62 protein-coding genes and 7 pseudogenes (2 of these 69 running past the window's edge) are annotated in these 57,671 nt (G+C 31.9%); 39 read left to right on the top strand and 30 right to left on the bottom strand.

Annotated features, from left to right (window positions below):
• The 5 genes and pseudogenes from acnA to AAHN00_RS14515 all read left to right on the top strand — a co-directional run.
• On the top strand, nt 1-2,409 hold the 3' portion of the coding sequence (gene acnA, locus AAHN00_RS14495; RefSeq protein ID WP_342271691.1) for an aconitate hydratase AcnA. 249 nt of this gene lie to the left of the window's left edge; the window shows 2,409 of its 2,658 coding nt (coding positions 250-2,658); its start codon lies off the left edge, out of view; the stop codon is at nt 2,407-2,409.
• On the top strand, nt 2,402-2,758 hold the full coding sequence (locus tag AAHN00_RS14500; protein WP_342271692.1) for a hypothetical protein: 357 nt from the start codon (nt 2,402-2,404) through the stop codon (nt 2,756-2,758). Before acnA ends, AAHN00_RS14500 begins: the two co-directional genes overlap by 8 nt.
• Nucleotides 2,758-3,588, top strand: a complete 831-nt coding sequence (queF, locus tag AAHN00_RS14505; protein ID WP_342271693.1) for an NADPH-dependent 7-cyano-7-deazaguanine reductase QueF — start codon at nt 2,758-2,760, stop codon at nt 3,586-3,588. The genes AAHN00_RS14500 and queF overlap by 1 nt, the downstream gene beginning before the upstream one ends.
• Nucleotides 3,589-4,091: 503 nt before the next feature.
• The gene (locus AAHN00_RS14510; RefSeq protein WP_342271694.1) at nt 4,092-4,751 is read left to right on the top strand and encodes an amino acid ABC transporter permease; all 660 of its coding nucleotides are present in this window, start codon (nt 4,092-4,094) and stop codon (nt 4,749-4,751) included.
• Between the two features lie 67 nt (nt 4,752-4,818).
• Nucleotides 4,819-5,766, top strand: a pseudogene (locus AAHN00_RS14515) (efflux RND transporter permease subunit); the annotation flags it as partial.
• Between the two features lie 31 nt (nt 5,767-5,797).
• Here the strand turns inward: AAHN00_RS14515 and AAHN00_RS14520 are convergent.
• Nucleotides 5,798-6,397: an IS256 family transposase gene (locus tag AAHN00_RS14520; RefSeq protein WP_342271695.1), complete on the bottom strand. Its 600-nt coding sequence runs from the start codon at nt 6,395-6,397 to the stop codon at nt 5,798-5,800.
• Between the two features lie 64 nt (nt 6,398-6,461).
• Between AAHN00_RS14520 and AAHN00_RS14525 the strand changes: the two genes are divergently transcribed.
• A complete protein-coding gene (locus AAHN00_RS14525; RefSeq protein WP_342271013.1) occupies nt 6,462-6,887 on the top strand; it encodes a hypothetical protein in 426 nt (141 codons plus the stop codon).
• Nucleotides 6,875-7,228 carry an IS66 family insertion sequence element accessory protein TnpB gene (tnpB, locus tag AAHN00_RS14530; RefSeq protein ID WP_341752109.1) on the top strand — a complete coding sequence of 118 codons (354 nt, stop codon included), beginning with the start codon at nt 6,875-6,877 and terminating at the stop codon, nt 7,226-7,228. Before AAHN00_RS14525 ends, tnpB (AAHN00_RS14530) begins: the two co-directional genes overlap by 13 nt.
• Here the strand turns inward: tnpB (AAHN00_RS14530) and AAHN00_RS14535 are convergent.
• The 3 genes from AAHN00_RS14535 to AAHN00_RS14545 all read right to left on the bottom strand — a co-directional run bounded on the left by AAHN00_RS14535 (nt 7,225) and on the right by AAHN00_RS14545 (nt 9,555).
• Nucleotides 7,225-8,421 carry an IS66 family transposase gene (locus AAHN00_RS14535; protein WP_342270935.1) on the bottom strand — a complete coding sequence of 399 codons (1,197 nt, stop codon included), beginning with the start codon at nt 8,419-8,421 and terminating at the stop codon, nt 7,225-7,227. The genes tnpB (AAHN00_RS14530) and AAHN00_RS14535 overlap by 4 nt on opposite strands.
• 215 nt (nt 8,422-8,636) lie before the next feature.
• Complete coding sequence (locus tag AAHN00_RS14540) at nt 8,637-8,870, bottom strand: hypothetical protein (RefSeq protein WP_250310741.1); 234 nt, start codon at nt 8,868-8,870, stop codon at nt 8,637-8,639.
• Between the two features lie 277 nt (nt 8,871-9,147).
• Complete coding sequence (locus AAHN00_RS14545; RefSeq protein ID WP_342271696.1) at nt 9,148-9,555, bottom strand: transposase; 408 nt, start codon at nt 9,553-9,555, stop codon at nt 9,148-9,150.
• 16 nt (nt 9,556-9,571) lie between these two features.
• Here AAHN00_RS14545 and AAHN00_RS14550 point away from each other — a divergent pair, with 16 nt between their 5' ends.
• Nucleotides 9,572-10,321, top strand: coding sequence for an IS982 family transposase (locus AAHN00_RS14550; protein WP_342271697.1), 750 nt, complete (start codon nt 9,572-9,574; stop codon nt 10,319-10,321).
• Here AAHN00_RS14550 and AAHN00_RS14555 read toward each other — a convergent pair.
• Nucleotides 10,290-11,552 carry an IS256 family transposase gene (locus tag AAHN00_RS14555; RefSeq protein ID WP_342271089.1) on the bottom strand — a complete coding sequence of 421 codons (1,263 nt, stop codon included), beginning with the start codon at nt 11,550-11,552 and terminating at the stop codon, nt 10,290-10,292. The two genes, AAHN00_RS14550 and AAHN00_RS14555, sit on opposite strands and share 32 nt — an antisense overlap.
• A 93-nt stretch (nt 11,553-11,645) precedes the next feature.
• Here AAHN00_RS14555 and AAHN00_RS14560 point away from each other — a divergent pair.
• The 7 genes and pseudogenes from AAHN00_RS14560 to AAHN00_RS14590 form a co-directional block, all read left to right on the top strand.
• Nucleotides 11,646-11,831, top strand: a pseudogene (locus tag AAHN00_RS14560) (transposase); the annotation flags it as partial.
• Between the two features lie 83 nt (nt 11,832-11,914).
• Entirely contained in the window at nt 11,915-13,099 is a 1,185-nt protein-coding gene (locus AAHN00_RS14565; RefSeq protein ID WP_342270912.1) for an IS3 family transposase, read from the top strand.
• Nucleotides 13,100-13,239: 140 nt separating this feature from the next.
• On the top strand, nt 13,240-13,452 hold the full coding sequence (locus AAHN00_RS14570) for a hypothetical protein (RefSeq protein WP_342271698.1): 213 nt from the start codon (nt 13,240-13,242) through the stop codon (nt 13,450-13,452).
• Nucleotides 13,453-13,916: 464 nt separating this feature from the next.
• Nucleotides 13,917-14,195, top strand: a pseudogene (locus tag AAHN00_RS14575) (efflux RND transporter permease subunit); the annotation flags it as partial.
• Between the two features lie 81 nt (nt 14,196-14,276).
• Nucleotides 14,277-15,461 (top strand): IS3 family transposase, encoded by a 1,185-nt coding sequence (locus AAHN00_RS14580; protein ID WP_342270912.1) that lies wholly within the window; start codon nt 14,277-14,279, stop codon nt 15,459-15,461.
• A 303-nt stretch (nt 15,462-15,764) separates the two neighbouring features.
• Nucleotides 15,765-16,985: an IS5 family transposase gene (locus AAHN00_RS14585; protein WP_342271699.1), complete on the top strand. Its 1,221-nt coding sequence runs from the start codon at nt 15,765-15,767 to the stop codon at nt 16,983-16,985.
• Nucleotides 16,986-17,564: 579 nt separating this feature from the next.
• The gene (locus AAHN00_RS14590) at nt 17,565-17,879 is read left to right on the top strand and encodes an HNH endonuclease signature motif containing protein (RefSeq protein ID WP_342271700.1); all 315 of its coding nucleotides are present in this window, start codon (nt 17,565-17,567) and stop codon (nt 17,877-17,879) included.
• Nucleotides 17,880-17,894: 15 nt separating this feature from the next.
• On the opposite strand, the gene AAHN00_RS14595 is transcribed toward AAHN00_RS14590, so the two are convergent.
• From AAHN00_RS14595 to AAHN00_RS14640, 10 genes and pseudogenes are all read right to left on the bottom strand, one after another.
• Entirely contained in the window at nt 17,895-18,260 is a 366-nt protein-coding gene (locus AAHN00_RS14595) for a tyrosine-type recombinase/integrase (protein WP_342272699.1), read from the bottom strand.
• Nucleotides 18,261-18,501: 241 nt separating this feature from the next.
• The gene (locus tag AAHN00_RS14600; RefSeq protein ID WP_342271701.1) at nt 18,502-19,764 is read right to left on the bottom strand and encodes an IS256 family transposase; all 1,263 of its coding nucleotides are present in this window, start codon (nt 19,762-19,764) and stop codon (nt 18,502-18,504) included.
• Nucleotides 19,765-19,881: 117 nt separating this feature from the next.
• A complete protein-coding gene (locus tag AAHN00_RS14605; RefSeq protein WP_342271663.1) occupies nt 19,882-20,274 on the bottom strand; it encodes a transposase in 393 nt (130 codons plus the stop codon).
• A gap of 83 nt (nt 20,275-20,357) precedes the next feature.
• Complete coding sequence (locus AAHN00_RS14610; protein WP_342271702.1) at nt 20,358-21,926, bottom strand: palindromic element RPE1 domain-containing protein; 1,569 nt, start codon at nt 21,924-21,926, stop codon at nt 20,358-20,360.
• Nucleotides 21,910-22,287: a hypothetical protein gene (locus AAHN00_RS14615; RefSeq protein WP_342271703.1), complete on the bottom strand. Its 378-nt coding sequence runs from the start codon at nt 22,285-22,287 to the stop codon at nt 21,910-21,912. Before AAHN00_RS14615 ends, AAHN00_RS14610 begins: the two co-directional genes overlap by 17 nt.
• Nucleotides 22,288-22,618: 331 nt before the next feature.
• Nucleotides 22,619-23,419: a DNA polymerase III subunit delta' gene (locus AAHN00_RS14620; protein ID WP_342271704.1), complete on the bottom strand. Its 801-nt coding sequence runs from the start codon at nt 23,417-23,419 to the stop codon at nt 22,619-22,621.
• A 470-nt stretch (nt 23,420-23,889) separates the two neighbouring features.
• The gene (locus tag AAHN00_RS14625) at nt 23,890-24,165 is read right to left on the bottom strand and encodes an HU family DNA-binding protein (protein ID WP_341752038.1); all 276 of its coding nucleotides are present in this window, start codon (nt 24,163-24,165) and stop codon (nt 23,890-23,892) included.
• A 322-nt stretch (nt 24,166-24,487) separates the two neighbouring features.
• Complete coding sequence (locus tag AAHN00_RS14630) at nt 24,488-24,931, bottom strand: transposase (RefSeq protein ID WP_342272700.1); 444 nt, start codon at nt 24,929-24,931, stop codon at nt 24,488-24,490.
• Nucleotides 24,903-25,670 carry an IS982 family transposase gene (locus tag AAHN00_RS14635; protein WP_342272701.1) on the bottom strand — a complete coding sequence of 256 codons (768 nt, stop codon included), beginning with the start codon at nt 25,668-25,670 and terminating at the stop codon, nt 24,903-24,905. Before AAHN00_RS14635 ends, AAHN00_RS14630 begins: the two co-directional genes overlap by 29 nt.
• A gap of 35 nt (nt 25,671-25,705) precedes the next feature.
• Nucleotides 25,706-26,146, bottom strand: a pseudogene (locus tag AAHN00_RS14640) (transposase); the annotation flags it as partial.
• A 92-nt stretch (nt 26,147-26,238) separates the two neighbouring features.
• Between AAHN00_RS14640 and AAHN00_RS14645 the strand changes: the two are divergent.
• Together AAHN00_RS14645 and AAHN00_RS14650 are read left to right on the top strand one after the other, a co-directional pair.
• A complete protein-coding gene (locus tag AAHN00_RS14645; protein WP_342271705.1) occupies nt 26,239-26,469 on the top strand; it encodes a transposase in 231 nt (76 codons plus the stop codon).
• Between the two features lie 332 nt (nt 26,470-26,801).
• A complete protein-coding gene (locus AAHN00_RS14650) occupies nt 26,802-27,986 on the top strand; it encodes an IS3 family transposase (RefSeq protein ID WP_342270912.1) in 1,185 nt (394 codons plus the stop codon).
• A gap of 3 nt (nt 27,987-27,989) precedes the next feature.
• Here AAHN00_RS14650 and AAHN00_RS14655 read toward each other — a convergent pair whose 3' ends face one another.
• Both AAHN00_RS14655 and AAHN00_RS14660 read right to left on the bottom strand, forming a co-directional pair.
• Nucleotides 27,990-28,124: a hypothetical protein gene (locus tag AAHN00_RS14655; protein ID WP_342271706.1), complete on the bottom strand. Its 135-nt coding sequence runs from the start codon at nt 28,122-28,124 to the stop codon at nt 27,990-27,992.
• Nucleotides 28,125-28,300: 176 nt separating this feature from the next.
• Entirely contained in the window at nt 28,301-28,894 is a 594-nt protein-coding gene (locus tag AAHN00_RS14660; protein WP_342271707.1) for a transposase, read from the bottom strand.
• A 273-nt stretch (nt 28,895-29,167) separates the two neighbouring features.
• Here AAHN00_RS14660 and AAHN00_RS14665 point away from each other — a divergent pair, with 273 nt between their 5' ends.
• The gene (locus tag AAHN00_RS14665; RefSeq protein ID WP_342271708.1) at nt 29,168-29,464 is read left to right on the top strand and encodes a hypothetical protein; all 297 of its coding nucleotides are present in this window, start codon (nt 29,168-29,170) and stop codon (nt 29,462-29,464) included.
• 252 nt (nt 29,465-29,716) lie between these two features.
• On the opposite strand, the gene AAHN00_RS14670 is transcribed toward AAHN00_RS14665, so the two are convergent.
• The 5 genes from AAHN00_RS14670 to AAHN00_RS14690 all read right to left on the bottom strand — a co-directional run bounded on the left by AAHN00_RS14670 (nt 29,717) and on the right by AAHN00_RS14690 (nt 31,972).
• Nucleotides 29,717-30,277, bottom strand: coding sequence for an IS630 family transposase (locus AAHN00_RS14670; protein WP_342270961.1), 561 nt, complete (start codon nt 30,275-30,277; stop codon nt 29,717-29,719).
• Nucleotides 30,271-30,483 (bottom strand): winged helix-turn-helix domain-containing protein, encoded by a 213-nt coding sequence (locus AAHN00_RS14675; protein WP_342271709.1) that lies wholly within the window; start codon nt 30,481-30,483, stop codon nt 30,271-30,273. The genes AAHN00_RS14670 and AAHN00_RS14675 overlap by 7 nt, the downstream gene beginning before the upstream one ends.
• Entirely contained in the window at nt 30,470-31,255 is a 786-nt protein-coding gene (locus tag AAHN00_RS14680) for an IS982 family transposase (protein WP_342271710.1), read from the bottom strand. Before AAHN00_RS14680 ends, AAHN00_RS14675 begins: the two co-directional genes overlap by 14 nt.
• Nucleotides 31,240-31,443, bottom strand: a complete 204-nt coding sequence (locus AAHN00_RS14685; RefSeq protein WP_342271711.1) for a hypothetical protein — start codon at nt 31,441-31,443, stop codon at nt 31,240-31,242. The genes AAHN00_RS14680 and AAHN00_RS14685 overlap by 16 nt, the downstream gene beginning before the upstream one ends.
• 262 nt (nt 31,444-31,705) lie before the next feature.
• Nucleotides 31,706-31,972 carry a helix-turn-helix domain-containing protein gene (locus tag AAHN00_RS14690; protein WP_342271712.1) on the bottom strand — a complete coding sequence of 89 codons (267 nt, stop codon included), beginning with the start codon at nt 31,970-31,972 and terminating at the stop codon, nt 31,706-31,708.
• Nucleotides 31,973-32,090: 118 nt separating this feature from the next.
• On the opposite strand from AAHN00_RS14690, the pseudogene AAHN00_RS14695 reads away from it, so the two are divergent.
• From AAHN00_RS14695 to cysQ, 5 genes and pseudogenes are all read left to right on the top strand, one after another.
• Nucleotides 32,091-32,675: pseudogene (locus tag AAHN00_RS14695) on the top strand (IS982 family transposase); the annotation flags it as partial.
• A 991-nt stretch (nt 32,676-33,666) separates the two neighbouring features.
• Nucleotides 33,667-34,563, top strand: coding sequence for a DUF2608 domain-containing protein (locus AAHN00_RS14700; protein ID WP_342271713.1), 897 nt, complete (start codon nt 33,667-33,669; stop codon nt 34,561-34,563).
• Nucleotides 34,547-35,380: a DUF2608 domain-containing protein gene (locus tag AAHN00_RS14705; RefSeq protein WP_342271714.1), complete on the top strand. Its 834-nt coding sequence runs from the start codon at nt 34,547-34,549 to the stop codon at nt 35,378-35,380. The genes AAHN00_RS14700 and AAHN00_RS14705 overlap by 17 nt, the downstream gene beginning before the upstream one ends.
• 114 nt (nt 35,381-35,494) lie before the next feature.
• Entirely contained in the window at nt 35,495-35,641 is a 147-nt protein-coding gene (locus tag AAHN00_RS14710) for a hypothetical protein (protein ID WP_342271580.1), read from the top strand.
• The gene (cysQ, locus tag AAHN00_RS14715) at nt 35,638-36,399 is read left to right on the top strand and encodes a 3'(2'),5'-bisphosphate nucleotidase CysQ (RefSeq protein ID WP_342271715.1); all 762 of its coding nucleotides are present in this window, start codon (nt 35,638-35,640) and stop codon (nt 36,397-36,399) included. The genes AAHN00_RS14710 and cysQ overlap by 4 nt, the downstream gene beginning before the upstream one ends.
• 127 nt (nt 36,400-36,526) lie before the next feature.
• Here cysQ and AAHN00_RS14720 read toward each other — a convergent pair whose 3' ends face one another.
• Entirely contained in the window at nt 36,527-37,402 is an 876-nt protein-coding gene (locus AAHN00_RS14720; protein ID WP_342271716.1) for an IS982 family transposase, read from the bottom strand.
• Between the two features lie 380 nt (nt 37,403-37,782).
• Between AAHN00_RS14720 and AAHN00_RS14725 the strand changes: the two genes are divergently transcribed.
• Nucleotides 37,783-38,790: a hypothetical protein gene (locus AAHN00_RS14725; RefSeq protein ID WP_342271717.1), complete on the top strand. Its 1,008-nt coding sequence runs from the start codon at nt 37,783-37,785 to the stop codon at nt 38,788-38,790.
• Nucleotides 38,791-38,815: 25 nt separating this feature from the next.
• On the opposite strand, the gene AAHN00_RS14730 is transcribed toward AAHN00_RS14725, so the two are convergent.
• Nucleotides 38,816-40,000, bottom strand: coding sequence for an IS3 family transposase (locus AAHN00_RS14730; RefSeq protein WP_342270912.1), 1,185 nt, complete (start codon nt 39,998-40,000; stop codon nt 38,816-38,818).
• A gap of 418 nt (nt 40,001-40,418) precedes the next feature.
• On the opposite strand from AAHN00_RS14730, the gene AAHN00_RS14735 reads away from it, so the two are divergent.
• From AAHN00_RS14735 to AAHN00_RS14760, 6 genes and pseudogenes are all read left to right on the top strand, one after another.
• Nucleotides 40,419-40,688: a hypothetical protein gene (locus tag AAHN00_RS14735; RefSeq protein WP_342271718.1), complete on the top strand. Its 270-nt coding sequence runs from the start codon at nt 40,419-40,421 to the stop codon at nt 40,686-40,688.
• A 131-nt stretch (nt 40,689-40,819) separates the two neighbouring features.
• A complete protein-coding gene (locus AAHN00_RS14740; RefSeq protein WP_342271719.1) occupies nt 40,820-41,614 on the top strand; it encodes a class I SAM-dependent DNA methyltransferase in 795 nt (264 codons plus the stop codon).
• 255 nt (nt 41,615-41,869) lie between these two features.
• Entirely contained in the window at nt 41,870-42,010 is a 141-nt protein-coding gene (locus AAHN00_RS14745) for a hypothetical protein (protein WP_342271720.1), read from the top strand.
• 234 nt (nt 42,011-42,244) lie between these two features.
• Nucleotides 42,245-43,135 (top strand): IS982 family transposase, encoded by an 891-nt coding sequence (locus AAHN00_RS14750; protein ID WP_250310582.1) that lies wholly within the window; start codon nt 42,245-42,247, stop codon nt 43,133-43,135.
• 686 nt (nt 43,136-43,821) lie between these two features.
• Nucleotides 43,822-44,499 (top strand): porin family protein, encoded by a 678-nt coding sequence (locus tag AAHN00_RS14755; protein ID WP_342271721.1) that lies wholly within the window; start codon nt 43,822-43,824, stop codon nt 44,497-44,499.
• Nucleotides 44,500-44,644: 145 nt separating this feature from the next.
• Nucleotides 44,645-46,201: pseudogene (locus tag AAHN00_RS14760) on the top strand (methyltransferase regulatory domain-containing protein); the annotation flags it as partial.
• Between the two features lie 303 nt (nt 46,202-46,504).
• Here the strand turns inward: AAHN00_RS14760 and AAHN00_RS14765 are convergent.
• From AAHN00_RS14765 to AAHN00_RS14775, 3 genes are all read right to left on the bottom strand, one after another.
• Nucleotides 46,505-47,767 carry an IS256 family transposase gene (locus AAHN00_RS14765; protein ID WP_342270914.1) on the bottom strand — a complete coding sequence of 421 codons (1,263 nt, stop codon included), beginning with the start codon at nt 47,765-47,767 and terminating at the stop codon, nt 46,505-46,507.
• 88 nt (nt 47,768-47,855) lie between these two features.
• On the bottom strand, nt 47,856-48,926 hold the full coding sequence (locus tag AAHN00_RS14770; RefSeq protein ID WP_342272702.1) for a Tn3 family transposase: 1,071 nt from the start codon (nt 48,924-48,926) through the stop codon (nt 47,856-47,858).
• A 54-nt stretch (nt 48,927-48,980) separates the two neighbouring features.
• Nucleotides 48,981-50,417 carry a DUF4158 domain-containing protein gene (locus tag AAHN00_RS14775; protein ID WP_342271722.1) on the bottom strand — a complete coding sequence of 479 codons (1,437 nt, stop codon included), beginning with the start codon at nt 50,415-50,417 and terminating at the stop codon, nt 48,981-48,983.
• Between the two features lie 188 nt (nt 50,418-50,605).
• On the opposite strand from AAHN00_RS14775, the gene AAHN00_RS14780 reads away from it, so the two are divergent.
• A complete protein-coding gene (locus AAHN00_RS14780; protein WP_342271723.1) occupies nt 50,606-50,971 on the top strand; it encodes a hypothetical protein in 366 nt (121 codons plus the stop codon).
• Here the strand turns inward: AAHN00_RS14780 and AAHN00_RS14785 are convergent.
• Complete coding sequence (locus AAHN00_RS14785) at nt 50,948-51,928, bottom strand: transposase (RefSeq protein ID WP_342271025.1); 981 nt, start codon at nt 51,926-51,928, stop codon at nt 50,948-50,950. The two genes, AAHN00_RS14780 and AAHN00_RS14785, sit on opposite strands and share 24 nt — an antisense overlap.
• Nucleotides 51,929-52,001: 73 nt before the next feature.
• Between AAHN00_RS14785 and AAHN00_RS14790 the strand changes: the two genes are divergently transcribed.
• Complete coding sequence (locus tag AAHN00_RS14790; RefSeq protein ID WP_342272703.1) at nt 52,002-52,367, top strand: transposase; 366 nt, start codon at nt 52,002-52,004, stop codon at nt 52,365-52,367.
• Between the two features lie 11 nt (nt 52,368-52,378).
• Here the strand turns inward: AAHN00_RS14790 and AAHN00_RS14795 are convergent, their stop codons facing one another.
• Entirely contained in the window at nt 52,379-53,641 is a 1,263-nt protein-coding gene (locus tag AAHN00_RS14795; protein WP_342270914.1) for an IS256 family transposase, read from the bottom strand.
• A gap of 89 nt (nt 53,642-53,730) precedes the next feature.
• On the opposite strand from AAHN00_RS14795, the pseudogene AAHN00_RS14800 reads away from it, so the two are divergent.
• The 4 genes and pseudogenes from AAHN00_RS14800 to tnpB (AAHN00_RS14815) all read left to right on the top strand — a co-directional run.
• A pseudogene (locus tag AAHN00_RS14800) lies at nt 53,731-53,940 on the top strand (transposase); the annotation flags it as partial.
• Between the two features lie 260 nt (nt 53,941-54,200).
• A complete protein-coding gene (locus AAHN00_RS14805; protein ID WP_342271013.1) occupies nt 54,201-54,626 on the top strand; it encodes a hypothetical protein in 426 nt (141 codons plus the stop codon).
• Nucleotides 54,614-54,760, top strand: a complete 147-nt coding sequence (gene tnpB, locus AAHN00_RS14810; protein WP_342270934.1) for an IS66 family insertion sequence element accessory protein TnpB — start codon at nt 54,614-54,616, stop codon at nt 54,758-54,760. Before AAHN00_RS14805 ends, tnpB (AAHN00_RS14810) begins: the two co-directional genes overlap by 13 nt.
• A gap of 201 nt (nt 54,761-54,961) precedes the next feature.
• Entirely contained in the window at nt 54,962-55,228 is a 267-nt protein-coding gene (gene tnpB, locus AAHN00_RS14815) for an IS66 family insertion sequence element accessory protein TnpB (RefSeq protein ID WP_342272705.1), read from the top strand.
• On the opposite strand, the gene AAHN00_RS14820 is transcribed toward tnpB (AAHN00_RS14815), so the two are convergent.
• Nucleotides 55,225-55,707, bottom strand: a complete 483-nt coding sequence (locus tag AAHN00_RS14820; RefSeq protein WP_342272706.1) for an IS66 family transposase — start codon at nt 55,705-55,707, stop codon at nt 55,225-55,227. The genes tnpB (AAHN00_RS14815) and AAHN00_RS14820 overlap by 4 nt on opposite strands.
• 82 nt (nt 55,708-55,789) lie before the next feature.
• Here AAHN00_RS14820 and AAHN00_RS14825 point away from each other — a divergent pair, with 82 nt between their 5' ends.
• The 3 genes from AAHN00_RS14825 to AAHN00_RS14835 all read left to right on the top strand — a co-directional run.
• A complete protein-coding gene (locus tag AAHN00_RS14825; protein WP_342270912.1) occupies nt 55,790-56,974 on the top strand; it encodes an IS3 family transposase in 1,185 nt (394 codons plus the stop codon).
• 12 nt (nt 56,975-56,986) lie between these two features.
• Nucleotides 56,987-57,226, top strand: a complete 240-nt coding sequence (locus AAHN00_RS14830; RefSeq protein WP_342271724.1) for a hypothetical protein — start codon at nt 56,987-56,989, stop codon at nt 57,224-57,226.
• Between the two features lie 92 nt (nt 57,227-57,318).
• A protein-coding gene (locus AAHN00_RS14835; RefSeq protein ID WP_342270939.1) for an IS982 family transposase crosses the window boundary here: on the top strand, nt 57,319-57,671 show its 5' portion. The gene runs 538 nt beyond the window's last position; 353 of the gene's 891 nt are visible here — the first part of the coding sequence; the start codon lies at nt 57,319-57,321; the stop codon falls past the right edge of the window.

A 57,671-nucleotide genomic window follows, 5' to 3' on the forward strand; every position in this document is an offset into this window, starting at 1 on the left:
TTTACTGGAGTTCCTGCTATTGTTGATTTGGCTGCTATGCGTGATGCTATAAAAAAACTAGGGGGTAATCCATTAAAGATTAATCCTCTGATCCCGGTTGACCTTGTCATAGATCATTCTGTACAAGTTGATTATTATGGAACAAGTGATGCGTTTGCTAAGAATGTCAAAATGGAAGTAGCACGGAATCTAGAGCGTTATGAATTTTTGAAATGGGGGCAAGAAGCATTTGATAATTTTAGAGTAGTACCTCCAGGAACAGGAATCTGTCATCAAGTTAATTTGGAATATTTAGCCAATGTTGTGTGGAGCAAACAACAAAATGGTGTAACTTTCGCTTATCCGGATACATTAGTTGGCACAGATAGTCATACTACGATGATTAATGGTTTAGCAGTTCTTGGTTGGGGAGTTGGGGGAATTGAGGCTGAGGCGGCAATGCTCGGTCAACCTTTATCAATGATTTTACCAGAGGTAATTGGCTTTAAGTTAACTGGCTCTTTAAAGGGAATGATTACTGCTACAGATTTGGTGCTAACAGTTACTCAAATGCTAAGAAAGAAAAATGTCGTTGGCAAATTTGTTGAATTTTATGGAGATGGGCTAGATTCGCTGACATTGGCAGATAGGGCAACTATATCAAATATGGCACCTGAATATGGTGCTACTTGTGGGTTCTTCCCAATTGATAATGAGACTATAAAATATCTTAATTTGACGGCTAGAGATGCAAATCATATAAAATTAGTAGAGCAATATGCTAAGCTACAGTCATTATGGTATGAATCGACAATTACTCCAAAATATACTGACACATTAGAGCTGGATTTGTCTACTATCGAAACTTCCTTAGCGGGACCAAGACGACCGCAAGATCGGGTTAACCTAAAAAATGTCGCTAGTAATTTTAAAACTGAACTACCTTCTCTAACTAGAGGTGATGTTGATATTGATAAAAAGTACCCTGTTGATGAGCAATATAGTATAGGTCATGGCGATGTCGTAATAGCTGCAATCACAAGCTGTACAAATACTTCGAATCCTACTGTGATGATTGGAGCAGGCTTGCTTGCTAAGAAAGCAGTAGAACTTGGGTTGATGAAAAAACCGTGGGTTAAGACTTCATTGGCCCCTGGTTCAAAAGTAGTAACGGAATATCTGAAAAAAAGTGGACTTGACCAGTACCTAAATCATTTAGGTTTTAATCTTGTCGGCTATGGTTGTACTACTTGCATCGGCAATTCTGGTTCACTTCTGCCGGAAATAGAAGAGACTATTTCTAGGAACAATCTGGTCGTTGCTTCGGTATTATCTGGTAACAGAAATTTTGAGGGCAGGGTACACCCTTTAACAATAGCTAGTTATTTGGCTTCTCCTCCCTTAGTCGTTGCTTATGCCCTAGCAGGTACTATGAACATTGATCTTGAAACTGACGTGATAGGTAAAGGTCATAATGGTAAGGATATATATCTTAAGGATATTTGGCCAACCCACCAAGAAATAAAAGAGTTAATAGATCAATCTATTAACTCTAAAATGTTCAAAGACAAATATAGTGAAGTATTTTTAGGTAATAAAGAGTGGCAAGATATTAAAGTAACTAAAACTGATACTTATAATTGGAGTAAAGATAGTACTTATATCAACAATCCTCCTTATTTTGAAGGTATTGAACATATATCTAGTAACTTGCACAATATAGAATCTGCTAGAATATTAGCTATTTTTGGCAATTCTATTACTACTGATCATATATCTCCAGCCGGCAATATTAGTAAAACAAGTCCTGCTGCTAAGTATTTAACTGAGCATGGCATTCTACCTATCGATTTCAATTCTTATGGATCACGGCGTGGCAATCATCAAGTAATGATGCGCGGTACTTTTGCTAATAATAGAATTAAAAATGCTATGTGTCCTGGAATTGATGGGGGAATAACAATCAATCAACTAGATGGTCAACAAATGAGTATTTATGATGCAGCTCAGGATTATAAGGCTCATTCTATTCCTTTAGTAATTTTCGCAGGTAAAGAATATGGTTCTGGTTCATCAAGAGATTGGGCAGCAAAAGGTACTAGTTTACTAGGAGTAAAAGCGGTAATTGCTGAAAGTTTTGAAAGAATTCATCGGTCAAATTTGGTTGGTATGGGGGTGTTACCGCTTGTACTCACTTCTTGTACGGTAAATGATTTAAAACTTGATGGTTCTGAGTATGTTACTATTACCGGTCTGAGTAATGAAATAAGATCTTATGAGCAACTTAATTGTATCATAAAGAGAAAAAGTGGTATAGTTGAGACTATTAAAGTAATATTACAAGTTTTCACAGATAATGAGATAGACTATATAAAACATGGTAGTATAATGCATCTAGTAGTTAGAAATTTAAGAGATGAACATGGATAAGGAGATTAAGAAATATATAAAGGCAGGAAAAACAAACCTTATAGTAATTTATATATTATTTCTGTGCGGAGTAGTTGCACCGTTATTACCTATTATTGGAGCAGTTTTTGCATATATTAATAAGGATATTAAAAATAAATATTTAGCCAGTCATTATATTTTCATATGGCGTACTTTCTGGATGGGATTTGTGGGTATGATGATATCTATAATAACCACTATAATACTAATTGGTCCGGTGTTATACGCATGCTTGTTTGTTTGGTTTATATTAAGAATCGCTATAGGACTCAAATATTTGTTGAATGGTACAGAACACCCAAACTATATGACTTACTGGATAAAATAATGTTTCTTGAAACCGTACTTGGAAAGCAAACTAAATATGCAGATTTGTATGACAATAGTTTACTACACCCAATCAGTCGTAAATTTGCTAGAGATAGCTTACAGATAGTAGGTTCTTTGCCGTTTAATGGATTTGACATTTGGAATTGTTATGAAGTTTCTTGGCTAAGCCCAAGTGGTAAACCTGAAGTAAAAATATTGGAGTTCATGGTAAGTTGTGAGTCGCCTAATATTGTAGAATCAAAATCACTAAAGCTTTATTTAAATTCTTTTAATAATACTAAGTTTGATAATAGAGACCAAGTAAAAGAATTAATTGCAAAGGACTTAAGTTTGGTATTTCAAGCACCTGTAACTGTTTCTATAAAAGATTTAGAATCATATGAGGGAATAAAGCTACAGTCCTTTTCAGGCATAAATTTGGATAAACTGGAGGTGACAATTACTAGTTTTGAGACTAGTCAAAATTTGCCAAAATTATCTGAAGACAATACGCAAGTAGTAGATGAGGTGCTATATTCTAATTTGCTAAAATCGAATTGTTTAGTTACTAACCAGCCAGATTGGGCATCAGTACAAATTAGTTATAGAGGCAAAAAAATTGACCATAGTTCTTTATTAAAATATTTTGTATCATTCCGTAATCATAATGAATTTCATGAACAATGCGTTGAGCGTATTTTTTGTGATATTAATAAGTTTTGTACTCCCGATCAATTAACTGTTTATGCGAGATATACAAGACGTGGTGGCATAGATATTAACCCTATACGCTCCAATTGCAGCCTAGAGGTTACAAAACTTAATAATATAAGACATATTCGTCAATAATAATGCTTAGTGGTAGTATCAATTTAGAGTATATTTATATTAAAATGGAGAAAATATGGGCAAAAATAAGTTAAACTCAAATAAAAAACTACCCCCGGATATTCAATTAAAGGACAATTCAGATAGTTCTGAAATGAAATCTGAAACAATAGACAATTTGGTTAGTTAATTATCGAGATTATCAAAAGAGTATACTGATATAGTAAATTCTGCAATTTCTAAAAATTTAGCAGTTGTTAATAGTCGTATTAGAGTAACCGAAGATATATTTAATCAACTCTTATCATCGATGAGTAAAGGGATCCAGGAGAATGTTGTACTTACTAAAGATTTGTTAAAATGTAAGGGGTTACCAGATTTAGCTTTGTTACAGCGGAAAATGTTTGAAATATATTGTACTAATATGATGAATTCTTCCATTGAGGTTGCTCGTAATATACGAAAATTTGAATAGGTAGTAAGTTTGGAACAATTCCAAAATTGAGGTTATTTAAGAGTGTTAGATGTTTGAGCAATTACTTGATTTTTCTTCTATATATTTTATTATGCAAGGGATGGTAGTAACACTGAAATACAGTATAGTTTCAGTGTTATTAGGGTTGATTATTGGTATCTTACTAGCAATTTGTAAGGTAAGTAAAAGTTGTGCGTTAAGACTGTTTGCTAATTTCTATACATCTGTTTTTCGTGGTACTCCGTTACTTATACAACTTAGCATAATTTATTTTGCTTTACCTAGTGTAATTGGCATTAAGCTTGGTGTCTTTGTTGCTGGTAGCATAGCTTTCTCATTAAACTCCGGGGCATATGTTTCGGAAATAATTAGAGCTGGAATTAATAGTGTTGATAAAGGACAGATTGAGGCAGCTAAAGCATTAGCTATACCCGAGAGATTAATGATGAAAGATATTATCTTGCCCCAAGCCATAAAAAATATCTTACCTTCACTGGTTAATGAGCTTATTAATTTAATCAAAGAATCATCGATTATATCAATGATCGGTGAAATGGATTTAATGCGTAGAGCTCAGTTAGTATCGCTTGAAAGTTATACTTATTTTACCCCTATGTTAATAGCAGGACTTTGTTACTATGTTATGGTAATAATTATCAGTAAATTAGCTAAAATTATTGAAAAAAGACTAGTAATTGGAGTGGAGTAACCCCAATTTGGGATAAGAATTGACAAATTCTTATCCCAAATTTGCATAAGTAGGATTTATTTATAATATGTACTTAAGTGAAATATGTATAAAACGTCCAGTATTTGCAACAGTATTGAGTCTAGTGGTTGTTATTTTAGGGGCGGTATTTCTTACTAAACTGCAAATTAGGGGTATTCCCGATATTTCTTTTCCTGTAATAACAGTATATGCAAATTACCCTGGGGCAGATGCTCTTTATATGGAGAAAGAGATAACAACTCGTATTGAGAAAGCACTAAAAACTGTCAAGAACCTTGATACTATCACTTCACAAAGCTCTACAGGTAGCAGTCATATTACTTTAATATTTCTATCATCGGCTGATATAGAAACAGCCTTAAACGATATTAGGTCTAAAATTTCTAATATAAGTTCCATATTCCCCCAAGGTATGAGCATGCCTTATGTTGCTAAGATGGATGAAGATAATTTCCCTAGTTTGTATTTAAGTATCAGTAGTGATGTATATGATGATTTACAATTAACCCAAATTGTTCAAGATAGCGTAAAAACCATTTTAGAAAAACTTGAAACAATAGGTCAGGTTGAGATATATGGTGCTAAAGAGTACTCTATGCGTATAGAACCAGACCCGGTAAAATTATATCAGCATAAAATGTCAGTGTTAGAAATGGAGAGTGCTATAAAAAAACAAAATATCTATTATCCAGCAGGAACTATTAAAACAGCTGCACGTGATTTTACTGTAAGATTAGATGGCTCTTTAAGTAAACCGGAAGAGTTTGAAAAAATTATACTAAAAGTGAAAGATGCTAATATATTAAAGTTACGAGATATTGCTAAAATATATTTAGCCCCTCCAGATACTGAGGTAATTTTTAGATATAACGGAAAAAACTCGATAGCACTTGGTCTTATAAAACAATCGAAGGCAAACATACTTGATTTATCCAAAGAGGTTAGATATTCACTAGATAAAATAAAAAAAAATCTACCTAAAGGTATGAGCCTTTCTAATTAAGTGTGTAAATTTTTCATAGGGCTTAAATTCTACCTTCAAATTTTATCAAAAAGTGAGCCATAGCTGCGTTCCAGTTTGGAATCGGCATAACCCATTTCTTGGTCATATAATCAATTGCCAAATACAAGGTCTTAAAAACGGCATTATCATTTGGAAAAACCCGTTTATTCTTAGTAACCTTACGTAATTGGCTATTGACAGATTCTACACTATTAGTTGTGTATATTACTTTCCTTATCGCCTCAGGGTATCCTAGAAAAATCATTAAATTTTCCCAATGAACATACCAAGATTTAGCAATTTGTGGATACTGTTTACTCCATTTAGCTTCAAAAGATTCTAAAGCAAGATGTGCTTCTTCCTCTGTGCTAGCAGTATATATAGGCTTTAAATCAGCCGCTAATTCTTTTCGGTCTTTATATGATACATATTTTAAACTATTTCTAATCTGATGTACAATACATAATTGATGTTCGGTTTTCGGAAAAACTGCTTCTATTGCCTCAGACATACCGGTTAAATTATCACTGCAAGCAATAAGCATGTCTTGCATACCTCTGTTCTTCATCTCAGTAAAATTACCAAGCCAAAATTTCGCTCCTTCATTGTATACCTGCAGCAAAACTGCATAACTTTATCTAATGTTTTTGCTAGTATGAATTTTTTATACATTTGGGTTTCATACTATGCAAATACCATCAATTACTATTGAGCAAGTAGCTCAGCAATTTAAAGCCTGGCGTCAAACTAAAACTAATAAGTTTGATCCTATACCAAACCATCTAAAGGAATTAGTTTACCAATTACTCCATCATTATTCTTACCAAGAGATAGCTAAACATCTTAATATTAATAAAGCAACAATCAGTTCAATTAAAAAAGCCCATGAGCCTACCCTCAAAACTTCTCCTGTCTCAACTTCAAATCAAGCTCTACAACAAAATATTAATTTTCTCCCATTTCAACTATTAAATTCTATAGATACCGATCCTGTAGCTGCCCCCAAACAAAATCACTATACTTGTCACATTATTAAACCAAATGGTACCAAACTTATTATCCAAACACTAGAACCAAAAACCATAATTCAGACATTTTTATGCTGCAACTAACCCCGGCGTCAGTTATTTTTGTTGCCACTATTGCCATCGATTTTCGCAAGGGTATCGATGGCTTAATCGCTGTTTGTAGACAAAAACTTTCTTCTGACCCTCTTAATGGTTCCTTGTTTTTATTCTATAATAAAAACAGAACTGCCATTAAAATTTTGTCCTTTGACGGTCAAGGCTTTTGGCTATGCTCTAAACGCCTATCCAAAGGTAAATTTACCGCAAAACTTTTCCCATCTGATAATTCATCTTATCAAATTTGTTATAGAACCTTACACATTCTTATTCATAATGGTGATCCTAGTTCTGCCAAATTCTCTAATGATTGGCTTCCTGTCGTTTAAGCTGCTGTCTCGATTAATTCCGTATTATTCATATATCTTGCATAGGCAAAAGGCGTATAATTCGCAGGACGCTTCTTTGCTTTGCTACTCTGCTCTTGTAGCCAATTTAAATATTTAAAGGCATTGATCTCGTTCTCACTACAAGTCTTTACTATACTATACAGACCACTATGTATCTCAGCACTATTGATTGTTTTAAAGAATAATGAATTCTTCCTTTGTAAAATAATGGTACGCAGTGATCTCTCAGCCCAATTATTATCAAGATTGCTAACTGGGATTTTTAAAAATTGGGTCAAACCTTCTTTATTATTTATCCAATATTTCATAGCTTGTCCAAGCCTACTATTAGGCTCAACTTTCTTGTCGTTAAATAATTCGTCTATTTTGTTATATATGTTTTCTATATATTTACTGCTATGTTCCTGATGATACCCAAGTTTTTCTTCAGGACTCATCTCTTTACATTGATGTTCATTGTGGTAAATCCCTCGTGTTTGTTTGAGAAAATATCCGCATTCTTCAGGGTAATATAGTTCATTCTCTGTAAATTTTCTCTGACCATGTGACAAACAATTGATCATCACTATTATTGCCAGTAATTCTTGATCTGCTTCTGATAATACCGGGTTATTATTGTTACTTGCGTCAGTCATTAATTGGATAGAATCTGTTCTATTCTTACGATTCTTTAGTACGTTACCTATATTTTCTCCACCATGCCTATTACCGGTAAAATATAAAACTATCACCTCATTATTTGCAGTCTTAGCACATATTGTAGTAGTATAACAGCTGCGTCCTTTCTTATTTTGAGTACGTAATTTCTTATTGGCTATAGTAATTTCTAAAATCCTAGCTCTAGTATCATCAAGGTTCAGTGAACTACATTCGGCAGCCATTTCCAATAATACCCCGTAAATTTCAGCTCCACCACCTTCTTGCCAAACATCTAAATATTGTTGCCAGAGCGAGCTATATGCCACAGGAACACCACTTAAACTTTGCAGCCTAGATAAACGGTAGAAAGGAGTACCATAGGTCTTTTGTAACACTATTGCACTTCTGCTACTATTTGTCCATTTGTTGATATTTTTATTGTTCATAACTATATAATCACAAGCATTACAACGTAGCGTTTTCTTTACATATCTGTTGACTGTAATTGGAGCATTACCTGTAAATTGTAGCAATTTTCTAGCTTCACTATTATATAGTTTGCCATTACAACAGTGAGGACAGCTATCACCACTACAAAAATTCTCAGGAGTTAAATAGCTGGTATTCGCATCCTTATAATCATCAAACCCATATTTACCTTGCCAATTACTACGATCTATCTTTTTGGGCTTATCGCACTCTTCTTCATTACCACCATTCCCGTTATCAGATTCACTTGGCGGTTCTTTTAATGAATCTGAACTATCTTTTTTTTGTTATCTGCCTTAAAACCAATCAGCATTTCCTTAAGCTTATTTATACTGATATTTGATGATGCTAGCTTGTCTATTAGCTCATTACAAAATTTCACAAGTTCTACTATCGTTTGCTGTTCATCTCCCGTTAATGAACTTTCCTTGACATGTTGTATTAGTTCTTCTCGTTCTTCAGCACTTAAGGTCGCTACTTTTGGTTTTTTCATTTGATTAATTATCATTATTATTAATATTTCAAATGTTATAATATAACTGGTACTTTTTCAACTAGTTTTTATTACAAAACTTACGCTATGTTATCTCAAGTATGACTAAAAACCTTGGCTGAAAGCCATTTTTTCATAGTAAAGAATTTTAATAATATCTCAGTACAAAGCCACTTATCATAAAACATAGCGTAAGTTTTGATTAATCGGTGATATTTGCATAGTAGAAACCCAAATTTATACAATAAATTCATACTAGCAAAAAAATTAGATAGTGTTACGCAGTTTTGCTGCAAGTATACCCTTCATTTTCATTGATCCACAATCCTAAAATATCCTTCCTTCCAGATAAATCAATACCTAATGCTACATATACAGACTTATTGATAATTCGTTTATCTTGACGTACTTTTACTACTAAACAGTCAAAAAATACTATAGCATATACTCGATCCAATGGTCGGCTTTGCCATATCTTGACATCCTCAATTACATCATCAGTAATTTGACTTATCAAACTTTCGCTAACGTCAGCTCCATACAATTCTTGCATTTGAATCTTAATATCAGATAAGCTCATTCCTTTAGCGTATAATGATATTATTTTAACCTGAGTTTGACGTAAGAAAGAACATTTGAAAATTAAGAAGGGAGGGATTATAAAGTTCTCTAATAATAATGACAAAATTGGAGAATATATTATGATCCCTCTTACGGAGATTTTCTGCTTAATTGATGATTTTTGCAAGCATTTTGATACGGAGCGAAATAAATATATATTACCAAATCCTAACCGTAAGCGTAAAGTGGGCTGCAGTATAGGACTCTCAGAGATTATTACTATTATAGTAATGTTTCACTTGAGTCACTACCGTACCTTTAAAGATTTTTATTTATGCTGCCTATGCCAAAGTTATAGAAAGGAATTTCCAAAACTTGTGAGCTATAGTCGTTTTGTTCAGTTAATGCCAATGAGCTTCATGCCCATGGTGTTACTGCTAAAAAGCCTAACAGGAAAACAAACTGGTCAATATTATATCGACTCTACTAAACTTCCTGCTTGCCATAATTTAAGAATTAATAGACATAAAGTATTCAAAGACATAGCAAAAAGAGGTAAGACTTCCACTGGGTGGTTCTTTGGCTGTAAGCTACATATTGTCATTAACAGTTGCGGAGAGATTATGAGTTTTTCTTTAACTCCTGGAAATGTCGGTGATAGAGCAGTGGTGGAAAATTTAGTAGATAAATTACAAGGCTGGCTTTTTGGTGATCGTGGGTATATCAGTAAAAAACTCACTCAATCCCTTGCTAATCAAGGTTTAGAACTAATAACAAAAATTAAAAGTAATATGAAAGAAAGAATAATAGATCCTATTAAAAAGCAGTTTTTGAGTCAATCATTTAATTTGTGTAAGTTCATTTTTTATTTTCCAATAAATCATATTTAAAATCTCCACAAAGTATTTCAAATTGATTTAAAGCTAAAGACCAATCTTTAATAGGCATGGTCCATTTTTTGGCTGCATTTTGTAGGGATAAAAATATTATTTTTTGAATTGACTTATCATCTGGAAACACCCCCTTATTTTTGATAATTTTTCTAATTTGACGATTTACAGATGCTATAGTGTTAGTAGTATAAATTACCTTTCTGATCTCTTCAGGAAAGGCAAAAAACGGTATTATCCCAGACCAATTACGTTGCCAAATATCAGAAATTACCGGATATTTTTTATCCCATTTTACACCAAATTGCTGAAGTTTTAAACGTGCCATTTCGTCATTATTAGCTGTATAAATTTGTTTTAGATCTGATGTGACCTCTTTTAAATCTTTATATGACACATACTTTACTGAATTGCGAACCATATGTACAATACATAATTGTACTATAGTACTCGGGAATACACTGCTTATAGCTTCTGGAAAGCCCTTTAAACCATCCACACAAGCAACATAAATTTGTTCAATTCCTCGATTCTTTAACTCAGTAACTACTTGCATCCAAAATTTAGCACCTTCATTTTTGCCTATCCAAATGCCAAGTAACTCCTTTTTCCCTTCTATATTTACAGCAAGTGCTAAATATACTGCTTTATTTATTACTATGTGATTGTCTCTAGATTTTACATAGATACAGTCCAAGTATAATATTGGATACACCCTATCTAAACAACGATTTTGCCACCTAGTTACTTCTTCTATCACCCCATCTGTTATGGTGGATATCAAGTCACCAGATACATCAGTTTGATATATTTCTTCTAAATGCCCTCGGATCTCGCTGACTGTCATACCGCGACCATAAAGGGATATCACTTTCTCATCAAATCCATTAAATCTCCTCAGCCCTTTTGGTATTAATTGAGGATTATACTCTCCTTCCCGATCTCTTGGTACTTCTACTGTCAGCTTACGACCATCCCCATCAATTACTGTCTTCTCATAGCTACCATTACGACGATTATTATCTACTTTTGGCATCTTGCTATGTTTTGAATATCCTAATTCATGATCCAACTCACTTGCTAATATTTTCTCAACTATTTGCTTCTTTAGCTGTTGAAATAAACCATCTCGACCAAATAACTCCGATGGATCTGCTTTTGATAATAATTCTTCTACTAGCTGATTACTGATGTCTAATGTATCTTTATCTGTATCTAATTTTTTAGCCATAATTCCTCCTTGCTTGCTTAAGTTACTTTTTTTACAGTAATCTCTTACTGCTTTCTTTGCAACTTACACAAACTATAGGACAGACTCCAGTTTTTAAATAAAAGGCACATTATTGAAACCATTAATGATCAATTGAAAAACCTTTTTCATATAGACCATACAAGGCATAGATCTGTTATGAATTTTCAAACTAATGTATTAGCTGGGCTACTTGCCTATGTTTTCAAACCTAATAAAATTTCTGTAGCTTTTGGAAAATTAAACAATCTCAACCTATAATGGACTGAAAAAATTAGACAAAGAAGCAGGTATTTTTGTTTCTCAATAAGTATAGAATAATAAATAAAATTAAAGAGAAACAAATGGGTAAAAAACAAATTAAAAATTTTAGTGCAGAAGCAAAAACTAAAATAGTATTAGAGATGTTAAAAGAAGAATCAACAATAGGTCAGTTATCGGTCAAATATGAAGTAACGGCTAAAACTATGCAAAACTGGAAACGACAATTTTTAGATAATGCGTCATTGGCATTTGAGCCAGCAAAAGCTGTTAGTGAGTACAAAGGGCAGATTAGTGAACTTAAGAATCAAAACGATGAACTTGCAAAAGCATTAGGTAAGGCTACAGTCGAGAGGGACTGGGCGGTGGGAAAGCTAAACAGCTTGGACTTATCAAATAAGAAAAGTCTTGTCGACCCCAAGCTGAGTACGTTAGCAAAGACAAGGCAATGTGAACTATTAAAGATAAGCAGATCTGGAGTATATTATAAAGCTAAAGTAATGAGCTTATATAATCTTGATATTTTAAATAGAATAGATGAAATATATACGGATAACCCTGAGTATGGTTATCGTTATATATACAAACAATTATTGGAAGACGGCTTTAATGTGGGCAGAGATAGGGTGCTTAAATATATGGGAATAATGGGTATAGAAGCTATTCATCCTCATAAAAAGCAATCTACTTCTGTGAAGGATGGTCAACATAAAATTTATAGCTATTTGCTTGAGCCGTACTGGCACAAATCAGGAACGAATAGAACTATTCATGTACCTTATGTTAATCAAGTGTGGAGTGGTGACATTACTTATATTAGAACTAACGGAGGATTTATGTATCTTGTGGCGATTATAGATTGGCATAGTAAGGCAATACTAAGTTATAAAGTATCTAATTCTATGGATGCATCACTTGTAACCGATGTATTAAAAGATGCACTGAATAAATACCCTGCACCACAAATATTCAATAGTGATCAGGGTAGTCAATATACTGGACATGAGCATACGGGAATTCTAAAAGAGAATAATATACAAATCTCAATGAACGGTAAGGGTAGAAGCATTGATAATATTGTGATTGAAAGATTTTTTAGAACTTTAAAATATAATTGTATATTTATAAATGATTTTAAAAATATCGCAGAACTTAAAGATGGTATTGATAAATACATGGATAAATATAACAATCAAAGATTCCATTCAAGTATTGGTTATAAAAAACCGATGAACGTGTATCTTGATTACTTACAAAATGCAGCTTAAAAATTATGTAAAATGGGAAACAAAATTAGTGAAAAATTTGTCTTGAAAAATCAGTCCAGTTTCCTGCAAGTGCAGAGCTTAATATTACGGCATGAATGCCTCATGTATGTACTAACTTAAAAGTTAGAAACTATTTGTGTATGGCTCATTTAGAAAGTGTCACAACACAAAAAAATATATCTGTGAAGTGTAAGATTTTGTTAAAAAATATCCTATCTTTTCTTGATAAGATATTTAAAATTTATGTTGAAACGACGCACTGCAAGTGCGGGGTTTTTCTCCCAAAGTGGGACAATAAACCATCCTCTTTAAGTAATGTTGATATATCTGTATCATTATTTATTACTCAATAACAACCAGCTGAAGCTGGTGGGTTGATATCTAGACTGGAAGTCGCTATTACTCTAAAGAGATATTACTAATGCCTGTGCTGTCTCTCTGATCCTAATTCTTATAAGTTACCCTGCAATACTTTTGTAGCGATATTTAGTGATCCAAACAACATGAAAGCGATGGTAAAATACAGTGTGGCTAGTCTTGTTATAATCTGTCATATATGATATTTTAATATACATAAGAGCTTGCTCTTATGTATATTAAAATATCATATATTCAAGTTATAGTGAATTGAAATATTAGAACAAGGACTGAAGTCTTTCCCAGCTGAAGCTGGGGGTTTTAACCAAAAAGGTGACTATAAATCTATCGCTTGATTCATTGCTTCATTTTGTTTTTGGTGCATTATAATTTCTCCTTTTGTTATATTATATTTTTTATATAACCTTTGAAAAATTTACACACTTATTTGTACAGAGCCAAAGGTATAACAATTGATATAGCCCATGATTCATCAATTCCAGTTAGGGCTTCAATCAGATCAGTATTCTTCACTATCATGGAAGCATTAGTTTTGGTTATGGTAGTAATATATCTGTTCTTGGCATCAGTAAAAATCACCCTCATACCATTTGTAACTGTTCCGATATCATTAATTGGTACATTTATTGTTATGTATTATTTAGGATTTTCTATCAATATATTTACCCTTTTAGCAATGATATTAGCTATTGGCTTGGTAGTAGATGATGCTATAATGGACTGAAAAAATTAGACAAAGAAGCAGGTATTTTTGTTTCTCAATAAGTATAGAATAATAAATAAAATTAAAGAGAAACAAATGGGTAAAAAACAAATTAAAAATTTTAGTGCAGAAGCAAAAACTAAAATAGTATTAGAGATGTTAAAAGAAGAATCAACAATAGGTCAGTTATCGGTCAAATATGAAGTAACGGCTAAAACTATGCAAAACTGGAAACGACAATTTTTAGATAATGCGTCATTGGCATTTGAGCCAGCAAAAGCTGTTAGTGAGTACAAAGGGCAGATTAGTGAACTTAAGAATCAAAACGATGAACTTGCAAAAGCATTAGGTAAGGCTACAGTCGAGAGGGACTGGGCGGTGGGAAAGCTAAACAGCTTGGACTTATCAAATAAGAAAAGTCTTGTCGACCCCAAGCTGAGTACGTTAGCAAAGACAAGGCAATGTGAACTATTAAAGATAAGCAGATCTGGAGTATATTATAAAGCTAAAGTAATGAGCTTATATAATCTTGATATTTTAAATAGAATAGATGAAATATATACGGATAACCCTGAGTATGGTTATCGTTATATATACAAACAATTATTGGAAGACGGCTTTAATGTGGGCAGAGATAGGGTGCTTAAATATATGGGAATAATGGGTATAGAAGCTATTCATCCTCATAAAAAGCAATCTACTTCTGTGAAGGATGGTCAACATAAAATTTATAGCTATTTGCTTGAGCCGTACTGGCACAAATCAGGAACGAATAGAACTATTCATGTACCTTATGTTAATCAAGTGTGGAGTGGTGACATTACTTATATTAGAACTAACGGAGGATTTATGTATCTTGTGGCGATTATAGATTGGCATAGTAAGGCAATACTAAGTTATAAAGTATCTAATTCTATGGATGCATCACTTGTAACCGATGTATTAAAAGATGCACTGAATAAATACCCTGCACCACAAATATTCAATAGTGATCAGGGTAGTCAATATACTGGACATGAGCATACGGGAATTCTAAAAGAGAATAATATACAAATCTCAATGAACGGTAAGGGTAGAAGCATTGATAATATTGTGATTGAAAGATTTTTTAGAACTTTAAAATATAATTGTATATTTATAAATGATTTTAAAAATATCGCAGAACTTAAAGATGGTATTGATAAATACATGGATAAATATAACAATCAAAGATTCCATTCAAGTATTGGTTATAAAAAACCGATGAACGTGTATCTTGATTACTTACAAAATGCAGCTTAAAAATTATGTAAAATGGGAAACAAAATTAGTGAAAAATTTGTCTTGAAAAATCAGTCCAGTTTCCTTATAAGTTACCCTGCAATACTTTGTAGCGATATTTAGTGATCCAAACAACATGAAAGCGATGGTAAAATACAGTGTGGCTAGTCTTGTTATAATCTGTCATATATGATATTTTAATATACATGAAGAGCTTGCTCTTATGTATATTAAAATATCATATATTCAAGTTATAGTGAATTGAAATATTAGAACAAGGACTGAAGTCTTTCCCAGCTGAAGCTGGGGGTTTTAACCAAAAAGGTGACTATAAATTGGTCTGGTCTAGAAGAATGGTTATCAAAAAATGTTTCTATTAAGAGATTTGGTAGAAATAGAAAATGTCATAGAGTGATGCTTGGTGTAACGATGCTACAAGCAATGTATAATTTTTCAGATTCATTAGCAGAGGAAGAACTAAAAGAAAACATGTATTGGCAATATTTCTGTGGGTGGGAATATATAGAAACAGATATAGCGATGTCGGAAACTAGCATAAGAAGATTTCGTAATTTATTAGGTGAATCTGGATATAACGAGATATTAGCAGAGTTGATAAGAGTTGGAATAAGAACTAACACAATTAAAAAAAAAGATTTGGAATTGATAATTGCTGATACAACGGTACAAATTAAGAATATCAAGCACCCACATGATGTTTATTTAATGGATAAAGCTAGGCTTAGTATTGTGAAGCTTTGCCAAAGTTTGGGTATAAGTTTAAACGAAACCTACGCTAGAACCTATAAGCGAGATATAATAAAGCTCTGGAAGTATAAAGAGCATAGCAAAGCCAAGAAGCGTTGGAAAATAATGAAGCATTTAAAAACGTTACTTGGTCGTTTGGTTAGAATATGTGAGCGTGAGATAAAAAATCAGAAATTAAACTTATCTATCAGAGATCAAGAAGTATTGAAAAAAGTAAAACAAATACATAGCCAATCTGTTTTAAAAAGAGAAGAGAAAAAGCAATACAAAGAACAGAATAAAATATTGTATAGTTTTCATGCCCCTGAGGTAGAGTGTATAGGGAAGGGAAAACGAAACAAGCCATATGAGTTTGGCAATAAAGTTGCGGTAGTAGTCAGTGGTCGTAGAAATTTTGTACTGTCAGCAAAATCGTTTCATAATAATCCTTATGATGGTCATACATTGCAGCAGAGTTTTGAAGCGGTAGAAAATGTAACTGGAATAAAGATAAAAAAATCGTTTGTTGATCTTGGTTATACTGGCAGCAATGTTAAAGAGAAGAGTAAGGTATATACCCCAAAAACTCGGAAAAAGTTATTGAAAGAAGACAAGTGTATGATCAGGAGACGCAGTGCTATAGAACCAATAATAGGGCATTTGAAACAATATGGCAGGATGGGCAGAAACTTCTTGAAGGGTGTGATAGGAGATGTGATCAATCCAATAATCTCTGCTATAGGTTTGAATTTACGATGTATTGCCAATCATTTACACATCATGCCTAACTCTACATAAAAAAATTATCATTAAAAAACTTGCTAAACGATTAAAAAAAATCGTTAACAATAAGCTCATGTAAAAATTTTACTAAAACAGAAATTTTTCAATAAAATTGAAAACAATTTTTAATTTTAGTGCAAATATTAGAATTTTTTTGTAAAAATTTTATAGTCACCTTTTTGGTTAAAACCCCCAGCTTCAGCTGGGAAAGACTTCAGTCCTGGTTCTAATATTTCAATTCACTATAACTTGAATATATGATATTTTAATATACATAAGAGCAAGCTCTTATGTATATTAAAATATCATATATGACAGATTATAACAAGACTAGCCACACTGTATTTTACCATCGCTTTCATGTTGTTTGGATCACTAAATATCGCTACAAAAGTATTGCAGGGTAACTTATAAGAATTAGGATCAGAGAGACAGCACAGGCATTAGTAATATCTCTTTAGAGTAATAGCGACTTCCAGTCTAGATATCAACCCACCAGCTTCAGCTGGTTGTTATTGAGTCAATCATAGATTATGGGGGGCTTTAAATATTTTTGGCGGACGGACTAAATATCGTACTAGTGTTATTGATGAAATGGGTGAATGTTTAATAACAAGAGTAAATGATGAGAGAATGCTGATTGCAAGCCATATAAAACCTTGGGCAGTTTGCGAAAATAACAGAGAGCGTATTGATAAATACAATGGATTACTTTTAACACCAACTTATGATAGGTTATTTGACCAAGGGTTTATAACTTTTTCAAATGAAGGTAAAATTTTTGTTTCACCTTATTTATCACCGTTGAATACAAAAAGATTGGGGTTGATTCCAAATAGGCAATATGATTTATCGTTGCATGCAAGACGTTCGGATTATTTAGGCGGAGTGTTAGGGAACGTGCGATGAAGTGCCACTTTCATTTTAGACAGGAAATCTCTTGATAACATTGTCATATTCTTTCTGGGCATCACCTATAGATAATTTAGAATATATCTCTAAAGATTGACGACTTTCATGTCCTGAATATGGCTGAATTAAAGCATCTTCTACCCCTTGCTTCTTTAACCAAGTGAATAAGAAATGTCTTAATTTATGTGGTGAAATTGATTCTACAATGCCAGCTTCCTTAGTGTACCCAGCTAAGATTTTTCTAATACCTCTATCTGTGTATGCCTTGTTCCATGATGATTCAAATAAATATTTTGCCCCTATTTTTTCCATTGTGTCTATATGTAATGCTAGTATTTCCTTAAAGTTATTAGGAAACGGAACTATTCTGTCTTTTATTTAGAATATCACAGACAATGTATTTTTAAAAAAGGTTAATGAATAGATAGTTAACCACTCTGCACTGCAAGTGCAGAGCTTAATATTACGGCATGAATGCCTCATGTATGTACTAACTTAAAAGTTAGAAACTATTTGTGTATGGTTCATTTAAAAAGTGTCACAACACAAAAAGAATATATCTGTGAAGTGTAAGATTTTGTTAAAAAAATATCGAGTCAATCATTTAATTTGTGTAAGTTCATTTTTTATTTTCCAATAAATCATATTTAAAATCTCCACAAAGTATTTCAAATTGATTTAAAGCTAAAGACCAATCTTTAATAGGCATGGTCCATTTTTTGGCTGCATTTTGTAGGGATAAAAATATTATTTTTTGAATTGACTTATCATCTGGAAACACCCCCTTATTTTTGATAATTTTTCTAATTTGACGATTTACAGATTCTATAGTGTTAGTAGTATAAATTACCTTTCTGATCTCTTCAGGAAAGGCAAAAAACGGTATTATCCCAGACCAATTACGTTGCCAAATATCAGAAATTACCGGATATTTTTTATCCCATTTTACACCAAATTGCTGAAGTTTTAAACGTGCCATTTCGTCATTATTAGCTGTATAAATTTGTTTTAGATCTGATGTGACCTCTTTTAAATCTTTATATGACACATACTTTACTGAATTGCGAACCATATGTACAATACATAATTGTACTATAGTACTCGGGAATACACTGCTTATAGCTTCTGGAAAGCCCTTTAAACCATCCACACAAGCAACATAAATTTGTTCAATTCCTCGATTCTTTAACTCAGTAACTACTTGCATCCAAAATTTAGCACCTTCATTTTTGCCTATCCAAATGCCAAGTAACTCCTTTTTCCCTTCTATATTTACAGCAAGTGCTAAATATACTGCTTTATTTATTACTATGTGATTGTCTCTAGATTTTACATAGATACAGTCCAAGTATAATATTGGATACACCCTATCTAAACAACGATTTTGCCACCTAGTTACTTCTTCTATCACCCCATCTGTTATGGTGGATATCAAGTCACCAGATACATCAGTTTGATATATTTCTTCTAAATGCCCTCGGATCTCGCTGACTGTCATACCGCGACCATAAAGGGATATCACTTTCTCATCAAATCCATTAAATCTCCTCAGCCCTTTTGGTATTAATTGAGGATTATACTCTCCTTCCCGATCTCTTGGTACTTCTACTGTCAGCTTACGACCATCCCCATCAATTACTGTCTTCTCATAGCTACCATTACGACGATTATTATCTACTTTTGGCATCTTGCTATGTTTTGAATATCCTAATTCATGATCCAACTCACTTGCTAATATTTTCTCAACTATTTGCTTCTTTAGCTGTTGAAATAAACCATCTCGACCAAATAACTCCGATGGATCTGCTTTTGATAATAATTCTTCTACTAGCTGATTACTGATGTCTAATGTATCTTTATCTGTATCTGATTTTTTAGCCATAATTCCTCCTTGCTTGCTTAAGTTACTTTTTTTACAGTAATCTCTTACTGCTTTCTTTGCAACTTACACAAACTATAGGACAGACTCAAAATATCTTATCTTTTCTTGATAAGATATTTAAAATTTATGTTGAAACGACGCACTGCAAGTGCGGGGTTTTTCTCCCAAAGTGGGACAATAAATACCTGTTTCCTCACCAAACAACAAATGAATCAACATATTTAGCGGTATGAATAATCGTGCCATTAATTCAACAAATCTATTATAACTCAAGGCTTTGGGAAAATCATCCTTATGCATGCACTCTATATAACTTTTATAGAAAAATTTAAAATTCTTAGCATAGGATGTATGAAACATAATTATTATTGTTAACATTTCACTTAGACTCATGCTACAACAGCGATTTCTTTGCTTATTTGATGGTAATAACTTTCTCTGTTCATACTCCAAATAAATTTTACAAAAATCATCTATAAAACTATATAATTCTGTGATATCTTTTCTCATGCCTGTAGTTTGTTTTTTTGTTTAAAAATATAAATACTGCAGGCACTCCTTTTTGACAATCCTTTTATCTATTACTATTTCATCTATATCTTATCCCGAACTGACGTAACATATGATTTAACTGCAGTCCACATAGCCCATATATTCCAACTAGAAATGTGACTTATAACCATGGGGCTTTCTACTAATTCTGTATTAGAGCTCTTTCGAAACTCTACTTCTGCTGGTGATTTGTACGTTGATGCGGTACTCGAATCCGTAACGGAATTAGAGTACGCTGCGGTTCGAGGTGAAGCGTCTCCTTCAAATCCCTCAGCATAAGCGAGTTTCGAAAGAGGTCTATTATTAGCTTCTAAAGACTCAATCTCAGATTTAGTGCTATCAATCACTGTAGTAGCTTCCGTACTATTTATATAAGATGCTTCTGTAGCTACATCACAACCTCTATCATTTGCTGATATATCAGATTGATTACTATCAACAGTATGTTGTTCATTTAAAACTGTTACCTCTGTATTATCAAGATAATCGCTTGCTATATTAATAGAGCTAGTTTTTTCTTGTTGATCATTACAATCTTGAAACTCAGTTAGGGATTCTTGCATAGGGCTAGATTGCTGTTCTACATTATGTTGTTCTACCGCTTCTACATCACAACTTAATTGATCAGTAGCTATGTCTATTTGAAACTCTCTTGTTTCAGGATAAGTTATTGTTATATTTTTTAGCTCCTCAACATCAGTAATAGACTCTATCTTTTCTTCTTCTATCGTTTCTTCATAATTTTCTACTACATGAAATATCTCAGTAGGCACAGGTTGCTGTTCTATATCATAATCTAGTTGATTTATTGGCTCATCAATATCTGTAATATAGTCTTCATCTTGAGACTCTATTGCTTCAAGGAAAGTTATTGATATATCACTTGACTCATCATTAATATCTATAGAATCCGTATTTTCTTCTTTAATATAAATCCCTTTTTCCTTATTATATGATTCAGTTATTCCTTTAGATATCTTTTCTAACTTTTTAGTAGAAGTATCGACCCATTTACTATACTTCCTAGTAAGATTTGCAGTAAGTTGTACTACAATTTTATCTTTATTGTTCTCTAAATATGTATCATTAAAATCAGCTAATACTGGCAATAATTTAGCTATCAGCTTTTTACTTTGTGTTGTTTTGGTTATTTTTAACTTCTGAATTGATAATAATATTATTTCCATAGAGGTAACAATACTATTCACAGAATCAGCAAATTTATGAATATTCTTTGAAGTGAACTTCTCCTGATCAAAATAACCCCACTCTCCACCCTTTTTGCCTTGGTTTATTTCTACTGCAAAATGCTTAAGTCCGGTTCTATTAATGACTGTCTTAAAAGATGGAGACACACCATAACCATTTTTTAACATATAAGTTTGCACTTTATCAGGGATTGTTATATATTTCGTAACTTCCGAAGCAATATCTTTTGTACTAAATCTAGCCTCTTCATTCGAGTCTCTTAAAACTATCATACTAACAAGATCATCTTGTAAACGTCCAGTAACAATATCTGCGATTCCTTCATTAGTTGATAATTTTTTAATTACATCTGCTCTATATTGCTCAATTTCCTCTTTAAACTTATTAATTTTTTTTTGCACCCTCTGATGTTGTCTCTATTTCATCAAGTCTTTTCTTTATATCTTTTATCGTCATAAATAGACTTAGTGCACCTTTCTGCTCATTATATAATAATGAGTGACACATTATCTGAAAAATATCCTTTGTTATATCAACTTCACCTTGATTGCCAGCTACTGTGCTAAAAAACTCTTTACGTAAATATTTCTCAAAAACATGCAGACTATTTTCCCTCAGCTTACTAATAATATCATCCACTTGTTGTGGCGTTTTAGATACACCTAATTCGCTTGAAGATTCTGTGTTATCTACTTCCTTTGTTAAAGGAAAAGCTTCCTGAACAAGTGTAACTGTATTTACTGTTAAAATATCTTGGGACATGTTCTTATATTTTTCTATAAAATTAAAAAAACTTACCTCCGTATCAAACGGATATTACGATTGCGACGGATTATAACATACTTATTCAAACAATGCAAGATAAAAATATATCTTCTGCTTCTCAGGGCAGTTTCAAAGCCACAATCAAGAGTTGGCATATGTAGTAGTATTAACTATTAAGGATGTCATCACCCCCTGCGAAAGTAGCTTACTATAGGCTATTTTTTTAGATTCCTCACCGAAGCAGGAATGACATACTAGTGATCCACTCAGGCAAAGCCTTCACGGGAATGACATTGAATAAGAACGGAAGCAAATTTTGACGACAAAATTACCATAACTCTTCTATTAATGCTATGGTATTAGCCCTTAGATCTAGGTCATAATCTATGGTATTATTTATTATTCGTTTGATATTTGCAAATTTTGTTATCAAATAATCAGGGGAATTAGAACGCAATTGATTAAATATTTTATTCTCTAATTCATTGAATTCAATATTAATATTGAGAGACTTTTTAGCAATTCTATTAACTAGATATAGCATGCTACAAGCAAAATCTCCCCATAATTCCTTGTTTTTACTGGTAAATTCTTCGATAAGATCTAACTTCACTTTAGGATTTGCATAGTTAGCAATGTACGTCGTAAATTTAACATATATATCGCTTCCCACTAAGCGATTTTGTGATTTTATGTTAATTTTAGCACATCTAGATCTTATAGTACTTATTATTCCGGCAGCCCTTGAGGTAATCAAGAAAATAAAACTATCCTTTGGCGTATCTTCTAAAAGTTTAAGACAGGAATTTGCTGCATTGAGATTCATTAAATCTGCTTGATAAATAACAGCTACTCTATATTTAGATATTGATGATGTTCTATAAAAAAATTGCTGTAAATCTCTAATTTGGTCAATAGATATGTCTTTGACACTGCTCGTCACAGAATTATCCCTAGCTACTAAACGATAATCTGGATGATTTGTTAATTGAATTTTATCTACAATCAAACTGCTTTTTATAAATATAAGCAAATCTTCTAAAACTTTTGCGGGATCATCAACATCAATCAACCAACTATTATAAAGCCTAGCCTGTTTGAATCTACATTCAAGATATTCTTTGATCATTCTGCTAATGGTATAATAAAAAATAGGTTTCTAGGCTTTGCCAACATGGGTCAGAAACCACAGCTGCCGAAAGTTAGAAGAGGAAGCGGTTTTAGAAGTCATAATGGCAGTTTAAAAGTTACAGAAAAATAACCAAGGTCATTGCGAGGAGGTATAAGCCGACGAAGCAATCCATTTTTGGTTACTTTTATGGATCGCTTCGTCGACCTACGGTCTTCTCGCAATGACGTTGACCATATACAACTTTTAAACTGCCCTGCCTAAAACCCACTCTACCTTTCGAACTTTCAACAGTTGTGGAGCAGAAATGCCAACGTAAGTAATGATACTTGTATGGCAAAAGCGATGGCAATCCCTACGTAGGCAGGGATGACACTAGCTTTGTTGTATTGAACTCAGGTTACTTAAACTTGCACCCTTGGTAAAAACTATAATATTTTACAGAAGCAGGTTCTAAGTAAAATACGAACTTACGAATTATTACAAGCTTCCTTCATTTTCTTACCGGCTCTAAAGACTGGTTGTTTATAGGCAGCAATATGCATTTTCTCACCAGTTTTTGGATTACGACCTTCACGTGCAGCTCTACTTTGTATATGGAAAGAACCAAACCCCACTAGGTTAACGTCCTCACCACGACTAAGTGCTTTAAGTACACTGTCTACAACCCAAGTAAGGGCCTTTTCTGCATCACTTTTTGAATGACCTGCTTCAGCCATTAATGCTACTAATTCTCCTTTATTCATATGCTCAACTCTCCAAATAAATTGTTAACATTTCAGACATTAATGTATTTAGTATACTCAAATGATTTAGAGAATTGGATTTGAAAATGAAGAACAAGCGGTGCGTACATAAGATACGTTGTTACGTTCGTCCTTGATATTAAAAAAACAATTCTTCAAAGCAGAAGAATATATACTAACATACCAGCAAGATTTGTTATATCTCGTTGGGTAGATTATAGCAAACACTAAATTGACTGCAACTGAGACTTCTTTAGAACTTTTGAATATATTATTTTATAATCTAATTTCAATAAAATTGTATTTATCAGGAGTTTCGCAGTTAGCAAAATTGCGAATCAGCTAAAAGGCATCTAATGTTGTTCTGAATTGATGTTTTTATAACTTCCCAAGTTTGTTGATATAAAGTAATTTTTTCATTTATCCTCCTTTTGTTCATATCGAGCCAAGCAAATACAGCAAGGCAAATATGATTTCTCTGAGCTCGACCCGTGCGTGCCTGACAGCGTTCAATACCACAAGTTTGTTTTAATTCTCGATGATAAACTTCTATAGACCACCGTGCCTTAACAATTTTCTCTATTTGTTCACGTGTTGGATTTTCTAAGTTAGTTGTTATGTAATCAATGCGACCATTTTTTGCCACAAACTTAAATACCGTAACCCAACCGTATCCACGTAGGTGAATTTTTAGTCCCTCATCAGGAATCTCTAAACTTTCTAAGCTAACATTAACCTCAGTTTGATGTAAGAGGAAGGTTGAGATTGTTTAATTTTCCAAAAGCTACAGAAATTTTATTAGGCTTAAAAACATAGGCAAGCAGTCCAGCTAATACGTTAGTTTGAAAATTCATAACAGATCTGTGCCTTGTATGGTCTATATGACAAAGGTTTTTTAGTTGATCGTTAATGGTTTCAATAATATACCTTTTATTTAAAAACCGCTTTTTAATAGGATCTATTATTTTTTCTTTCATATTACTTTTAATTTTTGTTATTAGTTCTAAACCTTGATTAGCAAGGGATTGAGTGAGTTTTTTACTGATATACCCACGATCACCAAAAAGCCAGCCTTGTAATTTATCTACTAAATTTTCCACCACTGCTCTATCATCAACATTTCCTGGAGTTAAAGAAAAACTCATAATCTCTCCGCAACTGTTAATGACAATATGTAGCTTACAACCAAAGAACCACCCAGTGGAAGTCTTACCTCTTTTTGCTATGTCTTTGAATACTTTATGTCTATTAATTCTTAAATTATGGCAAGCAGGAAGTTTAGTAGAGTCGATATAATATTGACCAGTTTGTTTTCCTGATAGGCTTTTTAGCAGTAACACCATGGGCATGAAGCTCATTGGCATTAACTGAATAAAACGACTATAGCTCACAAGTTTTGGAAATTCCTTTCTATAACTTTGACATAGGCAGCATAAATAAAAATCTTTAAAGGTACGGTAGTGACTCAAGTGAAACAGAAACTGGACTGATTTTTCAAGACAAATTTTTCACTAATTTTGTTTCCCATTTTACATAATTTTTAAGCTGCATTTTGTAAGTAATCAAGATACACGTTCATCGGTTTTTTATAACCAATACTTGAATGGAATCTTTGATTGTTATATTTATCCATGTATTTATCAATACCATCTTTAAGTTCTGCGATATTTTTAAAATCATTTATAAATATACAATTATATTTTAAAGTTCTAAAAAATCTTTCAATCACAATATTATCAATGCTTCTACCCTTACCGTTCATTGAGATTTGTATATTATTCTCTTTTAGAATTCCCGTATGCTCATGTCCAGTATATTGACTACCCTGATCACTATTGAATATTTGTGGTGCAGGGTATTTATTCAGTGCATCTTTTAATACATCGGTTACAAGTGATGCATCCATAGAATTAGATACTTTATAACTTAGTATTGCCTTACTATGCCAATCTATAATCGCCACAAGATACATAAATCCTCCGTTAGGAGTCTGTCCTATAGTTTGTGTAAGTTGCAAAGAAAGCAGTAAGAGATTACTGTAAAAAAAGTAACTTAAGCAAGCAAGGAGGAATTATGGCTAAAAAATTAGATACAGATAAAGATACATTAGACATCAGTAATCAGCTAGTAGAAGAATTATTATCAAAAGCAGATCCATCGGAGTTATTTGGTCGAGATGGTTTATTTCAACAGCTAAAGAAGCAAATAGTTGAGAAAATATTAGCAAGTGAGTTGGATCATGAATTAGGATATTCAAAACATAGCAAGATGCCAAAAGTAGATAATAATCGTATAATGGACTGAAAAAATTAGACAAAGAAGCAGGTATTTTTGTTTCTCAATAAGTATAGAATAGTTAACCACTCTGCACTGCAAGTGCAGAGCTTAATATTACGGCATGAATGCCTCATGTATGTACTAACTTAAAAGTTAGAAACTATTTGTGTATGGCTCATTTAGAAAGTGTCACAACACAAAAAGAATATATCTGTGAAGTGTAAGATTTTGTTAAAAAATATCTTATCTTATCTTATCTTTTCTTGATAAGATATTTAAAATTTATGTTGAAACGACGCACTGCAAGTGCGGGGTTTTTCTCCCAAAGTGGGACAATAAATAAAATTAAAGAGAAACAAATGGGTAAAAAACAAATTAAAAATTTTAGTGCAGAAGCAAAAACTAAAATAGTATTAGAGATGTTAAAAGAAGAATCAACAATAGGTCAGTTATCGGTCAAATATGAAGTAACGGCTAAAACTATGCAAAACTGGAAACGACAATTTTTAGATAATGCGTCATTGGCATTTGAGCCAGCAAAAGCTGTTAGTGAGTACAAAGGGCAGATTAGTGAACTTAAGAATCAAAACGATGAACTTGCAAAAGCATTAGGTAAGGCTACAGTCGAGAGGGACTGGGCGGTGGGAAAGCTAAACAGCTTGGACTTATCAAATAAGAAAAGTCTTGTCGACCCCAAGCTGAGTACGTTAGCAAAGACAAGGCAATGTGAACTATTAAAGATAAGCAGATCTGGAGTATATTATAAAGCTAAAGTAATGAGCTTATATAATCTTGATATTTTAAATAGAATAGATGAAATATATACGGATAACCCTGAGTATGGTTATCGTTATATATACAAACAATTATTGGAAGACGGCTTTAATGTGGGCAGAGATAGGGTGCTTAAATATATGGGAATAATGGGTATAGAAGCTATTCATCCTCATAAAAAGCAATCTACTTCTGTGAAGGATGGTCAACATAAAATTTATAGCTATTTGCTTGAGCCGTACTGGCACAAATCAGGAACGAATAGAACTATTCATGTACCTTATGTTAATCAAGTGTGGAGTGGTGACATTACTTATATTAGAACTAACGGAGGATTTATGTATCTTGTGGCGATTATAGATTGGCATAGTAAGGCAATACTAAGTTATAAAGTATCTAATTCTATGGATGCATCACTTGTAACCGATGTATTAAAAGATGCACTGAATAAATACCCTGCACCACAAATATTCAATAGTGATCAGGGTAGTCAATATACTGGACATGAGCATACGGGAATTCTAAAAGAGAATAATATACAAATCTCAATGAACGGTAAGGGTAGAAGCATTGATAATATTGTGATTGAAAGATTTTTTAGAACTTTAAAATATAATTGTATATTTATAAATGATTTTAAAAATATCGCAGAACTTAAAGATGGTATTGATAAATACATGGATAAATATAACAATCAAAGATTCCATTCAAGTATTGGTTATAAAAAACCGATGAACGTGTATCTTGATTACTTACAAAATGCAGCTTAAAAATTATGTAAAATGGGAAACAAAATTAGTGAAAAATTTGTCTTGAAAAATCAGTCCAGTTTCATATTTATTTTGCTCCGTATCAAAATGCTTGCAAAAATCATCAATTAAGCAGAAAATCTCCGTAAGAGGGATCATAATATATTCTCCAATTTTGTTGTTATTATTCGAGAACTTTATAATCCCTCCCTTCTTACTTTTCAAATATTCTTTCTCCTAACACACTAGTTTAAAAGAAGGTTTTATTTTTACCATAGCTCACCACCAACAGTTTGTTTATGTTATTACATAATGCTTAGCATTTTGTTTGGTGCTTACGTCAAACTCAGGTTAACATTATGATTAACTTTTCTATTTTTTCTTAGGTTACTAACCCATGTCCAACCTAAATTACGTATATGTTTCAAATTCTCCAAACCGCTATACCACGCATCCATTACTACTGCATCAGGATTGATCCCTCTTTCCTTAGCTAAAGTAAGCATATCACAAAAATGCTCATTCTTTGTTTTTCCATCAGTTTCTTTATCATATATTCTATAATCTACAGGGGTAGATTGATCAGTTTTAGCATTGTAATGCAGTAAGTTGATCATCCCTATACCAGGTATAACATCATGTACAGCTCCAGAATATTGATAATGTACAAGCTCAATTTTCTTACTGTATTGCTTTGACAATAACGTGTCATCTCCCACTAATAAACAAGAAGCTTCCCTATCAATATATTTTGACACTTCTCTGTAGATCCCGCTAGGGCGGAAATCCTTACTATTTAACCATCGACTTGCACTATCATGAGATAGGTTTATTGGACTTACTTCAGATAATGCTTTACCACTATATCTTACGCTACTTGCTTGTAAAAATGATTTATATAAGTCTTTGCTACATTTTGATCTTGCCATGCTTAACTAAAACTCTTTCTTGCTAGATTAACATATTTTTTGCTAAGTGCGAAACTCCTGTTTATTTTACATCAAATTAGTTTCTTATCCTGTAGTTAGGAGGATAGTATATTATTTTTGCTTAAATGAAATAATTAGTTGAAAATCATAATAGTTTATATATTATAGCTTTCTTATTTAATATATAAAAAGGGAACTTTTATGATCACTAGACTATTCTACATATTATGTATTTCAATTTTTAATTTAAATACTAGTGCTAATCCAGCTCCATTGGGTTTTGAATTAAATAAAGCAAGTATAGCAGATGTAGAGCGAGTATATCAGATTACTAAAAAAGAGAGGAATCATTGGGATGGATATAATTATTATGTTAATGTTAGAGAGGTCAAATTAGAGGGACTGACTGAATTATTAGTAATATGTAATGATGATAATATTATCCAAGCAATCATCTTAACGATAAATAACGATAAATTTACAGAGTTTTATGAGTTACTTGCAGAAAAATACAAACTCACCCATAGCCAAAACCCTAATTTACGTCAGTTCGGGATAAGATATAGATGAAATAGTAATAGATAAAAGGATTGTCAAAAAGGAGTGCCTGCAGTATTTATATTTTTAAACAAAAAAACAAACTACAGGCATGAAAAAAGATATCACAGAATTATATAGTTTTATAGATGATTTTTGTAAAATTTATTTGGAGTATGAACAGAGAAAGTGATTACCATCAAATAAGCAAAGAAATCGCTGTTGTAGTATGAGTCTAAGTGAAATGTTAACAATAATAATTATGTTTCATACCAATTGCAATAATTAACACGGTGTATTTATCCAGTCTCTATACATAATTGATTTTACTAAATCTACATTATGAGCAAGTTGATTCCAAGCGTAACAAGCCATAGTGACGATATCTTCATATACACCATAACATTGGTTAGACAAGTAATGATTCTTGATCCATTCCCAAACTTGTTCCATTGCATTAAGTTCCGGTGCATAGGGCGGAAGCGGTATCAAAGTGATATTGCTTGGCACAGTTAGTTTTTTGGCTGTGTGCCAACCTGCATTATCCGTTAGTAAAGCTATATGTCGGTTGCCTTGAATACTGCGAGAAAGGTCTTCTAAGAATTTATTCATTGCCTGTGTGTTTGCATATGGTAAAATTAATGCAAAAGCTTCTCCTGTATCATGGCAAGCAGCTCCATAAATATATGTTGAAATGAATTGCTGTTGCCGAACTTTACGGGGTCTAGTGCCACGCTTAGCCCATATACGAGTTAAGCTACCTTGTTGCCCAACTCGAGTTTCATCTTGAGACCATATATCAACTTTACATCTATCGATATTTTTTGGTAATAATTCTGTTAACATATCTGAAAAGTTTTTTTATATGTATTTTGAGTCTCTTGATTTGACTTTGGATGCATTGAACAAGAAGTAATCCAGCTAAAACCAAGGCGGTGCATAGTATTGTAGACTGTTTTTAAAGCACATTTAGCACCATATTCCTCAAGTAACATGATATGTAACTCCTTTCCAGTTATATACCCACCAGTTTTAACCTCAGTTTGATGCAAGATGAAGGTTGAGATTGTTTAATTTTCCAAAAGCTACAGAAATTTTATTAGGTTTGAAAACATAGGCAAGTAGCCCAGCTAATACATTAGTTTGAAAATTCATAACAGATCTATGCCTTGTATGGTCTATATGAAAAAGGTTTTTCAATTGATCATTAATGGTTTCAATAATGTGCCTTTTATTTAAAAACTGCTTTTTAATAGGATCTATTATTCTTTCTTTCATATTACTTTTAATTTTTGTTATTAGTTCTAAACCTTGATTAGCAAGGGATTGAGTGAGTTTTTTACTGATATACCCACGATCACCAAAAAGCCAGCCTTGTAATTTATCTACTAAATTTTCCACCACTGCTCTATCATCGACATTTCCAGGAGTTAAAGAAAAACTCATAATCTCTCCGCAACTGTTAATGACAATATGTAGCTTACAGCCAAAGAACCACCCAGTGGAAGTCTTACCTCTTTTTGCTATGTCTTTGAATACTTTATGTCTATTAATTCTTAAATTATGGCAAGCAGGAAGTTTAGTAGAGTCGATATAATATTGACCAGTTTGTTTTCCTGTTAGGCTTTTTAGCATTAACACCATGGGCATGAAGCTCATTGGCATTAACTGAACAAAACGACTATAGCTCACAAGTTTTGGAAATTCCTTTCTATAACTTTGGCATAGGCAGCATAAATAAAAATCTTTAAAGGTACGGTAGTGACTCAAGTGAAACATTACTATAATAGTAATAATCTCTGAGAGTCCTATACTGCAGCCCACTTTACGCTTACGGTTAGGATTTGGTAATATATATTTATTGTCCCACTTTGGGAGAAAAACCCCGCACTTGCAGTGCGTCGTTTCAACATAAATTTTAAATATCTTATCAAGAAAAGATAAGATAAGATAAGATATTTTTTTAACAAAATCTTACACTTCACAGATATATTCTTTTTGTGTTGTGACACTTTTTAAATGAACCATACACAAATAGTTTCTAACTTTTAAGTTAGTACATACATGAGGCATTCATGCCGTAATATTAAGCTCTGCACTTGCAGTGCAGAGTGGTTAACTTCGCTCCGTATCAAAATGCTTGCAAAAATCATCAATTAAGCAGAAAATCTCCGTAAGAGGGATCATAATATATTCTCCAATTTTGTCATTATTATTAGAGAACTTTATAATCCCTCCCTTCTTAATTTTCAAATGTTCTTTCTTACGTCAAACTCAGGTAGTTTTACTTTCACTGAGCGTATTGATTTTATCAAAAAGAGCAGACTCTTGTATAGTGTTAATCTTCCTAGGGGCACCGCTTCTTTGTGATTCAAATAATCCTTCAAAACCATGATTCCTAAATCTTCTGAGCCATGATTGCACAGTTTTCCAGTGTGACTTCACTATTTCAGATATGGCTTTAAAAGATTTGCCTAATTGAAGGTGATACATCGCCAATAAACGTATACGATTTCGACCATGCGGCTCATGTTTCATCATTTTTATAAAATCATGACCTTCAAAACCTTGCGGTAATATTAACCTAGCTATTTGATTACCTTTTATCAGTTAAAAAACCATTTTATAACACTGCGTTAATTATTGCAATTGGTATCATACATCCTATGCTAAGAATTTTAAATTTTTCTATAAAAGTTATATAGAGTGCATGCATAAGGATGATTTTCCCAAAGCCTTGAGTTATAATAGATTTGTTGAATTAATGGCACGATTATTCATACCGCTAAATATGTTGATTCATTTGTTGTTTGGTGAGGAAACAGGTATTTATTTTATTGACTCTACAACGATTAAAGCTTGTCACAATAAAAGGCGTTATAGCAATAAAGTTTTTAAAGGATTAGCCAAATATAGTAAATCCTCTATGGGGTATTTTTATGGTTTTAAATTACATGTAATAATCAATAATAAAGGGGAGTTTATGGCATTAAAAGTGACCAAAGGCAATGTAGATGATAGGGTTCCAGTACCGGAGTTAACAAAAAGATTAACTGGAATTATAGCAGCTGATAAAGGTTATATTAAGCAAAATTTGTTCTTAAATTTATATGAAAGAGGCTTAAAAATGATTCATGGAATTAAGAAGAATATGGAAAATAAATTAATGGATTTGAAAGAAAAAATCTTACTTCGAAAGCGTAACTTAATTGAAACAGTTTTTGATTATCTAAAAACTCAATAACAACCAGCTGAAGCTGGTGGGTTGATATCTAGACTGGAAGTCGCTATTACTCTAAAGAGATATTACTAATGCCTGTGCTATCTCTCTGATCCTAATTCTTATAAGTTACCCTGCAATACTTTTGTAGCGATATTTAGTGATCCAAACAACATGAAAGCGATGGTAAAATACAGTGTGGCTAGTCTTGTTATAATCTGTCATATATGATATTTTAATATACATAAGAGCAAGCTCTTCATGTATATTAAAATATCATATATTCAAGTTATAGTGAATTGAAATATTAGAACAAGGACTGAAGTCTTTCCCAGCTGAAGCTGGGGGTTTTAACCAAAAAGGTGACTATAAAAATAAAGTTATTATACATAAACCTCATTATAATGCAATTAACCACAATATTACAAATATATTCAATAGATATCTTTCGAAATTCTACTTCTGCTGGTAATTTATTTGTGCTACCGGTACTCTGCTTCTCACGTGCATCATAGTCCGCTGCGGGCTGAGGTTTCGTGGTTTCTTTAAATTACTCAGCATAAGCAAGTTTGCTAAAGATATCTATTATTCATAGATATCTCAAGCGTATTTTTTGAAACATCTATTCCCATAAATATCTTGCTTTTTTTAGTCATTTGCTTTACCTATAATTAGTGGTTGTTTTGCAAAGTTTTGATACATGATTGTAAATTCGATCTCTAAGATTCTGCTACCGTTTGTATCATACTTTGTAATTCAAGGGAGGAGGTCATCAATATACCTTTGGTCTTTAAGGACCTATCTAATTTAAACTGTGTCACTCCTTCCTGACCATATTAACTCCATAAAGAGCTAATATTCAAGATACAATCCAAAAAATAACCTGCAAAGGTCGTTAGATAATATGGATTCCTCTACCTAAGCGGGAATGACATTGAGTTAGATGACCTGCGTATGACATAAAACGATGTAGACCAACTACTTTTGTTATAAACAAAAAATAAGAGCAATTTCTATGCTAATTAGAAAAATTAAATTTAAAACATATAAACTCCTCTCTTACATAATATTGCTACTACCTTTAATAGCAAACGGTAAGATTATTGATGTTAATAGTTTAGACCAAATAAATAAGGACTACGAAGAATTATGCAATAATTATTCCCCTAAAGATATCTTAGTGGTCTTGGGTAGAGAAAAAGTTATATTCAAATCATTTTTCCCCCCAATTATCCAATTGAATAAAAATGAATTATCTAAGCTACATGAAATATTCAAAGCAGTTAGACCCTCAAAGGATGCTTATTTTGATACAATACTGCTTACAGAGTATAAAAATGAGTTATTAGATGTCAATTTGCCTAATTTTATAAAGAATATAATGGATAAAGGTAGCCCCGTAATTCTGAGTGATCATGGTTTAACTGGTAACTTTAACAATATAAAGAAACTAGAAATATGGGAGGCTGAGTATTTAAAGAAATTTAATATTGATTTGTCCAACAGTTTCCCACAACATAATTATCTTATTTTTAATAATATGAAGCCTTTTGATAATACTTATCCGACGTTTTATCAGGGTATATTGAGTAGTAATAATAATGCTTCATTTCAGTTGATATTAAATTTTTTAATAGAAGTGAAGTTTATGCCAAAAGTTTTAATAATGGTTGATGGAAATTCCAGTGAGTTGACTGCAATGGAAAGTCAACTAAGAAATTATGACGATAATGTGATGTTTATTGGCTATAATTATAAATTATCTGACCAAAAAGAATCAATATTCAATTCTCGTGATTTAAAAAAATCACTTAATGAATTGGTTAATAAGGTAAATGCAGTAAAGAGAAGCAATGACAAAATCAAAGTTAAGAATCAAGAGAGTGTAAATCCATATGATAATAAAAAATAACTTTTTATTAAAATTATTGTTAATTTTTATCATGTTACCATATACAGCTTATGCAATAATTATTCCCACTTATTCTATAGATTCTGTTACGGTAAAAAATTTACTTGAAAAAATTGATGCATCTAGCTTAGTGCTAATCAATATTGATGATACAATAGTTACGCCTAAGTCTAAGATGTTTCGTTATGCTAATCCTTATAGAGGGTTTGTTGAAGAGCTGGCAAGTTTGGCAAAATATCATCCTAATGTGGATGAGATAATTGCTAAGTTGCTATTGCAAAGACAAGTTATGTTAGTAGAAGCTAGTTGGCCAAAATTTATCGATAAATTGAAAAGTTCAGGGGCTTTGGTTTTTGGGTTTACTAAAATTAACCCAGCATGTAGACTGATTAAAAATTATGAGGAATGGCAATATGAGCAGCTAAGTAGACTCGGTATTAAATTTACTGATAAAATTAATAATAAAGAAATATTAAAATTTGATGAAACTGATAAACGGTCACCAATTTTTCATAAAGGTATAATATTTACTGACTATCTAAATAAAGCTCAGGCACTACGTGAGTTTATGAGTATCACAAATATTTTACCTAATAACATTATAATCTTTGAGAATAAAAAAAGTGAATTAGATAACATAGATAATTTTCTAAGAACAATTGATCTAGATTGTTATGGGGTAGAATATTTAGCCGTTACAGAATTACAAGGTACTCCACAGGAGGATATAGTGAAATTTCAACAGGAAATATTATTAAAAACAGGAAAGTGGTTAGAAGATGATGAGGCTAAACAATTTATAACAAATAGCAAATAATGAATAGTTAACCACTCTGCACTGCAAGTGCAGAGCTTAATATTACGGCATGAATGCCTCATGTATGTACTAACTTAAAAGTTAGAAACTATTTGTGTATGGCTCATTTAGAAAGTGTCACAACACAAAAAGAATATATCTGTGAAGTGTAAGATTTTGTTAAAAAATATCCTATCTTTTCTTGATAAGATATTTAAAATTTATGTTGAAACGACGCACTGCAAGTGCGGGGTTTTTCTCCCAAAGTGGGACAATAAATGATGCTTAATTTAATTAAGTCTTTAAAAAGTTTAATTACTGAAGCTGGTGGGATTGCTTTAATTAGAAGAGATTTAGGGTTAATAGTTTCTTATAAAGATGATAATTCTCCCGTGACAAATGCTGATAAGGAAATTAGTAGCTTTATATATGATGGTTTAAAGAACCTAGCACCTAATATTCCTGTAGTTTGTGAAGAAAGAGATATAATTGCTCTGAATGACAATCAATTTTGGTTGATTGATCCGATTGATGGTACAAAAAGTTATATAAAAGGTGAGGATACGTATACAGTAAATATTGCATTGATAAAAAATGGTATGCCTATTATTGGTTTTATCTATCAACCATCTGTGCAGAAATTATATTATACAGATGCTAATAATGCTTTAAGAATTGAACAAAATGGCGTAGAAACAAACTTCGATGCCTTACCTAAAACTCATTATAGGGCTGTTGTTAGCTCACGTTCGTCAAATTCAGATATCAAGGAATTCCTAAAGAAACATCTAATTACTGAAATAGTTACTATACCAAGTTCAATTAAATTATGTTTAGTAGCAGAAGGGAAGGCGGATATTTATCCTAAGTTTGGTCCAACTATGGAATGGGATATTGCAGCGGGACATGCGTTAATTAAAGCTAGTGGTGGAAATATTGTGGATATAGATGGAAATGAATTAGTTTATCAAAAGAAGAACTTCCAAAATCCTCATTTCTATGCTTATAGTCGATATTTCCCTATCTTTACTTCATTTTGATATTGATTTATAACCTCAAGTATTGATGTAATAAATTAATAGTAGGCTCAAGTAATCATCGCCATTAGGAGTGATGTCACCCCTACGTAGGTAGGGGGCTAAAATAACTCAACACAAGCTATCTTGGTCATTTTTGATTCCTGCTTACGCAGGGGAATGACATAACACGTGAATTTGGGATAAGGATATTGTGAACATGTAGATTAAAATCAAATTTTGTTGAAGGTTTATTTTTCTTTAATGAGTAAGCAACAAGAGTAGATAATATATGGACAAAGGCATTTATTGGTGATCTATGTCTAGTATGTTCAAGGTTCATTTTATTTTTTAGATAATCAAAAACTGTTTCAATTAAGTTACGTTTTCGAAGTAAGATTTTTTCTTTCAAATCCATTAATTTATTTTCCATATTCTTCTTAATTCCATGAATCATTTTTAAGCCTCTTTCATATAAATTTAAGAACAAATTTTGCTTAATATAACCTTTATCAGCTGCTATAATTCCAGTTAATCTTTTTGTTAACTCCGGTACTGGAACCCTATCATCTACATTGCCTTTGGTCACTTTTAATGCCATAAACTCCCCTTTATTATTGATTATTACATGTAATTTAAAACCATAAAAATACCCCATAGAGGATTTACTATGTTTGGCTAATCCTTTAAAAACTTTATTGCTATAACGCCTTTTATTGTGACAAGCTTTAATCGTTGTAGAGTCAATAAAATAAATACCTGTTTCCTCACCAAACAACAAATGAATCAACATATTTAGCGGTATGAATAATCGTGCCATTAATTCAACAAATCTATTATAACTCAAGGCTTTGGGAAAATCATCCTTATGCATGCACTCTATATAACTTTTATAGAAAAATTTAAAATTCTTAGCATAGGATGTATGAAACATAATTATTATTGTTAACATTTCACTTAGACTCATGCTACAACAGCGATTTCTTTGCTTATTTGATGGTAATAACTTTCTCTGTTCATACTCCAACTCAATAACAACCAGCTGAAGCTGGTGGGTTGATATCTAGACTGGAAGTCGCTATTACTCTAAAGAGATATTACTAATGCCTGTGCTATCTCTCTGATCCTAATTCTTATAAGTTACCCTGCAATACTTTGTAGCGATATTTAGTGATCCAAACAACATGAAAGCGATGGTAAAATACAGTGTGGCTAGTCTTGTTATAATCTGTCATATATGATATTTTAATATACATAAGAGCAAGCTCTTCATGTATATTAAAATATCATATATTCAAGTTATAGTGAATTGAAATATTAGAACAAGGACTGAAGTCTTTCCCAGCTGAAGCTGGGGGTTTTAACCAAAAAGGTGACTATAAAATTGTACTATTCAAGAAAAAACAGTTGGATCGTTATGTTGCTTCAGCACAACATCAATTTGAACAAAAACTTTTTGAAAAGATATTTAAAAGTTTAAGTCAAGATAACTGTTATTTGATTGACCAAATCCTTGAACAAAACGAACAGTCAAAGAATGGTATTATAGAATTATCAGAGTTGAAAAATGATATACCCGGGGTTAGGCTAAAAAATGTTAATTTTGCTTTGGATAAGATCGCTTTATTAAAACAAATTACTTTGCCTAAATCGATTGTAGATTTAGTAGATAGAAAATTACTGCTGAAATATTATGATCGTATCATGGCTTTATCGCCTAGTAATATTTTAGAGTTTAGCCCTGTGGCAAAATATGCGACTATGGCAATATTCTGTTATATAAGATTGCAGCTAATATTAGATAGTTTAGCTGATACATTAATTAAGCTTATAAAACGTATGCGTTCTAGTTCTGAAAAATACGTAGATAACTATATTGTAAAGGAGGTTAAGCGTGTTGATGGAAAATTTGATATTCTAGAGAAATTAGCATCTTTATCAATTAACAATCCTAAAAGTACAATTGAAGATAAGATTTACCCTGAAGTTTCTAAAGAAAAACTAGAAGCAATAATTACTGATTTACAGCAACGCGGTAAATGGTATCAACAACAGGTACAAAATAAGATTCATTTAAAGTATGCGTATGGAAGTAGAACCACACTACTACCAATACTACAAACTTTTCAGTTAAAAGAAGATCACTCTAGTTATCAACCGATTTTAAAAGCTGTTGAATTTATTAATAAGTACTGGAATGAATCAGACTCAGAGTATTATGAAACGGAGCCGCCTATTGAAGGTATAATACCTACAAATTGGCATCCAATGGTTGTTCAAGTAGATAAAGATGTGATTAAAGTTAATAAATATAACTATGAGCTTGCCGTTTTAGAAGAATTGAAGCGTTTTTTAAACTTCAAAGCAATATGGATTAGAAACTGGACTGATTTTTCAAGACAAATTTTTCACTAATTTTGTTTCCCATTTTACATAATTTTTAAGCTGCATTTTGTAAGTAATCAAGATACACGTTCATCGGTTTTTTATAACCAATACTTGAATGGAATCTTTGATTGTTATATTTATCCATGTATTTATCAATACCATCTTTAAGTTCTGCGATATTTTTAAAATCATTTATAAATATACAATTATATTTTAAAGTTCTAAAAAATCTTTCAATCACAATATTATCAATGCTTCTACCCTTACCGTTCATTGAGATTTGTATATTATTCTCTTTTAGAATTCCCGTATGCTCATGTCCAGTATATTGACTACCCTGATCACTATTGAATATTTGTGGTGCAGGGTATTTATTCAGTGCATCTTTTAATACATCGGTTACAAGTGATGCATCCATAGAATTAGATACTTTATAACTTAGTATTGCCTTACTATGCCAATCTATAATCGCCACAAGATACATAAATCCTCCGTTAGTTCTAATATAAGTAATGTCACCACTCCACACTTGATTAACATAAGGTACATGAATAGTTCTATTCGTTCCTGATTTGTGCCAGTACGGCTCAAGCAAATAGCTATAAATTTTATGTTGACCATCCTTCACAGAAGTAGATTGCTTTTTATGAGGATGAATAGCTTCTATACCCATTATTCCCATATATTTAAGCACCCTATCTCTGCCCACATTAAAGCCGTCTTCCAATAATTGTTTGTATATATAACGATAACCATACTCAGGGTTATCCGTATATATTTCATCTATTCTATTTAAAATATCAAGATTATATAAGCTCATTACTTTAGCTTTATAATATACTCCAGATCTGCTTATCTTTAATAGTTCACATTGCCTTGTCTTTGCTAACGTACTCAGCTTGGGGTCGACAAGACTTTTCTTATTTGATAAGTCCAAGCTGTTTAGCTTTCCCACCGCCCAGTCCCTCTCGACTGTAGCCTTACCTAATGCTTTTGCAAGTTCATCGTTTTGATTCTTAAGTTCACTAATCTGCCCTTTGTACTCACTAACAGCTTTTGCTGGCTCAAATGCCAATGACGCATTATCTAAAAATTGTCGTTTCCAGTTTTGCATAGTTTTAGCCGTTACTTCATATTTGACCGATAACTGACCTATTGTTGATTCTTCTTTTAACATCTCTAATACTATTTTAGTTTTTGCTTCTGCACTAAAATTTTTAATTTGTTTTTTACCCATTTGTTTCTCTTTAATTTTATTTATTATTCTATACTTATTGAGAAACAAAAATACCTGCTTCTTTGTCTAATTTTTTCAGTCCATTATATTTAAAAATATTGGTCTTACATATGGTGATTTAGATGATTTAGAGTTTGCTGATGGTCAAACAATTTTTCATCAATTTGCAGAAATTTTAAGGAGGCATATTGTCTCGGGTAAACCTAATGCTTTTAATAAAATATTCAATCTTTTTATTTGCAAAATACAAGATGAAGATACGAAATCAATAGATATAAACATAGATTTAGATTTCCAATTTAAAGTAAATGATAATTTTGAAAGTTTATTTGATCGATTAAATAATCTTTATAAGAAAGGATTAAGTAATTATATCAACATTATTGTTCCAGATGTTAGTAGTGCAGAATTTGAGGCAGTGATTGAACATACTCAAAATGCAGAATTAAGAAAGACTTTTTATAAGCTAAGATATTACAGAAGCTCTCAAGAATTTGCGTTTAAAGACGTATATGACGAAGATACTTTTATAGATAATGCTGAAATTGTTAAGGAAGTTGTAAAACTACTACAAAAGTTTAAGATAAAATATTCAAAAAAACATCAATATCTAGGAGATTTCTTTGAATTATTACTTAATACTGGTTTTAAGCAAGAATCTGGACAATTTTTACACCAATACCTCTGACAAGATTTATTTGTAAATCTCTACCTATTAAACAAATAATAGATAAAAAAATAGAGAGTGATATAGATTTCTTGCCTTATGTCCTAGACTACGCCTCTGGCTCTGGCTCTGGACACTTTATAACGGAAATAATGGATGAGATAGATATCTATGTAAATCAAATAAAAGACGCTGATATTAAAGCTGGCAGAAATGCGATTAATAACTTTAATAGTCAAAGTAAAAATCTAAAATGGGCAAAAAATTATGTTTATGCAATAGAAAAAGACTACCGTCTCGTAAAAATTTCTAAGGTCAGCTCCTTTTTAAATGGTGATGGAGATGCTAATGTAATTTGTGCTGATGGACTAGCCCCTTTTGATAACGATAAATACAAAGGGAAACTTTACAAAAAAGAAAAAGGAAAAGAAAATAATGTTTTTGATATAATTGTAGCAAATCCACCTTATTCAGTAAGTGGATTTAAAAATACTGTAAAGAACGGAAAAGATACTTTTGAATTGTTTAATTCTTTAACAGATAAATCATCAGAAATTGAATGCTTATTTATTGAAAGAACAAAACAGCTAATGAAAGATGGTGCTGTTGCAGGTATTGTTTTGCCAATTTCAATATTAACAAATGGTGGTATTTACGAAAAAGCAAGAGAAATTATTTTAGATAATTTCTCTACTAAGGCGATTGTTTCTAGCGGTTCTAGTGCGTTCATGGCAACAGGAACAAAAACAATCATCTTATTTTTAGAAAAACGCCAATACTCTGAATTTATTCAAACAAAACATATCGTAAACAGATTTTTTACCAATTTTAACGATGTAATTTGTGGTGGAATTCACAACGCTTTTTCGACTTATGTAAGAAATACTTATGAAGATTTAACTTTTGAAGATTATCTCAATAACAACCAGCTGAAGCTGGTGGGTTGATATCTAGACTGGAAGTCGCTATTACTCTAAAGAGATATTACTAACGCCTGTGCATTATCTCTCTGATCCTAACTCTTAGGTTACCCTGCAGTATTTTATAGCGATATTTAGTGATTCAAACAACATTAAAGCGATGGTAAAATACAGTGTGGCTAGTCTTGTTAAAATATCATATGTTCAAGTTATAGTGAATTGAAATATTAGAACAAGGACTAAAGTCTTTCCCAGCTGAAGCTGGGGGTTTTAACCAAAAAGGTGACTATAAATATTTTACAAAATAAATCAACAAAGAATGAACAACAAAGGGTATTAACTAAAGAGTATAATTCTCTTTCTTACAATGAGGTTGTTGAATTAGAAAAACAAAAACTGATTTATAGTCACCTTTTTGGTTAAAACCCCCAGCTTCAGCTGGGAAAGACTTCAGTCCTTGTTCTAATATTTCAATTCACTATAACTTGAATATATGATATTTTAATATACATGAAGAGCTTGCTCTTATGTATATTAAAATATCATATATACGTCAGTTCGGGATAAGATATAGATGAAATAGTAATAGATAAAAGGATTGTCAAAAAGGAGTGCCTGCAGTATTTATATTTTTAAACAAAAAAACAAACTACAGGCATGAAAAAAGATATCACAGAATTATATAGTTTTATAGATGATTTTTGTAAAATTTATTTGGAGTATGAACAGAGAAAGTTATTACCATCAAATAAGCAAAGAAATCGCTGTTGTAGCATGAGTCTAAGTGAAATGTTAACAATAATAATTATGTTTCATACATCCTATGCTAAGAATTTTAAATTTTTCTATAAAAGTTATATAGAGTGCATGCATAAGGATGATTTTCCCAAAGCCTTGAGTTATAATAGATTTGTTGAATTAATGGCACGATTATTCATACCGCTAAATATGTTGATTCATTTGTTGTTTGGTGAGGAAACAGGTATTTATTTTATTGACTCTACAACGATTAAAGCTTGTCACAATAAAAGGCGTTATAGCAATAAAGTTTTTAAAGGATTAGCCAAACATAGTAAATCCTCTATGGGGTATTTTTATGGTTTTAAATTACATGTAATAATCAATAATAAAGGGGAGTTTATGGCATTAAAAGTGACCAAAGGCAATGTAGATGATAGGGTTCCAGTACCGGAGTTAACAAAAAGATTAACTGGAATTATAGCAGCTGATAAAGGTTATATTAAGCAAAATTTGTTCTTAAATTTATATGAAAGAGGCTTAAAAATGATTCATGGAATTAAGAAGAATATGGAAAATAAATTAATGGATTTGAAAGAAAAAATCTTACTTCGAAAACGTAACTTAATTGAAACAGTTTTTGATTATCTAAAAAATAAAATGAACCTTGAACATACTAGACATAGATCACCAATAAATGCCTTTGTCCATATATTATCTACTCTTGTTGCTTACTCATTAAAGAAAAATAAACCTTCAACAAAATTTGATTTTAATCTACATGTTCACAATATCCTTATCCCGAATTGACGTATATATGACAGATTATAACAAGACTAGCCACACTGTATTTTACCATCGCTTTCATGTTGTTTGGATCACTAAATATCGCTACAAAAGTATTGCAGGGTAACTTATAAGAATTAGGATCAGAGAGATAGCACAGGCATTAGTAATATCTCTTTAGAGTAATAGCGACTTCCAGTCTAGATATCAACCCACCAGCTTCAGCTGGTTGTTATTGAGTTTATCACAACTTATTCTCAAAAAGTTGTTTTAGCTGATAGCGGTGAAAAAGATATTGAAAAAGAATTTTATGGATATGAATTTTCAAATCGGCGTGGAAGTGAGGGAATTTATATTTATAAAGATGAAGAAGGTAACTTAAATTCAAAACTCTATAATCCTGAATTCGAAGGTCTTGAAGACCCGAACAAGTTAAATAGCTATATTTTAAGGAATTATAAAAAAGATAGTAAAATTGAACAAAAAATTGAACGAGCAAAACAATTCTTAATAAATGCAAAAGAAATGAAACAAGAAGTATTAAATAAACATTTGAAGTAACTAAATTAGACGGAAATACAACAATAAAAAAATTTTTATATTGACCTGCCTATAGATAATTATATAATCCACGCTTTCAATAAGTATAAAGTTATAATGATTAAATTACAAAAAATATTATTACAACTTATATATGTTTCTTAGTTTTTGTGAATGCTCAGGCAGATGAGATTACAGCTGATCAAAGATTTTTTTATATTGGTACTGAAGCTGGTATAGTAGAACCAGTAGTGAAAAAGTTTCGTCATAGTTCAGGTATTGGTTTTACTTTAAAAAGGTCTAATATGTATAGCGGTAAGATTGGTTACAGCTTCTATCCGCAAATGGCAATTGAGCTTTCGGTAACACACCAACCAAAATACCGACTACATTATGTTTTACCACAAAAAGAACTAGCTCCCTCTCTAATTATACCACAAACTCCAGGGATCACTAAGGTAATTTCCAATATATATATGATTAATTTAGTATATGATCTCGATAAAGTGCAGGAAATAACTCCTTTTGTTATATTAGGTGCTGGGGTGGCACGGGTAAAAGTTAACTCGGCTTCTTCTCGTTGGGATTTAATGAATGTAGAGTATTTTAAAATTAAAACAACTCGTAGTAATTGTTTTGCTTGGCAAGTGGGTCTTGGATTTTCTAAGGAGTTATCTAGAAATTTTAGCATTGATGCAGCAGTAAAATTACAAGCTGCTCATTCAATAAAGATTAACTATGCTACTTTGGATATGAAAACCCAGCAATTTATACCAGCCCCTCCTATTAAAAAGACCATAGGGGTTGGAGAATTTGGTATAGGGTTTACTTATAGGTTACCAATTTAATGCAAGAAGACTATTAGTGTATTGAATTTTTTAGTGTATAGTAGTAAAAATTTAAAGAATTGACAACAAAATACGGTGTTATCCTTGTTTTGTTTTACGTTATGGAGAATATATGACCACTAATTTAGAACTCACCTCAGCACCTCATAATACATACGATGAAGTGCCTTACGAAAGTTATCCGTACGCCTTAACCAATCCATATCACCTACGGACACTTGCTGTTTTATTTGGGATGAAACCAACAGCAATTGAAACTGCACGAATTCTAGAGCTAGGATGTGCTGCAGGCGGGAATTTAATACCTCATGCTGTTAATTATCCTAAAGCACATTTTGTTGGAGTTGATCTATCTAAAGTGCAAATAGATGAGGCTAATAAACATAAAGAAGGATTAGCTCTTAAAAATATAGAATTCCGACATTGTTCTATTACAGATATTGATGAATCATTTGGTAAATTTGATTACATAATTACTCATGGAGTAATCTCTTGGGTACCAAAATTTGTTCAGGATAAGATTTTTGAAGTAAGTAGTAAAAATTTATCAGAGAATGGAATCGCGTATATTAGTTATAATACACTACCTGGTTGGAATATGGTTCGTACCATAAGAGATATGATGCTTTATCACTCAAATACATTTAATAATATTCAAGATAAAATTGCTCAATCTAGATTGTTACTTGAATTTGTTAAGGATAGCTTGGAAACTTCCGACTCTCCTTATGCTCAAGTGTTAAAATCTGAAGCCAGTTTGCTTGCCAAACAAAATGACCATTATTTGCGTCATGACCATCTAGAAGAAGATAATGTACAATATTATTTTCATGAATTTATGGATGAGGCTAAAAAAAATAATCTACAATATCTGTCTGATTGTAGTATAGCTAGCATATATTTAGGAAATATGCCGGCAAAAGTGGTGGAAAAATTACAAGCGATAAATGATATTGTTAGAACCGAACAATATATGGATTTCATTACCAATCGTCGATTTAGATCAACCTTACTTTGCCATAATAGTGTTAAATTAAATAGATCTATCAATAATGAGGATATTAATAAATTTAATATGACATTTAATATAGTACCAGAAAAGCCTCTTGTTGATATAGATCTTAATTCACTTGAAACAGAGAAGTTTTATTATAATGGTAATAAGTATAGTAGTTTATCAACATCTTCTCCTTATATGAAAGCAATACTCTATACTTTCTCTGAGAATATCAATAATCCAATGAGTTTTGATAAAATTGCCGTGAGTAGCAATAAAAAATTACATGGAACAAAATTGAATGAAATAAAGGCTGAGTTCTTAGCTAATGCCATGAAATTAGTATTGCAAGGATATATTAATATAACGTTACAGGCAACTCGAAAAGAAGTAGATCTTAATAAACCTAAAGCATCAAAGCTGATCGCATATCAGGTAGCTCATACACCCAATATGTGGGTAACAAACCAAAGACATGAGGTGGTAGCTATTAACCTTTTTGAAAAATTTGCTCTGCAATATATGGACGGTAAGCATGATAATAAGCAAATAATTGAATCTGTCATGCAGCATATTAATTCTGGTGAGATGACATTAAGCCGTGACGGTAAAAAAATAGATAATATTGATGAAGTCAGTAAAGAATTAGAAACATTCTTGCAACCTACACTAACTAGATTCGTGACTAATGCTCTGCTGATTTAAAGATAAGATATATAGTCCGTCCGCCAAAAATATTTAAAGCCCCCCATAATCTATGATTGAATAAAATTTTTACAAAAAAAATTCTAATATTTGCACTAAAATTAAAAATTGTTTTCAATTTTATTGAAAAATTTCTGTTTTAGTAAAATTTTTACATGAGCTTATTGTTAACGATTTTTTTTAATCGTTTAGCAAGTTTTTTAATGATAATTTTTTTATGTAGAGTTAGGCATGATGTGTAAATGATTGGCAATACATCGTAAATTCAAACCTATAGGAGTCAATCATTTAATTTGTGTAAGTTCATTTTTTATTTTCCAATAAATCATATTTAAAATCTCCACAAAGTATTTCAAATTGATTTAAAGCTAAAGACCAATCTTTAATAGGCATGGTCCATTTTTTGGCTGCATTTTGTAGGGATAAAAATATTATTTTTTGAATTGACTTATCATCTGGAAACACCCCCTTATTTTTGATAATTTTTCTAATTTGACGATTTACAGATTCTATAGTGTTAGTAGTATAAATTACCTTTCTGATCTCTTCAGGAAAGGCAAAAAACGGTATTATCCCAGACCAATTACGTTGCCAAATATCAGAAATTACCGGATATTTTTTATCCCATTTTACACCAAATTGCTGAAGTTTTAAACGTGCCATTTCGTCATTATTAGCTGTATAAATTTGTTTTAGATCTGATGTGACCTCTTTTAAATCTTTATATGACACATACTTTACTGAATTGCGAACCATATGTACAATACATAATTGTACTATAGTACTCGGGAATACACTGCTTATAGCTTCTGGAAAGCCCTTTAAACCATCCACACAAGCAACATAAATTTGTTCAATTCCTCGATTCTTTAACTCAGTAACTACTTGCATCCAAAATTTAGCACCTTCATTTTTGCCTATCCAAATGCCAAGTAACTCCTTTTTCCCTTCTATATTTACAGCAAGTGCTAAATATACTGCTTTATTTATTACTATGTGATTGTCTCTAGATTTTACATAGATACAGTCCAAGTATAATATTGGATACACCCTATCTAAACAACGATTTTGCCACCTAGTTACTTCTTCTATCACCCCATCTGTTATGGTGGATATCAAGTCACCAGATACATCAGTTTGATATATTTCTTCTAAATGCCCTCGGATCTCGCTGACTGTCATACCGCGACCATAAAGGGATATCACTTTCTCATCAAATCCATTAAATCTCCTCAGCCCTTTTGGTATTAATTGAGGATTATACTCTCCTTCCCGATCTCTTGGTACTTCTACTGTCAGCTTACGACCATCCCCATCAATTACTGTCTTCTCATAGCTACCATTACGACGATTATTATCTACTTTTGGCATCTTGCTATGTTTTGAATATCCTAATTCATGATCCAACTCACTTGCTAATATTTTCTCAACTATTTGCTTCTTTAGCTGTTGAAATAAACCATCTCGACCAAATAACTCCGATGGATCTGCTTTTGATAATAATTCTTCTACTAGCTGATTACTGATGTCTAATGTATCTTTATCTGTATCTAATTTTTTAGCCATAATTCCTCCTTGCTTGCTTAAGTTACTTTTTTTACAGTAATCTCTTACTGCTTTCTTTGCAACTTACACAAACTATAGGACAGACTCCTCATTTACATAGAAAAATACTTTTATTTGCTTTACCAATTTCTAACAAAGTTCTATATACAGGATGTTCGTAATTATTATTACTAAAACGTTTTACTAGTACATCAGGTTCTACAATACCCAATTTTAATGCTACAAGATGTTTAACAACTTCATTGTAATTCTCCTCAATTAATTTCCAATTGATACCACCTTTAATTATTTCAGAAATATATTGGTATTTCCATTTATCTCCAGATGCAACCCCATAAAGTTTTTGTTTATTTATTGCTTTTAATCTAGGTAGTAAATCAAAATCAAGTAAGTAGCTAATAGCAAAACCTATCCCACTTTGACCATGAGTATCAACAAATACTCTGTTCATGTTCATCTCTGTATCATGATCAATTATACCTTTAATCATTGATCCTACTTCTGAAGATGAACAACTTTTTAATTGTGAATAAATACATAATGATTTCTTATCAACATGCCAATAAATCATTACTCCTCGACCTTGATAACGGTGATGCCACTCATTAATAAGATTTTGATCCCAACTACTTATCTTTGTTGAATCGCATGCTACTGATGTTGTTGTTTCTCCCCAAATATCTGGATTACGTATTTTGAGAATATTGTTAATAATTAGACGAATAGAGTTTCTAACATTTGTAGCATTAATATACCTCTTCTTAATATAACGTAAATCGCTGTAATTAACATCACCATTGGCAATACTTATTCTCTTCAATCCTGTATTGCTACCTATACCATATAAACACAATAAAAGTCTTTTTCTAAGGCCTGACGGTTCAATACTACTACTTTTAGCAATAGTTTCCATTTGCTGTGTAAAATTGGTAAGTAGATCAGTTTCTTTTAAAATATCAATAAGGTTTATACTTGACCACCTACCTGTAATTTCCTTTTGTAGTGCAATGATGTTATTTGGATCTTTTTGTGCTTCTGATGGGGTAATAGTAATATTCTTCCCAACAGTACTTGTCTTGATTTTAACAAGATTATTATTAGGTATTTTGCTATTTAGATTTTCTAAACCCCTTTCTAAGGCATTTTGTAACTTTGTAATAAACTCCTTATCATCTAAAGGTAGACCAAGTTCTTGATAATATTATTGCTTTTTTTATTCAAAATCTTTTGGTATATCTTCTTCAGGATTTCTATATCGATAACTTCTTTTAATCCATATTGCTTTGAAGTTTAAAAAACGCTTCAATTCTTCTAAAACGGCAAGCTCATAGTTATATTTATTAACTTTAATCACATCTTTATCTACTTGAACAACCATTGGATGCCAATTTGTAGGTATTATACCTTCAATAGGCGGCTCCGTTTCATAATACTCTGAGTCTGATTCATTCCAGTACTTATTAATAAATTCAACAGCTTTTAAAATCGGTTGATAACTAGAGTGATCTTCTTTTAACTGAAAAGTTTGTAGTATTGGTAGTAGTGTGGTTCTACTTCCATACGCATACTTTAAATGAATCTTATTTCGTACCTGTTGTTGATACCATTTACCGCGTTGCTGTAAATTAGTAATTATTGCTTCTAGTTTTTCTTTAGAAACTTCAGGGTAAATCTTATCTTCAATTGTACTTTTAGGATTGTTAATTGATAAAGATGCTAATTTCTCTAGAATATCAAATTTTCCATCAACACGCTTAACCTCCTTTACAATATAGTTATCTACGTATTTTTCAGAACTAGAACGCATACGTTTTATAAGCTTAATTAATGTATCAGCTAAACTATCTAATATTAGCTGCAATCTTATATAACAGAATATTGCCATAGTCGCATATTTTGCCACAGGGCTAAACTCTAAAATATTACTAGGCGATAAAGCCATGATACGATCATAATATTTCAGCAGTAATTTTCTATCTACTAAATCTACAATCGATTTAGACAAAGTAATTTGTTTTAATAAAGCGATCTTATCCAAAGCAAAATTAACATTTTTTAGCCTAACCCCGGGTATATCATTTTTCAACTCTGATAATTCTATAATACCATTCTTTGACTGTTCGTTTTGTTCAAGGATTTGGTCAATCAAATAACAGTTATCTTGACTTAAACTTTTAAATATCTTTTCAAAAAGTTTTTGTTCAAATTGATGCTGTGCTGAAGCAACATAACGATCCAACTGTTTTTTCTTGAATAGTACAATTTTATTTTGGTCAAAAAATAACCTAGTCTGCTCCATTAATAATTCATTAGATAGATAATGAGGTAGAATATTATTTGTTAGATATTCTGTAAATATTAAAACATCATTATTATTTGCTTGGCGATATCCCAGATATTTTCTAATATCCTGATGATATCTTTCGGCTGTTCTACCGCTCCAATTAAATTTTGAAAGAATAGACTCTTCAATATCCAACTCTGAAGCAATGGCTGATATTAATTTTAATGATATTGGTTTTTCTTCTGCTGCAGGGAATTTAATGTGAGACTGAAAATAAATTAACATTACTCCAAAAGCTAGTTGATTGATTTTACCAGTTTTTGTGTTGCATAGATTAAAATCTTCTAATGATAGTAAATTTGACATATATTATTTTGTATGTTCCTATAATCCCTAATGTCGGTACTATTTACGAACAATACTACCTATAATTAAATATTATAAGCTACGTCAGTTCGGGATAAGATATAGATGAAATAGTAATAGATAAAAGGATTGTCAAAAAGGAGTGCCTGCAGTATTTATATTTTTAAACAAAAAAACAAACTACAGGCATGAAAAAAGATATCACAGAATTATATAGTTTTATAGATGATTTTTGTAAAATTTATTTGGAGTATGAACAGAGAAAGTTATTACCATCAAATAAGCAAAGAAATCGCTGTTGTAGCATGAGTCTAAGTGAAATGTTAACAATAATAATTATGTTTCATACATCCTATGCTAAGAATTTTAAATTTTTCTATAAAAGTTATATAGAGTGCATGCATAAGGATGATTTTCCCAAAGCCTTGAGTTATAATAGATTTGTTGAATTAATGGCACGATTATTCATACCGCTAAATATGTTGATTCATTTGTTGTTTGGTGAGGAAACAGGTACAGGAGTTTCGCAGTTAGCAAAATTGCGAATCAGCTAAAAGGCATCTAATGTTGTTCTGAATTGATGTTTTTATAACTTCCCAAGTTTGTTGATATAAAGTAATTTTTTCATTTATCCTCCTTTTGTTCATATCGAGCCAAGCAAATACGGCAAGGCAAATATGATTTCTCTGAGCTCGACCCGTGCGTGCCTGACAGCGTTCAATACCACAAGTTTGTTTTAATTCTCGATGATAAACTTCTATAGACCACCGTGCCTTAACAATTTTCTCTATTTGTTCACGTGTTGGATTTTCTAAGTTAGTTGTTATGTAATCAATGCGACCATTTTTTGCCACAAACTTAAATACCGTAACCCAACCGTATCCACGTAGGTGAATTTTTAGTCCCTCATCAGGAATCTCTAAACTTTCTAAGCTAACATTATGATTAACTTTTCTATTTTTTCTTAGGTTACTAACCCATGTCCAACCTAAATTACGTATATGTTTCAAATTCTCCAAACCGCTATACCACGCATCCATTACTACTGCATCAGGATTGATCCCTCTTTCCTTAGCTAAAGTAAGCATATCACAAAAATGCTCATTCTTTGTTTTTCCATCAGTTTCTTTATCATATATTCTATAATCTACAGGGGTAGATTGATCAGTTTTAGCATTGTAATGCAGTAAGTTGACCATCCCTATACCAGGTATAACATCATGTACAGCTCCAGAATATTGATAATGTACAAGCTCAATTTTCTTACTGTATTGCTTTGACAATAACGTGTCATCTCCCACTAATAAACAAGAAGCTTCCCTATCAATATATTTTGACACTTCTCTGTAGATCCCGCTAGGGCGGAAATCCTTACTATTTAACCATCGACTTGCACTATCATGAGATAGGTTTATTGGACTTACTTCAGATAATGCTTTACCACTATATCTTACGCTACTTGCTTGTAAAAATGATTTATATAAGTCTTTGCTACATTTTGATCTTGCCATGCTTAACTAAAACTCTTTCTTGCTAGATTAACATATTTTTTGCTAAGTGCGAAACTCCTGAGGTATTTATTTTATTGACTCTACAACGATTAAAGCTTGTCACAATAAAAGGCGTTATAGCAATAAAGTTTTTAAAGGATTAGCCAAACATAGTAAATCCTCTATGGGGTATTTTTATGGTTTTAAATTACATGTAATAATCAATAATAAAGGGGAGTTTATGGCATTAAAAGTGACCAAAGGCAATGTAGATGATAGGGTTCCAGTACCGGAGTTAACAAAAAGATTAACTGGAATTATAGCAGCTGATAAAGGTTATATTAAGCAAAATTTGTTCTTAAATTTATATGAAAGAGGCTTAAAAATGATTCATGGAATTAAGAAGAATATGGAAAATAAATTAATGGATTTGAAAGAAAAAATCGAGTCAATCATTTAATTTGTGTAAGTTCATTTTTTATTTTCCAATAAATCATATTTAAAATCTCCACAAAGTATTTCAAATTGATTTAAAGCTAAAGACCAATCTTTAATAGGCATGGTCCATTTTTTGGCTGCATTTTGTAGGGATAAAAATATTATTTTTTGAATTGACTTATCATCTGGAAACACCCCCTTATTTTTGATAATTTTTCTAATTTGACGATTTACAGATTCTATAGTGTTAGTAGTATAAATTACCTTTCTGATCTCTTCAGGAAAGGCAAAAAACGGTATTATCCCAGACCAATTACGTTGCCAAATATCAGAAATTACCGGATATTTTTTATCCCATTTTACACCAAATTGCTGAAGTTTTAAACGTGCCATTTCGTCATTATTAGCTGTATAAATTTGTTTTAGATCTGATGTGACCTCTTTTAAATCTTTATATGACACATACTTTACTGAATTGCGAACCATATGTACAATACATAATTGTACTATAGTACTCGGGAATACACTGCTTATAGCTTCTGGAAAGCCCTTTAAACCATCCACACAAGCAACATAAATTTGTTCAATTCCTCGATTCTTTAACTCAGTAACTACTTGCATCCAAAATTTAGCACCTTCATTTTTGCCTATCCAAATGCCAAGTAACTCCTTTTTCCCTTCTATATTTACAGCAAGTGCTAAATATACTGCTTTATTTATTACTATGTGATTGTCTCTAGATTTTACATAGATACAGTCCAAGTATAATATTGGATACACCCTATCTAAACAACGATTTTGCCACCTAGTTACTTCTTCTATCACCCCATCTGTTATGGTGGATATCAAGTCACCAGATACATCAGTTTGATATATTTCTTCTAAATGCCCTCGGATCTCGCTGACTGTCATACCGCGACCATAAAGGGATATCACTTTCTCATCAAATCCATTAAATCTCCTCAGCCCTTTTGGTATTAATTGAGGATTATACTCTCCTTCCCGATCTCTTGGTACTTCTACTGTCAGCTTACGACCATCCCCATCAATTACTGTCTTCTCATAGCTACCATTACGACGATTATTATCTACTTTTGGCATCTTGCTATGTTTTGAATATCCTAATTCATGATCCAACTCACTTGCTAATATTTTCTCAACTATTTGCTTCTTTAGCTGTTGAAATAAACCATCTCGACCAAATAACTCCGATGGATCTGCTTTTGATAATAATTCTTCTACTAGCTGATTACTGATGTCTAATGTATCTTTATCTGTATCTAATTTTTTAGCCATAATTCCTCCTTGCTTGCTTAAGTTACTTTTTTTACAGTAATCTCTTACTGCTTTCTTTGCAACTTACACAAACTATAGGACAGACTCAAAAAATCTTACTTCGAAAACGTAACTTAATTGAAACAGTTTTTGATTATCTAAAAAATAAAATGAACCTTGAACATACTAGACATAGATCACCAATAAATGCCTTTGTCCATATATTATCTACTCTTGTTGCTTACTCATTAAAGAAAAATAAACCTTCAACAAAATTTGATTTTAATCTACATGTTCACAATATCCTTATCCCCAATTGACGTAAGCTATATCTTTTAATATAAATACTAAAAAGTGTCAACAATATTCTTTTAGGAACTTAAAAAGTTGAAACTTTGCATTAAATGTGGCGGCTCATCGCAGCTACCTTAACACTGGTCCGTGCAAGACCTAGTATGAGGTTTGTACCCATTAAAACTGTAGAGCAACAAGATATTTTATGTATACCTGCAGCAAAACTGCATAACTTTATCTAATGTTTTTGCTAGTATGAATTTTTTATACATTTGGGTTTCATACTATGCAAATACCATCAATTACTATTGAGCAAGTAGCTCAGCAATTTAAAGCCTGGCGTCAAACTAAAACTAATAAGTTTGATCCTATACCAAACCATCTAAAGGAATTAGTTTACCAATTACTCCATCATTATTCTTACCAAGAGATAGCTAAACATCTTAATATTAATAAAGCAACAATCAGTTCAATTAAAAAAGCCCATGAGCCTACCCTCAAAACTTCTCCTGTCTCAACTTCAAATCAAGCTCTACAACAAAATATTAATTTTCTCCCATTTCAACTATTAAATTCTATAGATACCGATCCTGTAGCTGCCCCCAAACAAAATCACTATACTTGTCACATTATTAAACCAAATGGTACCAAACTTATTATCCAAACACTAGAACCAAAAACCATAATTCAGACATTTTTATGCTGCAACTAACCCCGGCGTCAGTTATTTTTGTTGCCACTATTGCCATCGATTTTCGCAAGGGTATCGATGGCTTAATCGCTGTTTGTAGACAAAAACTTTCTTCTGACCCTCTTAATGGTTCCTTGTTTTTATTCTATAGTTAACCACTCTGCACTGCAAGTGCAGAGCTTAATATTACGGCATGAATGCCTAATGTATGTACTAACTTAAAAGTTAGAAACTATTTGTATATGGCTCATTTAGAAAGTGTCACAACACAAAAAGAATATATCTGTGAAGTGTAAGATTTTGTTAAAAAATATCTGTATGATTCATTCTTATCTTTTCTTGATAAGATATTTAAAATTTATGTTGAAACGACGCACTGCAAGTGCGGGGTTTTTCTCCCAAAGTGGGACAATAAAAACAGAACTGCCATTAAAATTTTGTCCTTTGACGGTCAAGGCTTTTGGCTATGCTCTAAACGCCTATCCAAAGGTAAATTTACCGCAAAACTTTTCCCATCTGATAATTCATCTTATCAAATTTGTTATAGAACCTTACACATTCTTATTCATAATGGTGATCCTAGTTCTGCCAAATTCTCTAATGATTGGCTTCCTGTCGTTTAAGCTGCTGTCTCGATTAATTCCGTATTATTCATATATCTTGCATAGGCAAAAGGCGTATAATTCGCAGGACGCTTCTTTGCTTTGCTACTCTGCTCTTGTAGCCAATTTAAATATTTAAAGGCATTGATCTCGTTCTCACTACAAGTCTTTACTATACTATACAGACCACTATGTATCTCAGCACTATTGATTGTTTTAAAGAATAATGAATTCTTCCTTTGTAAAATAATGGTACGCAGTGATCTCTCAGCCCAATTATTATCAAGATTGCTAACTGGGATTTTTAAAAATTGGGTCAAACCTTCTTTATTATTTATCCAATATTTCATAGCTTGTCCAAGCCTACTATTAGGCTCAACTTTCTTGTCGTTAAATAATTCGTCTATTTTGTTATATATGTTTTCTATATATTTACTGCTATGTTCCTGATGATACCCAAGTTTTTCTTCAGGACTCATCTCTTTACATTGATGTATAATGGACTGAAAAAATTAGACAAAGAAGCAGGTATTTTTGTTTCTCAATAAGTATAGAATAATAAATAAAATTAAAGAGAAACAAATGGGTAAAAAACAAATTAAAAATTTTAGTGCAGAAGCAAAAACTAAAATAGTATTAGAGATGTTAAAAGAAGAATCAACAATAGGTCAGTTATCGGTCAAATATGAAGTAACGGCTAAAACTATGCAAAACTGGAAACGACAATTTTTAGATAATGCGTCATTGGCATTTGAGCCAGCAAAAGCTGTTAGTGAGTACAAAGGGCAGATTAGTGAACTTAAGAATCAAAACGATGAACTTGCAAAAGCATTAGGTAAGGCTACAGTCGAGAGGGACTGGGCGGTGGGAAAGCTAAACAGCTTGGACTTATCAAATAAGAAAAGTCTTGTCGACCCCAAGCTGAGTACGTTAGCAAAGACAAGGCAATGTGAACTATTAAAGATAAGCAGATCTGGAGTATATTATAAAGCTAAAGTAATGAGCTTATATAATCTTGATATTTTAAATAGAATAGATGAAATATATACGGATAACCCTGAGTATGGTTATCGTTATATATACAAACAATTATTGGAAGACGGCTTTAATGTGGGCAGAGATAGGGTGCTTAAATATATGGGAATAATGGGTATAGAAGCTATTCATCCTCATAAAAAGCAATCTACTTCTGTGAAGGATGGTCAACATAAAATTTATAGCTATTTGCTTGAGCCGTACTGGCACAAATCAGGAACGAATAGAACTATTCATGTACCTTATGTTAATCAAGTGTGGAGTGGTGACATTACTTATATTAGAACTAACGGAGGATTTATGTATCTTGTGGCGATTATAGATTGGCATAGTAAGGCAATACTAAGTTATAAAGTATCTAATTCTATGGATGCATCACTTGTAACCGATGTATTAAAAGATGCACTGAATAAATACCCTGCACCACAAATATTCAATAGTGATCAGGGTAGTCAATATACTGGACATGAGCATACGGGAATTCTAAAAGAGAATAATATACAAATCTCAATGAACGGTAAGGGTAGAAGCATTGATAATATTGTGATTGAAAGATTTTTTAGAACTTTAAAATATAATTGTATATTTATAAATGATTTTAAAAATATCGCAGAACTTAAAGATGGTATTGATAAATACATGGATAAATATAACAATCAAAGATTCCATTCAAGTATTGGTTATAAAAAACCGATGAACGTGTATCTTGATTACTTACAAAATGCAGCTTAAAAATTATGTAAAATGGGAAACAAAATTAGTGAAAAATTTGTCTTGAAAAATCAGTCCAGTTTCATAAGATTTACCACGGAAGAACAAAAATCTAAAAAAGATTATAGCAAGTTTACTGAGTGGATGTTTAATTTATCTGAGAGAAACGGTCATAATAAAACAGTTGTCGCGGTAGCTAATAAGCTAGCAAGGGTGGTATTTGCATTACTTAGTTCAGGTGATGATTATACCGAGAGTAAAGTTTGTAGTTAACCTGAGTTTGACGTAAGAAAGAACATTTGAAAATTAAGAAGGGAGGGATTATAAAGTTCTCTAATAATAATGACAAAATTGGAGAATATATTATGATCCCTCTTACGGAGATTTTCTGCTTAATTGATGATTTTTGCAAGCATTTTGATACGGAGCGAAATAAATATATATTACCAAATCCTAACCGTAAGCGTAAAGTGGGCTGCAGTATAGGACTCTCAGAGATTATTACTATTATAGTAATGTTTCACTTGAGTCACTACCGTACCTTTAAAGATTTTTATTTATGCTGCCTATGCCAAAGTTATAGAAAGGAATTTCCAAAACTTGTGAGCTATAGTCGTTTTGTTCAGTTAATGCCAATGAGCTTCATGCCCATGGTGTTACTGCTAAAAAGCCTAACAGGAAAACAAACTGGTCAATATTATATCGACTCTACTAAACT

This window comes from Candidatus Tisiphia endosymbiont of Parasteatoda lunata (genome assembly GCF_964030955.1).
GTDB lineage: Bacteria > Pseudomonadota > Alphaproteobacteria > Rickettsiales > Rickettsiaceae > Tisiphia.

Coding starts and splice junctions, on each gene's coding strand:
- tnpB (WP_341752109.1), top strand. CDS start 6,875: ATGCTGCAACTAACCCCGGCGTCAGTTATTTTTGTTGCCACTATTGCC.
- AAHN00_RS14580 (WP_342270912.1), top strand. CDS start 14,277: ATGGGTAAAAAACAAATTAAAAATTTTAGTGCAGAAGCAAAAACTAAA.
- AAHN00_RS14655 (WP_342271706.1), bottom strand. CDS start 28,124: ATGATCCCTCTTACGGAGATTTTCTGCTTAATTGATGATTTTTGCAAG.
- AAHN00_RS14540 (WP_250310741.1), bottom strand. CDS start 8,870: ATGAAAAAACCAAAAGTAGCGACCTTAAGTGCTGAAGAACGAGAAGAA.
- AAHN00_RS14730 (WP_342270912.1), bottom strand. CDS start 40,000: ATGGGTAAAAAACAAATTAAAAATTTTAGTGCAGAAGCAAAAACTAAA.
- AAHN00_RS14645 (WP_342271705.1), top strand. CDS start 26,239: ATGGCTAAAAAATTAGATACAGATAAAGATACATTAGACATCAGTAAT.
- AAHN00_RS14525 (WP_342271013.1), top strand. CDS start 6,462: ATGCAAATACCATCAATTACTATTGAGCAAGTAGCTCAGCAATTTAAA.
- AAHN00_RS14670 (WP_342270961.1), bottom strand. CDS start 30,277: ATGTTAACAGAATTATTACCAAAAAATATCGATAGATGTAAAGTTGAT.
- AAHN00_RS14740 (WP_342271719.1), top strand. CDS start 40,820: ATGGATGAGATAGATATCTATGTAAATCAAATAAAAGACGCTGATATT.
- AAHN00_RS14780 (WP_342271723.1), top strand. CDS start 50,606: ATGAAAAAAGATATCACAGAATTATATAGTTTTATAGATGATTTTTGT.
- AAHN00_RS14500 (WP_342271692.1), top strand. CDS start 2,402: ATGGATAAGGAGATTAAGAAATATATAAAGGCAGGAAAAACAAACCTT.
- cysQ (WP_342271715.1), top strand. CDS start 35,638: ATGATGCTTAATTTAATTAAGTCTTTAAAAAGTTTAATTACTGAAGCT.
- AAHN00_RS14510 (WP_342271694.1), top strand. CDS start 4,092: ATGTTTGAGCAATTACTTGATTTTTCTTCTATATATTTTATTATGCAA.
- queF (WP_342271693.1), top strand. CDS start 2,758: ATGTTTCTTGAAACCGTACTTGGAAAGCAAACTAAATATGCAGATTTG.
- AAHN00_RS14765 (WP_342270914.1), bottom strand. CDS start 47,767: ATGGCTAAAAAATTAGATACAGATAAAGATACATTAGACATCAGTAAT.
- AAHN00_RS14825 (WP_342270912.1), top strand. CDS start 55,790: ATGGGTAAAAAACAAATTAAAAATTTTAGTGCAGAAGCAAAAACTAAA.
- AAHN00_RS14590 (WP_342271700.1), top strand. CDS start 17,565: ATGGGTGAATGTTTAATAACAAGAGTAAATGATGAGAGAATGCTGATT.
- AAHN00_RS14550 (WP_342271697.1), top strand. CDS start 9,572: ATGATCCCTCTTACGGAGATTTTCTGCTTAATTGATGATTTTTGCAAG.
- AAHN00_RS14690 (WP_342271712.1), bottom strand. CDS start 31,972: ATGATGAAACATGAGCCGCATGGTCGAAATCGTATACGTTTATTGGCG.
- AAHN00_RS14605 (WP_342271663.1), bottom strand. CDS start 20,274: ATGAGAAAAGATATCACAGAATTATATAGTTTTATAGATGATTTTTGT.
- AAHN00_RS14600 (WP_342271701.1), bottom strand. CDS start 19,764: ATGGCTAAAAAATCAGATACAGATAAAGATACATTAGACATCAGTAAT.
- AAHN00_RS14700 (WP_342271713.1), top strand. CDS start 33,667: ATGCTAATTAGAAAAATTAAATTTAAAACATATAAACTCCTCTCTTAC.
- AAHN00_RS14620 (WP_342271704.1), bottom strand. CDS start 23,419: ATGATCAAAGAATATCTTGAATGTAGATTCAAACAGGCTAGGCTTTAT.
- AAHN00_RS14750 (WP_250310582.1), top strand. CDS start 42,245: ATGAAAAAAGATATCACAGAATTATATAGTTTTATAGATGATTTTTGT.
- AAHN00_RS14565 (WP_342270912.1), top strand. CDS start 11,915: ATGGGTAAAAAACAAATTAAAAATTTTAGTGCAGAAGCAAAAACTAAA.
- AAHN00_RS14660 (WP_342271707.1), bottom strand. CDS start 28,894: ATGGCAAGATCAAAATGTAGCAAAGACTTATATAAATCATTTTTACAA.
- AAHN00_RS14705 (WP_342271714.1), top strand. CDS start 34,547: ATGATAATAAAAAATAACTTTTTATTAAAATTATTGTTAATTTTTATC.
- AAHN00_RS14775 (WP_342271722.1), bottom strand. CDS start 50,417: ATGTCAAATTTACTATCATTAGAAGATTTTAATCTATGCAACACAAAA.
- AAHN00_RS14555 (WP_342271089.1), bottom strand. CDS start 11,552: ATGGCTAAAAAATTAGATACAGATAAAGATACATTAGACATCAGTAAT.
- tnpB (WP_342270934.1), top strand. CDS start 54,614: ATGCTGCAACTAACCCCGGCGTCAGTTATTTTTGTTGCCACTATTGCC.
- AAHN00_RS14785 (WP_342271025.1), bottom strand. CDS start 51,928: ATGGCAAGATCAAAATGTAGCAAAGACTTATATAAATCATTTTTACAA.
- AAHN00_RS14830 (WP_342271724.1), top strand. CDS start 56,987: ATGGGAAACAAAATTAGTGAAAAATTTGTCTTGAAAAATCAGTCCAGT.
- AAHN00_RS14805 (WP_342271013.1), top strand. CDS start 54,201: ATGCAAATACCATCAATTACTATTGAGCAAGTAGCTCAGCAATTTAAA.
- AAHN00_RS14615 (WP_342271703.1), bottom strand. CDS start 22,287: ATGTCCCAAGATATTTTAACAGTAAATACAGTTACACTTGTTCAGGAA.
- AAHN00_RS14650 (WP_342270912.1), top strand. CDS start 26,802: ATGGGTAAAAAACAAATTAAAAATTTTAGTGCAGAAGCAAAAACTAAA.
- AAHN00_RS14625 (WP_341752038.1), bottom strand. CDS start 24,165: ATGAATAAAGGAGAATTAGTAGCATTAATGGCTGAAGCAGGTCATTCA.
- AAHN00_RS14795 (WP_342270914.1), bottom strand. CDS start 53,641: ATGGCTAAAAAATTAGATACAGATAAAGATACATTAGACATCAGTAAT.
- AAHN00_RS14570 (WP_342271698.1), top strand. CDS start 13,240: ATGGCTCATTTAGAAAGTGTCACAACACAAAAAAATATATCTGTGAAG.